The sequence below is a fragment of the Streptomyces sp. NRRL S-340 genome, assembly GCF_000720185.1.
In the GTDB taxonomy this organism is placed as follows: Bacteria; Actinomycetota; Actinomycetes; order Streptomycetales; family Streptomycetaceae; genus Streptomyces.
In genome coordinates, this window is the sequence record NZ_JOIY01000026.1 from 1 (window position 1) to 55,664 (window position 55,664).

At 68.7% G+C, this 55,664-nt stretch carries 57 protein-coding genes and 1 tRNA gene (1 of these 58 running past the window's edge); 52 read left to right on the plus strand and 6 right to left on the minus strand.

Features of this window, described 5'->3' with window-relative positions:
* Window positions 1-71: 71 nt before the first annotated feature.
* The gene (locus tag IG64_RS20585) at window positions 72-1,127 is read left to right on the plus strand and encodes a UDP-N-acetylmuramate dehydrogenase (RefSeq protein ID WP_037858364.1); all 1,056 of its coding nucleotides are present in this window, start codon (window positions 72-74) and stop codon (window positions 1,125-1,127) included.
* Window positions 1,128-1,179: 52 nt separating this feature from the next.
* The gene (locus tag IG64_RS20590) at window positions 1,180-1,920 is read left to right on the plus strand and encodes a DsbA family protein (protein ID WP_234438576.1); all 741 of its coding nucleotides are present in this window, start codon (window positions 1,180-1,182) and stop codon (window positions 1,918-1,920) included.
* Between the two features lie 39 nt (window positions 1,921-1,959).
* On the opposite strand, the gene IG64_RS20595 is transcribed toward IG64_RS20590, so the two are convergent.
* Complete coding sequence (locus IG64_RS20595; RefSeq protein WP_037858366.1) at window positions 1,960-2,991, minus strand: adenosine deaminase; 1,032 nt, start codon at window positions 2,989-2,991, stop codon at window positions 1,960-1,962.
* Window positions 2,992-3,123: 132 nt separating this feature from the next.
* Window positions 3,124-4,350 carry a pyridoxal phosphate-dependent aminotransferase gene (locus IG64_RS20600; protein WP_037858493.1) on the minus strand — a complete coding sequence of 409 codons (1,227 nt, stop codon included), beginning with the start codon at window positions 4,348-4,350 and terminating at the stop codon, window positions 3,124-3,126.
* A 272-nt stretch (window positions 4,351-4,622) separates the two neighbouring features.
* Between IG64_RS20600 and IG64_RS20605 the strand changes: the two genes are divergently transcribed.
* From IG64_RS20605 to IG64_RS20655, 11 genes are all read left to right on the plus strand, one after another.
* Window positions 4,623-4,695 (plus strand) — tRNA-Trp (locus tag IG64_RS20605).
* A gap of 107 nt (window positions 4,696-4,802) precedes the next feature.
* Entirely contained in the window at window positions 4,803-5,090 is a 288-nt protein-coding gene (secE, locus tag IG64_RS20610) for a preprotein translocase subunit SecE (RefSeq protein WP_037858369.1), read from the plus strand.
* Between the two features lie 81 nt (window positions 5,091-5,171).
* Complete coding sequence (gene nusG / locus IG64_RS20615) at window positions 5,172-6,068, plus strand: transcription termination/antitermination protein NusG (RefSeq protein WP_037858371.1); 897 nt, start codon at window positions 5,172-5,174, stop codon at window positions 6,066-6,068.
* A gap of 168 nt (window positions 6,069-6,236) precedes the next feature.
* Complete coding sequence (rplK, locus tag IG64_RS20620; RefSeq protein ID WP_037858373.1) at window positions 6,237-6,671, plus strand: 50S ribosomal protein L11; 435 nt, start codon at window positions 6,237-6,239, stop codon at window positions 6,669-6,671.
* An 88-nt stretch (window positions 6,672-6,759) separates the two neighbouring features.
* Window positions 6,760-7,485 (plus strand): 50S ribosomal protein L1, encoded by a 726-nt coding sequence (rplA, locus tag IG64_RS20625; RefSeq protein WP_037858376.1) that lies wholly within the window; start codon window positions 6,760-6,762, stop codon window positions 7,483-7,485.
* Window positions 7,486-7,757: 272 nt separating this feature from the next.
* A complete protein-coding gene (locus tag IG64_RS20630; protein ID WP_037858380.1) occupies window positions 7,758-8,678 on the plus strand; it encodes a hypothetical protein in 921 nt (306 codons plus the stop codon).
* A gap of 89 nt (window positions 8,679-8,767) precedes the next feature.
* Window positions 8,768-9,718: an LppX_LprAFG lipoprotein gene (locus IG64_RS20635; RefSeq protein WP_234438577.1), complete on the plus strand. Its 951-nt coding sequence runs from the start codon at window positions 8,768-8,770 to the stop codon at window positions 9,716-9,718.
* 325 nt (window positions 9,719-10,043) lie between these two features.
* Window positions 10,044-10,574, plus strand: a complete 531-nt coding sequence (gene rplJ, locus IG64_RS20640; protein WP_037858382.1) for a 50S ribosomal protein L10 — start codon at window positions 10,044-10,046, stop codon at window positions 10,572-10,574.
* Window positions 10,575-10,691: 117 nt separating this feature from the next.
* Window positions 10,692-11,078 (plus strand): 50S ribosomal protein L7/L12, encoded by a 387-nt coding sequence (gene rplL / locus IG64_RS20645; RefSeq protein ID WP_037858385.1) that lies wholly within the window; start codon window positions 10,692-10,694, stop codon window positions 11,076-11,078.
* A gap of 607 nt (window positions 11,079-11,685) precedes the next feature.
* Window positions 11,686-15,171: a DNA-directed RNA polymerase subunit beta gene (rpoB, locus tag IG64_RS20650; RefSeq protein WP_037858387.1), complete on the plus strand. Its 3,486-nt coding sequence runs from the start codon at window positions 11,686-11,688 to the stop codon at window positions 15,169-15,171.
* 102 nt (window positions 15,172-15,273) lie between these two features.
* Window positions 15,274-19,173 carry a DNA-directed RNA polymerase subunit beta' gene (locus IG64_RS20655; RefSeq protein WP_037858389.1) on the plus strand — a complete coding sequence of 1,300 codons (3,900 nt, stop codon included), beginning with the start codon at window positions 15,274-15,276 and terminating at the stop codon, window positions 19,171-19,173.
* A gap of 93 nt (window positions 19,174-19,266) precedes the next feature.
* Here IG64_RS20655 and IG64_RS20660 read toward each other — a convergent pair whose 3' ends face one another.
* On the minus strand, window positions 19,267-20,610 hold the full coding sequence (locus IG64_RS20660; protein WP_037858392.1) for a glycosyltransferase family 39 protein: 1,344 nt from the start codon (window positions 20,608-20,610) through the stop codon (window positions 19,267-19,269).
* A 134-nt stretch (window positions 20,611-20,744) separates the two neighbouring features.
* Between IG64_RS20660 and IG64_RS20665 the strand changes: the two genes are divergently transcribed.
* The 5 genes from IG64_RS20665 to tuf all read left to right on the plus strand — a co-directional run bounded on the left by IG64_RS20665 (window position 20,745) and on the right by tuf (window position 26,521).
* On the plus strand, window positions 20,745-21,860 hold the full coding sequence (locus IG64_RS20665) for a glycosyltransferase family 2 protein (RefSeq protein WP_267883411.1): 1,116 nt from the start codon (window positions 20,745-20,747) through the stop codon (window positions 21,858-21,860).
* A 291-nt stretch (window positions 21,861-22,151) separates the two neighbouring features.
* Window positions 22,152-22,523, plus strand: a complete 372-nt coding sequence (rpsL, locus tag IG64_RS20670) for a 30S ribosomal protein S12 (protein ID WP_003948652.1) — start codon at window positions 22,152-22,154, stop codon at window positions 22,521-22,523.
* A 2-nt stretch (window positions 22,524-22,525) separates the two neighbouring features.
* Window positions 22,526-22,996, plus strand: a complete 471-nt coding sequence (rpsG, locus tag IG64_RS20675) for a 30S ribosomal protein S7 (protein ID WP_003992340.1) — start codon at window positions 22,526-22,528, stop codon at window positions 22,994-22,996.
* Window positions 22,997-23,035: 39 nt separating this feature from the next.
* Complete coding sequence (gene fusA / locus IG64_RS20680; protein ID WP_037858394.1) at window positions 23,036-25,162, plus strand: elongation factor G; 2,127 nt, start codon at window positions 23,036-23,038, stop codon at window positions 25,160-25,162.
* Between the two features lie 165 nt (window positions 25,163-25,327).
* On the plus strand, window positions 25,328-26,521 hold the full coding sequence (tuf, locus tag IG64_RS20685) for an elongation factor Tu (RefSeq protein ID WP_037858396.1): 1,194 nt from the start codon (window positions 25,328-25,330) through the stop codon (window positions 26,519-26,521).
* Window positions 26,522-26,799: 278 nt separating this feature from the next.
* Here tuf and IG64_RS20690 read toward each other — a convergent pair whose 3' ends face one another.
* Window positions 26,800-28,176, minus strand: a complete 1,377-nt coding sequence (locus IG64_RS20690) for a carbohydrate-binding protein (protein WP_107474310.1) — start codon at window positions 28,174-28,176, stop codon at window positions 26,800-26,802.
* A gap of 202 nt (window positions 28,177-28,378) precedes the next feature.
* A complete protein-coding gene (locus IG64_RS20695; protein ID WP_037858398.1) occupies window positions 28,379-29,350 on the minus strand; it encodes a LysR family transcriptional regulator in 972 nt (323 codons plus the stop codon).
* Between the two features lie 573 nt (window positions 29,351-29,923).
* Between IG64_RS20695 and IG64_RS20700 the strand changes: the two genes are divergently transcribed.
* The 3 genes from IG64_RS20700 to gdhA all read left to right on the plus strand — a co-directional run bounded on the left by IG64_RS20700 (window position 29,924) and on the right by gdhA (window position 35,258).
* Entirely contained in the window at window positions 29,924-30,484 is a 561-nt protein-coding gene (locus tag IG64_RS20700; RefSeq protein ID WP_234438578.1) for a hypothetical protein, read from the plus strand.
* Between the two features lie 1,697 nt (window positions 30,485-32,181).
* Window positions 32,182-33,729, plus strand: coding sequence for a type VII secretion-associated serine protease mycosin (mycP, locus tag IG64_RS20705; protein WP_051813152.1), 1,548 nt, complete (start codon window positions 32,182-32,184; stop codon window positions 33,727-33,729).
* Between the two features lie 170 nt (window positions 33,730-33,899).
* Window positions 33,900-35,258, plus strand: coding sequence for an NADP-specific glutamate dehydrogenase (gdhA, locus tag IG64_RS20710; RefSeq protein WP_037858400.1), 1,359 nt, complete (start codon window positions 33,900-33,902; stop codon window positions 35,256-35,258).
* 172 nt (window positions 35,259-35,430) lie between these two features.
* On the opposite strand, the gene IG64_RS20715 is transcribed toward gdhA, so the two are convergent.
* Window positions 35,431-36,960: an MFS transporter gene (locus tag IG64_RS20715; protein WP_037858402.1), complete on the minus strand. Its 1,530-nt coding sequence runs from the start codon at window positions 36,958-36,960 to the stop codon at window positions 35,431-35,433.
* Between the two features lie 317 nt (window positions 36,961-37,277).
* Here IG64_RS20715 and IG64_RS20720 point away from each other — a divergent pair, with 317 nt between their 5' ends.
* From IG64_RS20720 to rpsM, 31 genes are all read left to right on the plus strand, one after another.
* On the plus strand, window positions 37,278-37,793 hold the full coding sequence (locus IG64_RS20720; protein ID WP_037858502.1) for a MarR family winged helix-turn-helix transcriptional regulator: 516 nt from the start codon (window positions 37,278-37,280) through the stop codon (window positions 37,791-37,793).
* Between the two features lie 458 nt (window positions 37,794-38,251).
* Window positions 38,252-38,713 carry a hypothetical protein gene (locus IG64_RS20725; protein WP_051813142.1) on the plus strand — a complete coding sequence of 154 codons (462 nt, stop codon included), beginning with the start codon at window positions 38,252-38,254 and terminating at the stop codon, window positions 38,711-38,713.
* Between the two features lie 7 nt (window positions 38,714-38,720).
* Window positions 38,721-40,544 carry an alpha/beta hydrolase gene (locus tag IG64_RS20730; RefSeq protein WP_037858408.1) on the plus strand — a complete coding sequence of 608 codons (1,824 nt, stop codon included), beginning with the start codon at window positions 38,721-38,723 and terminating at the stop codon, window positions 40,542-40,544.
* Between the two features lie 94 nt (window positions 40,545-40,638).
* Window positions 40,639-41,100, plus strand: a complete 462-nt coding sequence (locus tag IG64_RS20735; RefSeq protein WP_234438579.1) for a hypothetical protein — start codon at window positions 40,639-40,641, stop codon at window positions 41,098-41,100.
* Between the two features lie 464 nt (window positions 41,101-41,564).
* Window positions 41,565-41,873: a 30S ribosomal protein S10 gene (gene rpsJ / locus IG64_RS20740; protein WP_003948644.1), complete on the plus strand. Its 309-nt coding sequence runs from the start codon at window positions 41,565-41,567 to the stop codon at window positions 41,871-41,873.
* Between the two features lie 17 nt (window positions 41,874-41,890).
* Window positions 41,891-42,535 carry a 50S ribosomal protein L3 gene (gene rplC / locus IG64_RS20745; RefSeq protein WP_037858413.1) on the plus strand — a complete coding sequence of 215 codons (645 nt, stop codon included), beginning with the start codon at window positions 41,891-41,893 and terminating at the stop codon, window positions 42,533-42,535.
* A gap of 8 nt (window positions 42,536-42,543) precedes the next feature.
* Complete coding sequence (rplD, locus tag IG64_RS20750; protein ID WP_037858415.1) at window positions 42,544-43,203, plus strand: 50S ribosomal protein L4; 660 nt, start codon at window positions 42,544-42,546, stop codon at window positions 43,201-43,203.
* Window positions 43,203-43,622, plus strand: coding sequence for a 50S ribosomal protein L23 (gene rplW / locus IG64_RS20755; RefSeq protein ID WP_037858416.1), 420 nt, complete (start codon window positions 43,203-43,205; stop codon window positions 43,620-43,622). Before rplD ends, rplW begins: the two co-directional genes overlap by 1 nt.
* 40 nt (window positions 43,623-43,662) lie before the next feature.
* A complete protein-coding gene (gene rplB, locus IG64_RS20760; RefSeq protein ID WP_018564806.1) occupies window positions 43,663-44,499 on the plus strand; it encodes a 50S ribosomal protein L2 in 837 nt (278 codons plus the stop codon).
* Between the two features lie 12 nt (window positions 44,500-44,511).
* A complete protein-coding gene (gene rpsS, locus IG64_RS20765; RefSeq protein ID WP_003948639.1) occupies window positions 44,512-44,793 on the plus strand; it encodes a 30S ribosomal protein S19 in 282 nt (93 codons plus the stop codon).
* A 44-nt stretch (window positions 44,794-44,837) separates the two neighbouring features.
* Window positions 44,838-45,185: a 50S ribosomal protein L22 gene (gene rplV, locus IG64_RS20770; RefSeq protein WP_037858419.1), complete on the plus strand. Its 348-nt coding sequence runs from the start codon at window positions 44,838-44,840 to the stop codon at window positions 45,183-45,185.
* Window positions 45,185-46,015 carry a 30S ribosomal protein S3 gene (gene rpsC, locus IG64_RS20775; protein ID WP_028420771.1) on the plus strand — a complete coding sequence of 277 codons (831 nt, stop codon included), beginning with the start codon at window positions 45,185-45,187 and terminating at the stop codon, window positions 46,013-46,015. Before rplV ends, rpsC begins: the two co-directional genes overlap by 1 nt.
* Window positions 46,016-46,020: 5 nt before the next feature.
* Window positions 46,021-46,440, plus strand: coding sequence for a 50S ribosomal protein L16 (gene rplP / locus IG64_RS20780; protein WP_004927269.1), 420 nt, complete (start codon window positions 46,021-46,023; stop codon window positions 46,438-46,440).
* Window positions 46,440-46,664 (plus strand): 50S ribosomal protein L29, encoded by a 225-nt coding sequence (gene rpmC / locus IG64_RS20785; RefSeq protein ID WP_018564811.1) that lies wholly within the window; start codon window positions 46,440-46,442, stop codon window positions 46,662-46,664. The genes rplP and rpmC overlap by 1 nt, the downstream gene beginning before the upstream one ends.
* Window positions 46,661-46,948: a 30S ribosomal protein S17 gene (gene rpsQ, locus IG64_RS20790; RefSeq protein ID WP_037858420.1), complete on the plus strand. Its 288-nt coding sequence runs from the start codon at window positions 46,661-46,663 to the stop codon at window positions 46,946-46,948. Before rpmC ends, rpsQ begins: the two co-directional genes overlap by 4 nt.
* Before the next feature lie 98 nt (window positions 46,949-47,046).
* Window positions 47,047-47,415, plus strand: coding sequence for a 50S ribosomal protein L14 (gene rplN, locus IG64_RS20795; protein WP_003998823.1), 369 nt, complete (start codon window positions 47,047-47,049; stop codon window positions 47,413-47,415).
* Between the two features lie 2 nt (window positions 47,416-47,417).
* Entirely contained in the window at window positions 47,418-47,741 is a 324-nt protein-coding gene (gene rplX / locus IG64_RS20800) for a 50S ribosomal protein L24 (RefSeq protein ID WP_033272457.1), read from the plus strand.
* The gene (gene rplE / locus IG64_RS20805) at window positions 47,741-48,298 is read left to right on the plus strand and encodes a 50S ribosomal protein L5 (RefSeq protein WP_018564813.1); all 558 of its coding nucleotides are present in this window, start codon (window positions 47,741-47,743) and stop codon (window positions 48,296-48,298) included. Before rplX ends, rplE begins: the two co-directional genes overlap by 1 nt.
* 5 nt (window positions 48,299-48,303) lie before the next feature.
* Window positions 48,304-48,489 carry a type Z 30S ribosomal protein S14 gene (locus tag IG64_RS20810; RefSeq protein ID WP_003948630.1) on the plus strand — a complete coding sequence of 62 codons (186 nt, stop codon included), beginning with the start codon at window positions 48,304-48,306 and terminating at the stop codon, window positions 48,487-48,489.
* A 213-nt stretch (window positions 48,490-48,702) separates the two neighbouring features.
* Window positions 48,703-49,101, plus strand: a complete 399-nt coding sequence (gene rpsH / locus IG64_RS20815) for a 30S ribosomal protein S8 (protein ID WP_026252022.1) — start codon at window positions 48,703-48,705, stop codon at window positions 49,099-49,101.
* 24 nt (window positions 49,102-49,125) lie between these two features.
* Window positions 49,126-49,665, plus strand: coding sequence for a 50S ribosomal protein L6 (rplF, locus tag IG64_RS20820; protein WP_037858422.1), 540 nt, complete (start codon window positions 49,126-49,128; stop codon window positions 49,663-49,665).
* 3 nt (window positions 49,666-49,668) lie between these two features.
* On the plus strand, window positions 49,669-50,052 hold the full coding sequence (gene rplR / locus IG64_RS20825) for a 50S ribosomal protein L18 (protein ID WP_051813144.1): 384 nt from the start codon (window positions 49,669-49,671) through the stop codon (window positions 50,050-50,052).
* A 40-nt stretch (window positions 50,053-50,092) separates the two neighbouring features.
* The gene (rpsE, locus tag IG64_RS20830; RefSeq protein ID WP_007494753.1) at window positions 50,093-50,698 is read left to right on the plus strand and encodes a 30S ribosomal protein S5; all 606 of its coding nucleotides are present in this window, start codon (window positions 50,093-50,095) and stop codon (window positions 50,696-50,698) included.
* 2 nt (window positions 50,699-50,700) lie between these two features.
* Complete coding sequence (rpmD, locus tag IG64_RS20835; protein WP_009190145.1) at window positions 50,701-50,883, plus strand: 50S ribosomal protein L30; 183 nt, start codon at window positions 50,701-50,703, stop codon at window positions 50,881-50,883.
* Window positions 50,884-50,885: 2 nt separating this feature from the next.
* On the plus strand, window positions 50,886-51,341 hold the full coding sequence (gene rplO, locus IG64_RS20840; protein ID WP_018564817.1) for a 50S ribosomal protein L15: 456 nt from the start codon (window positions 50,886-50,888) through the stop codon (window positions 51,339-51,341).
* Between the two features lie 242 nt (window positions 51,342-51,583).
* A complete protein-coding gene (gene secY / locus IG64_RS20845; protein WP_037858425.1) occupies window positions 51,584-52,897 on the plus strand; it encodes a preprotein translocase subunit SecY in 1,314 nt (437 codons plus the stop codon).
* Window positions 52,897-53,559 carry an adenylate kinase gene (locus IG64_RS20850; protein WP_037858426.1) on the plus strand — a complete coding sequence of 221 codons (663 nt, stop codon included), beginning with the start codon at window positions 52,897-52,899 and terminating at the stop codon, window positions 53,557-53,559. The genes secY and IG64_RS20850 overlap by 1 nt, the downstream gene beginning before the upstream one ends.
* Window positions 53,560-53,673: 114 nt before the next feature.
* Window positions 53,674-54,510 (plus strand): type I methionyl aminopeptidase, encoded by an 837-nt coding sequence (map, locus tag IG64_RS20855; protein WP_037858427.1) that lies wholly within the window; start codon window positions 53,674-53,676, stop codon window positions 54,508-54,510.
* Between the two features lie 285 nt (window positions 54,511-54,795).
* Entirely contained in the window at window positions 54,796-55,017 is a 222-nt protein-coding gene (gene infA / locus IG64_RS20860; RefSeq protein WP_003948620.1) for a translation initiation factor IF-1, read from the plus strand.
* A 70-nt stretch (window positions 55,018-55,087) separates the two neighbouring features.
* Window positions 55,088-55,201, plus strand: coding sequence for a 50S ribosomal protein L36 (gene rpmJ / locus IG64_RS20865; protein WP_003998809.1), 114 nt, complete (start codon window positions 55,088-55,090; stop codon window positions 55,199-55,201).
* Window positions 55,202-55,402: 201 nt separating this feature from the next.
* On the plus strand, window positions 55,403-55,664 hold the 5' portion of the coding sequence (rpsM, locus tag IG64_RS20870) for a 30S ribosomal protein S13 (protein ID WP_037858429.1). It continues 119 nt past the right edge of the window; 262 of the gene's 381 nt are visible here — the first part of the coding sequence; it begins with the start codon at window positions 55,403-55,405; the stop codon falls past the right edge of the window.

Here is a 55,664-nt window from a genome sequence, read left to right on the forward strand (position 1 = left end):
CGGGTGGGGGCGGCGATCCGCCGGGTCGCGGGGCCGCCCAGCCGGAGGGGGGTCAGCGGGGGGAGGGGCGCGTGCAGGAACTCCACGACGCGCCCCTCGCCCCGCTGACCACCTTCCGGCTGGGCGGCCCCGCGACCCGGCTGATCACCGCGACCACCGACGCGGAGGTCGTCGACGCCGTCCGCGAGGCCGACGCCGCGGGCACCCCGCTGCTGGTCATCGGCGGCGGGTCCAACCTGGTCATCGGCGACAAGGGCTTCGACGGCACCGCGCTGCACATCGCCACCCGCGGCTTCGTCCTCGACGGGACGACGCTGGAGCTGGCCGCCGGTGAGGTGTGGACCGACGCCGTCGCCCGCACCGTGGAGGCCGGGCTCGCGGGCATCGAGTGCCTCTCCGGCATCCCCGGCTCCGCCGGCGCCACCCCCGTCCAGAACGTGGGGGCGTACGGCCAGGAGGTCTCCGCCACCATCACCGAGGTCGTCGCCTACGACCGCGCGGCCGGCAAGACGGTGACCCTGGCCAACGAGGACTGCGCCTTCTCCTACCGGCACAGCCGCTTCAAGGAGCACCCCGACCGGTACGTCGTCCTGCGGGTCCGTTTCGCCCTGGAGGACGCGGGCGGGCTGTCGGCGCCCCTGAGATACGCCGAGACGGCGCGCGCCCTGGGCGTGTCCGCCGGTGACCGCGTCCCGCTGGGCACCGCCCGCGACACCGTGCTGAAGCTGCGCGCGGGCAAGGGCATGGTGCTGGACCCCGAGGACCACGACACCTGGTCGGCCGGGTCCTTCTTCACCAACCCCATCCTCACGGACGCCGAGTTCGGCGCGTTCCGCGCGCGCGTGCGGGAGCGGCTGGGCGAGGACGCCGAGCCGCCCGCGTACCCGGCGGGCCAGGGACGCACCAAGACCTCGGCGGCCTGGCTGATCGACAAGGCCGGCTTCACCAAGGGCTACGGCACGGGCCCGGCCCGCATCTCCGGCAAACACACGCTCGCCCTCACCAACCGCGGCGGCGCCACCACGGAGGACCTGCTGGCCCTCGCCCGCGAGGTCGTGGCGGGCGTCCACGAAGCCTTCGGCATCACGCTGGTGAACGAGCCGGTGACGGTCGGAGTGAGCCTGTAGCGGCCCAAAGATCGCATAGGGTCGATCCCCGTCCGACAGGGAGGGGAAGACCATGCGGGGCGTACGGGGCCTGCGGGGCGGCCGGGGCATCATGATCGCGGTCGCGGCCGTGCTGGTGGGCGCGCTCGCCACAGGGTGCGGTCGGGGGGCCGGCGGCAACAGGGCGGCCGACGGGAACGGTGACGGGAAGCCCGCCGCCGCGGCCACCGGGACGGCGGCGGCCACGCAGACGCTCGCGCCCGACGGCACGACCGTCCGCGTCGGTTCCCCGCGGGCGAAGACCGTCGTCCACGTCTACGAGGACATGCGCTGCCCGGTCTGCAAGAAGTTCGAGACCGAGGGCGGCGGCGAGGCCCTGCGCGACCTGGTCCGCTCCGGTGAGGTCCGGGCGGAGTACACCCTGGCCTCCTTCCTCGACCGCGACGGCGGCCACGGTTCGCGGAAGGCCGCGAACGCCCTGCGGGCCGCCCTGGACGCGGGAAGGTTCGCCGAGTTCCACGACGTCCTCTTCGCCCACCAGCCCGAGGAGAGCGTCGACGGCTACACCGACGCGTTCCTGCTGGACATGGCCTCCCGCGTGAAGGGCCTGCGCGGCCAGGAGTTCGACGCGGCGGTCAAGGGCATGAAGTACCGCGGCTTCGTGGCCGCCTCCGCGCGCGCCTTCGACGCCTCCGGGGTGACCGGCACGCCCACCCTGAAGGTCAACGGCAGGACGGTCCCGCAGTCGATGAGCGGCGCGCTCTTCGACAAGTCGTCGCTGCCCATGGTGATCGGCGCCCTGTCGCAGTCCTGACCCCGCTCCCGGCCCTCCGCGCGCCCCTCCTGCCGTCCCTCAGCCGGCCAGCCAGTCGTCGACCCCGGACAGCAGCTTGGTCCGCACGTCCTCCGGGGCGGCCGAGCCGCGGATCGACTGGCGGGCCAGTTCGGCCAGTTCGGCGTCGGTGAAGGCGTGGTGGCGGCGGGCGAAGTCGTACTGGGCCGCCAGCCGGGAGCCGAAGAGCAGGGGGTCGTCGGCGCCGAGCGCCATCGGGACACCGGCGTCGTACAGGGTCCGCAGGGGGACGTCCGCGGGCTTCTCGTACACGCCGAGGGCCACATTGGAGGCCGGGCAGACCTCACAGGTCACGCCGCGCTCGGCGAGGCGCCGCAGCAGACGCGGGTCGTCCGCCGCCCGCACACCGTGGCCCACCCGGTGGGCGTGCAGGTCGTCCAGGCAGTCACGGACCGAGGACGGACCGGCCAGCTCGCCGCCGTGCGGGGCCGCGAACAGGCCGCCCTCCCGGGCGATCGCGAACGCCCGGTCGAAGTCCCGCGCCATGCCCCGGCGCTCGTCGTTGGACAGGCCGAAGCCGACCACGCCCCGGTCGCGGTAGCGCACGGCCAGCCGGGCCAGCGTGCGGGCGTCCAGGGGGTGCTTCATGCGGTTGGCCGCGACCAGGACCCGCATCCCCAGGCCCGTCTCGCGCGAGGCCGCGTCGACCGCGTCCAGGATGATCTCCAGCGCCGGGATCAGCCCGCCCAGGCGCGGCGCGTACGAGGTCGGGTCGACCTGGATCTCCAGCCAGCCCGAGCCGTCCCTGATGTCCTCCTCGGCGGCCTCGCGCACCAGCCGCTGGATGTCCTCCGGCTCCCGCAGGCAGGAACGCGCGGCGTCGTACAGCCGCTGGAAGCGGAACCAGCCCCGCTCGTCCGTCGCCCGCAGTCTCGGCGGCTCCCCGCCGAACAGGGCCTCGGTCAGCGCGTCGGGCAGCCGTACGCCGTACTTGTCGGCCAGTTCCAGCAGGGTGGCGGGGCGCATCGACCCGGTGAAGTGCAGATGCAGATGGGCCTTCGGCAGCTCAGAGACATCACGTACACGCTCCATCCCAGGATCCTGCCGTACGTCCCCCGGGTCCCGGTAGCCGTTTCCCCGTTCGTGGTCTTGCTCGCACAAAGGTCAGGGGCGCACCACCCCGGAACGTTCCCAGGTGATACGCCCCTTTTCCGGCCTTTCGCGTCAGTCCCGTGCTTCCGCGAGCAGCTTCTGCATCCGGCTCACGCCCTCCACCAGGTCCTCGTCACCGAGGGCGTAGGACAGCCGCAGGTAGCCCGGGGTGCCGAAGGCCTCGCCGGGGACGACCGCCACCTCGGCCTCCTCCAGGATGAGCGCGGCCAGCTCGACCGAGTTCTGCGGGCGCTTGCCGCGGATCTCCTTGCCGATCAGCTCCTTCACCGACGGGTAGGCGTAGAACGCGCCCTCCGGCTCGGGGCAGAGCACGCCGTCGATCTCGTTGAGCATCCGCACGATGGTCCTGCGGCGCCGGTCGAAGGCCTCGCGCATCGTCGCGACGGCCTCCAGGCCGCCGGAGACGGCGGCGAGGGCGGCCACCTGGGCGACGTTCGAGACGTTGGACGTGGCGTGCGACTGCAGGTTGGTCGCGGCCTTGACGACGTCCTTGGGGCCGATGACCCAGCCCACGCGCCAGCCGGTCATGGCGTACGTCTTGGCCACGCCGTTGACGACGACGCACTTGTCGCGCAGCTCGGGCAGGAGCGCCGGCAGGGAGACGGAGACCGCGTCCCCGTAGACCAGGTGCTCGTAGATCTCGTCGGTGAGCACCCACAGGCCGTGCTCGACGGCCCAGCGCCCGATCGCCTCGGTCTCGGCCTCGGAGTACACCGCGCCGGTCGGGTTGGACGGCGAGACGAACAGGACGACCTTGGTCTTCTCGGTGCGGGCGGCCTCCAGCTGCTCGACCGTGACGCGGTAGCCGGTGGTCTCGTCGGCGACGACCTCGACGGGGACGCCGCCGGCCAGGCGGATCGACTCCGGGTACGTCGTCCAGTACGGCGCCGGCACGATGACCTCGTCGCCCGGGTCGAGGATCGCGGCGAAGGCCTCGTAGATGGCCTGCTTGCCGCCGTTGGTGACCAGGATCTGCGAGACGTCCGGCTCCCAGCCGGAGTCGCGCAGCGTCTTCGCGGCGATCGCGGCCTTCAGCTCGGGCAGGCCGCCGGCCGGCGTGTACCGGTGGTACTTCGGGTTCTTGCAGGCCTCGACGGCCGCCTCGACGATGTAGTCCGGGGTCGGGAAGTCGGGTTCACCGGCGCCGAAGCCGATCACCGGACGCCCGGCGGCCTTCAGGGCCTTGGCCTTGGCGTCCACGGCGAGGGTGGCGGACTCGGAGATCGCGCCGATACGCGCGGAGACCCGGCGCTCGGTCGGAGGGGTTGCAGCGCTCATGCCGTCCATGGTTCCAGACCCCCCTGGCGCCGGGCACACGGGTTTCACGGAGTGAGCAGGGAGGGTGCACCTGGTGAACATCCGTCCGGATCCGGGCCCCGGACAGGCGATCTTCCGGCCCGATCCGCTCCCGCGGGCCGCGAAGAACACTTTCTGTTCGACGACCGGCCCCGGACCACGTACACTCTCACCTCGTTGGCCTTCAGCAGCCGCCGCCGCACCTGGTGCACACCGGGCCTACGGTCGGATGCGGTACGTTGGGGGACACACAAAGGGTCGTAGCTCAATTGGTAGAGCACTGGTCTCCAAAACCAGCGGTTGGGGGTTCAAGTCCCTCCGGCCCTGCTACACACACCTTCGCCAGGATGTGTGCGCATGTACGTACAGCAATGCACCGCCGTGCGGCTCGACCGGGCGCGGCACGGCCACGACCCGGAATCAGGTGAGGACGAATGACGGACGCCGTGGGCTCCATCGACACGCCTGATGCCCAGGACGAGATGGCGGAGTCCCAGAAGAAGCCCCGCAAGGGCGGCAAGCGTGCCAAGAAGGGCCCGCTGAAGCGTCTCGCTCTCTTCTACCGGCAGATCGTCGCGGAACTCCGCAAGGTCGTCTGGCCCTCACGTAACCAGCTGACGACATACACCACTGTGGTGATCGTCTTCGTGGCCGTCATGATCGGCCTGGTGACCGTGATTGACTATGGGCTCAACCACGCGGCCAAGTACGTCTTCGGCTGAGCCAAGAGCGAAGGGCGCCGTGGTTACCGGCGCCCGTTTTCGCATGTTCCACCCCTATGTATCCAGGAAGAAGCAGCCACCGTGTCTGACCCGAACCTGAACGACGCCATCGAGCCGACCGAGTCCGTGGATGACGAGCTCGACATCGTCGAGGGTGCGGACGAGGCGGACGAGGCCGAGGCTGCCGACGCCGCCGCGGGCGAGCCGGCCGAGGAGGCCGCCGTCCACGTCGAGGACGAGGACGGCGAGGCCGCCGAGGACTCCGACGAGTCGGAGGACTCCGAGGAGGCCGCGGACGAGGCCGCCGAGGGGGAGGACGCCGAGGCCGCCGCGACCGAGGACGCCGAGGAGGAGCCCGACGTCGACCCGGTCACCAAGCTCCGCGAGGAACTGCGCACGCTGCCCGGCGAGTGGTACGTGATCCACACCTACGCGGGCTACGAGAAGCGCGTGAAGGCCAACCTGGAGCAGCGTGCCGTCTCGCTGAACGTCGAGGAGTTCATCTACCAGGCCGAGGTCCCCGAGGAGGAGATCGTCCAGATCAAGAACGGCGAGCGCAAGACCGTCCGGCAGAACAAGCTGCCCGGTTACGTGCTCGTCCGGATGGATCTGACGAACGAGTCCTGGGGCGTCGTCCGCAACACCCCGGGCGTCACGGGCTTCGTCGGCAACGCCTACGACCCCTACCCGCTGTCCCTGGACGAGATCGTGAAGATGCTCGCCCCGGAGGCGGAGGAGAAGGCCGCCCGCGAGGCCGCCGAGGCCGAGGGCAAGCCGGCGCCGCAGCGCAAGGTCGAGGTCCAGGTGCTGGACTTCGAGGTGGGCGACTCGGTCACGGTCACCGACGGCCCGTTCGCGACGCTGCAGGCGACGATCAACGAGATCAACCCGGACTCGAAGAAGGTCAAGGGTCTGGTGGAGATCTTCGGTCGCGAGACCCCGGTCGAGCTGAGCTTCGACCAGATCCAGAAGAACTAGTTCTTTCTGGGCGAACTGCTTCCGCGCAGGTCAGGCGATCGCTCCGCGAGCGCCTGACCTGCGCGGTTTTCAGCCGCGCATCTATACCCGTTATCGTTGTGCGGTATGCCTGCGTCCGGGTGGTCCCCGAGCGCGGGCAGGACCCGAACCGAAAGGACCCGGAGAGCTATGCCTCCCAAGAAGAAGAAGGTCACGGGGCTCATCAAGCTCCAGATCAACGCCGGTGCGGCGAACCCGGCCCCGCCGGTCGGCCCGGCGCTGGGCCAGCACGGCGTCAACATCATGGAGTTCTGCAAGGCCTACAACGCCGCGACCGAGTCGCAGCGTGGCTGGGTCATCCCGGTGGAGATCACGGTCTACGAGGACCGTTCCTTCACCTTCGTGACCAAGACCCCGCCGGCCGCCAAGATGATCCTCAAGGCCGCGGGCGTGGAGAAGGGCTCCGGCGAGCCGCACAAGACCAAGGTCGCCAAGATCACCGAGGCGCAGGTCCGCGAGATCGCCCAGACCAAGCTGCCCGACCTCAACGCCAACGACCTGGACGCCGCGTCGAAGATCATCGCCGGCACCGCCCGCTCCATGGGCATCACGGTCGAGGGCTGAACCCCAGCCTCCGTCACACCCCCGTAGAACCGTGGCAGGGCCTGCTCGGCCCGTACCACGACTCCTTTCAGAACCCACAGGAGCAGTTGTGAGCAAGCGCAGCAAGGCTCTCCGCGCTGCGGACGCCAAGATCGACCGGGAGAAGCTGTACGCCCCGCTCGAGGCCGTCCGTCTCGCCAAGGAGACCTCCACGACCAAGTTCGACGGCACCGTCGAGGTCGCCTTCCGCCTGGGTGTCGACCCGCGCAAGGCCGACCAGATGGTCCGTGGCACCGTGAACCTTCCGCACGGCACCGGTAAGACCGCCCGGGTCCTGGTCTTCGCGACCGGTGACCGTGCCGAGGCCGCGCGTGCCGCGGGCGCCGACATCGTCGGCGCCGACGAACTGATCGACGAGGTGGCGAAGGGCCGTCTGGACTTCGACGCCGTCGTCGCCACCCCGGACCTCATGGGCAAGGTCGGCCGCCTCGGCCGTGTCCTCGGCCCGCGTGGTCTGATGCCGAACCCGAAGACCGGCACCGTGACCCCGGACACCGCCAAGGCCGTGACCGAGATCAAGGGCGGCAAGATCGAGTTCCGCGTCGACAAGCACTCGAACCTGCACTTCATCATCGGCAAGACGTCCTTCGAGGACGACAAGCTGGTGGAGAACTACGGCGCCGCGCTGGAGGAGATCCTCCGCCTGAAGCCGTCCGCCGCCAAGGGTCGCTACATCAAGAAGGCCGCCATCAGCACCACGATGGGCCCCGGCATCCAGCTCGACCCGAACCGCACCCGCAACCTCCTCGTCGAGGAGGACCCGGCCGCGGTCTGAGCCACCGGCTCACACAGGTCGGCACGAGCCCCGCAACCTTCCGAGGTGCGGGGCTCGTCCCTTTCCCAGGCAGCCTCGTGCCCCGGACCCGCGGGTCCCGCCGGGCCGCGCCGCCAGGTGCGCGCGAGCAGTCCCCGTACAGGGGCGGCAGGGGTCCGGTGCGGACGGCCGGTCCGTGCGGCCGGTACGGCGCGATCCGTACGGCCGTCCGGACGGCTGTCGGCGGCCTGCGCTAGCGTGCCAGCACAGCAACCGCATAGGGGTGGGGACGAATGAAGAGCACGACGGTGCGCCGTACGACGCTGGCGATCGCGGTGACGGCCGCGCTGACGGGCGTGGCCGCCTGCGGCGCCGGGGGCACCTCGGGGGGTTCCGGCAAGGAGGGGAAGGCGGCCGGGCGGGGCGTGACGCACGTCAGCCCGCTGGCGGCCCTGCGCCTCGCCGCGGCCTCCACCGACAAGGCGGACTCCGCCCGCGTCGACATGACGGTCAGCATGGGCTCGCTGATGTCCATGAAGGGCAGCGGCGCCTTCGCCTGGGGCGACACCCTGTCCGGTGCGATGACGCTGACGTACACCGGCGGCACCGTGGCCGACGCGATGCGCGCCACGGGGACCACCTCGATGCGCGCCCGCTACCTGTCCGACGCCTACTACGCCAGGATGAGCGACCAGTTCGCCCAGCAGGCGGGCGGCAAGCACTGGATCAGGTACGGGTACGACGACATCGCCAGGCTCGGCGGCGGCTCCGGCGCGTACCTGAAGGACCAGATGCAGAACAACACGCCGAACCAGTCGGTGAAGCTGCTGCTGGCCTCCGGTGACGTGAAGAAGGCCGGTGAGGAGCAGGTCCTGGGCCGGCACACCACCCACTACCACGGCACGGTGAACGTGGCGGCCCTCGCCGCCCGCACCAGCCGGACCCTCTCCGCCTCCCAGCTCGCCGACATCAAGAAGCAGCTGAGCCGGTCCGGCATCACCACGGAGACCGTCGACCTCTGGGTCGACGACGAGAACCTGCTGGTCAAGAAGTCCGAGACGGCGGACACCAGGAACGGCACCCTGACCACCACCGCCTCCTACCGCGACTACGGCGTGGAGGTCTCGGTCATGGCGCCGCCGAAGAGCGACACGCTGGACTTCAAGGCCCTGGCGGCGTCCCGGGGCGCGGGCGCCGGCGCCGGCGCTTCCTGAGTCAAGAAACCCCCAAGACCGCCCGCGCACGGCTCGGATAGGCTCGCGTCCCAACTGTGTGATCACCATCCGTTCCTTGGGGGGAAACCATGGACACCTCTGTACGCACGCCCACCGCGTCCGCCACGCCCGGCTCGGCCCGTACGCGGCGCACGCCCGCGCGCGCGGTCACGGGCCGCAGGGTCGCGACCGCCTCGCTGGCCGCGCTGGTCCTCGCCGCGGGCGCGGTGGGCTGTTCGGGAGACGACTCGAAGAGCGACTCCAAGAGCGCGGGCAAGAGCGGCGCGGCCGAGTCGCCGAGGCTCTCGCCCGCCGCCGCCGTCGCCAAGGCGGCCGAGAACTCGCAGGAGATCACCTCTCTGCACTACCGCATGACCGGCCAGATCCCCGAGGAGGGGCACGTCAAGGCCGAGGCGCAGATGCAGATGAAGCCCACGGTGTCGATGAGCATGAAGATGACGATGGCCGAGCAGCCCTCGGCCGGCACCGTCGAGATACGGCTCGTCGACAAGGCCATGTACCTCAACGGCGGTGCCGAGGCCGCCAAGGAGATGGGCGGCAAGAGCTGGCTGAAGTTCGACCTGTCCCAGACGGACGCGGGCAAGCAGATGGACCAGATGGGCGCCGCCCAGGCCGACCAGAACCCGGCGACCGAGTCCACCTTCCTGACCGCGGCCAAGGACCTGCGCAAGGTCGGCTCCGAGAGCGTGGACGGCGTCGCCACCACCCACTACTCGGGCACCGTCGCCCTCGCCGACCTGGTCAAGGCGCAGAAGGGCGAGAGCCCGCAGACCGCCGAGACCCGCCAGAAGAGCCTGGAGCAGTACAAGAAGATGGGCCTCGACAAGGTGACCATGGACGCCTGGATCGACGGCCAGAACCACACCAAGCAGTTCCGGATGCGCGGTGACGCCGCCAAGGGCCCGCTGGACATGACCATCACCTTCCTGGACACCAACAAGCCCGTGAAGGTCTCCGCCCCGCCGGCCGGGCAGGTCGCGGACCTGGCCGAGATGATGAAGGGCGCCCAGCAGGACTGATCCCCGCAGGACCGGTCCCGGTGCGGCTGAGCCCCGGCAGGGGCGGATTTGCCCGACGGCGCCGCGTTCCCGTACTCTCCTACAGAAGCCAAAGACCGCTGGTCGTTGCCGTGCGCTCCCACGAGGGTGCGGTGGCCGAAGGATCCGCTGAAACTGCGGACGACCCGCGCAGGTGACTGTGGAAGAACTCCCGGAGTGTGCATGCCGACGGCATGTGTGCGGCCGGTCGAGTCCGCCCCGAGCGCCTGCGCCGGGGCGTTTCGTTTTCCCCAGTCCTCCTTCGGGTCCGCGCGGTCAGAATCACCCGGAAGGAGGCCGAGGCTCTATGGCGAGGCCCGACAAGGCTGCCGCAGTGGCGGAGTTGACGGAGCAGTTCCGCAACTCCAGCGCTGCCGTGCTGACCGAGTACCGCGGTCTCACCGTGGCGCAGCTCAAGACGCTGCGTCGTTCGCTCGGTGAGAACGCCCAGTACGCCGTGGTGAAGAACACGCTGACCAAGATTGCGGCCAACGAGGCCGGGATCACCACGCTGGACGACCTGTTCAACGGTCCGACGGCTGTCGCCTTCGTCACCGGTGATCCGGTGGAGTCGGCGAAGGGTCTCCGTGACTTCGCCAAGGACAACCCGAATCTCGTCATCAAGGGCGGTGTCCTTGACGGCAAGGCGCTGTCCGCCGACGAGATCAAGAAGCTTGCGGACCTCGAGTCCCGCGAGGTTCTGCTCAGCAAGCTGGCCGGTGCCTTCAAGGCGAAGCAGTCCCAGGCTGCCTCCGTCTTCCAGGCGCTGCCGTCGAAGCTCGTCCGCACCGTGGACGCGCTTCGCGCCAAGCAGGCCGAGCAGGGCGGTGCCGAGTAACTCGGCTCGCTTTCTGATCCACGCCGCCACGCGGCGGCACGGATCACAGCGGGCCGACGTACGCCCGCCATTCATGTACATCCGGCACCAGCCGAATCAGTGGAAGGATCGCCCGTCATGGCGAAGCTCAGCCAGGAAGACCTGCTCGCCCAGTTCGAGGAGATGACCCTCATCGAGCTCTCCGAGTTCGTGAAGGCCTTCGAGGACAAGTTCGACGTCACCGCCGCCGCTGCCGCGCCGGTCGTCGTCGCCGGTGGTGCCGCCGGCGGCGCCGCCGAGGCCGTCGAGGAGAAGGACGAGTTCGACGTCATCCTCACCGGCGCCGGCGACAAGAAGATCCAGGTCATCAAGGTCGTGCGCGAGCTGACCTCCCTGGGCCTGAAGGAGGCCAAGGACCTGGTCGACGGTGCGCCGAAGCCGGTCCTGGAGAAGGTCAACAAGGAGGCCGCGGACAAGGCCAAGGAGTCCCTCGAGGGCGCCGGCGCCTCCGTCGAGGTCAAGTGACCCGACGAGTCCCCTCCGGACTCTCCTGCGCGCTGAACACGGTCCGATAGGGCTGTAACGCGAACGCACCGAAGAGCGATCATCCATCCGGGTGGTCGCTCTTCGGCGTTCCCGGGGGTGGCTGTGGCGGCCTTGCACCCGCGACCGGGAGGGGTATGGTGATCTTCGTTCGGCCTCGAGAGGCCCCCGGAGACAGGCCGCGAGTGACGATGGCAGCATCCGGTTCGGGTATGAGGGGCCTTGACGAACCGCACGCAGCGCGCAATTCTCAGGACGCGTCGTCACAACGATCCGAATCCGAGGCATGGATCGGCGGCGAAGAGGGCAGTATCAACGTGCGTTGAGGGTGACAGGCCGTAGGCGGTGACGACAACGAGGGTCGCGGAAAACCGGCGCTGGACATCAGTGGGCCAAGTGGCTACACTGACCCTTTGCGCTGCCTGTTAGCTGTCCCCTGCCCGTCACCAGGGGCATGCCCTCGCCCGAACATCGACGACCGGACCGCACCTGACCTGGCTTTCGGCCACTTCAGGCACCGTCTGTCCCGGTGAGCGGAAGAGGGGCCGGTACGCGCGTAGTGAGTCCGAGCCCTCGGAAGGACCCCCTCTTGGCCGCCTCGCGCAATGCCTCGACCGCGAATACGAACAATGCTGCCAGCACCGCCCCGCTGCGCATCTCCTTTGCAAAGATCAAGGAGCCCCTCGAGGTTCCGAACCTTCTCGCGCTGCAAACCGAGAGCTTCGACTGGCTGCTCGGCAACGACGCGTGGAAGGCTCGCGTCGAGGCGGCTCTGGAGTCCGGTCAGGACGTCCCCACCAAGTCCGGTCTGGAGGAGATCTTCGAGGAGATCTCCCCGATCGAGGACTTCTCCGGGTCGATGTCGCTGACGTTCCGCGACCACCGCTTCGAGCCCCCGAAGAACAGCATCGACGAGTGCAAGGAGCGCGACTTCACGTACGCCGCCCCGCTCTTCGTCACGGCCGAGTTCACCAACAACGAGACCGGCGAGATCAAGTCCCAGACGGTCTTCATGGGCGACTTCCCGCTCATGACGAACAAGGGCACCTTCGTCATCAACGGCACCGAGCGTGTCGTCGTCTCGCAGCTGGTCCGCTCGCCCGGCGTCTACTTCGACTCGAGCATCGACAAGACGTCCGACAAGGACATCTTCTCCGCCAAGATCATCCCGTCCCGGGGTGCCTGGCTGGAGATGGAGATCGACAAGCGCGACATGGTCGGTGTGCGCATCGACCGCAAGCGCAAGCAGTCGGTCACCGTGCTGCTGAAGGCGCTCGGCTGGACCAACGAGCAGATCCTCGAGGAGTTCGGCGAGTACGAGTCGATGCGCGCCACCCTGGAGAAGGACCACACCCAGGGCCAGGACGACGCGCTGCTCGACATCTACCGCAAGCTGCGTCCGGGCGAGCCCCCCACGCGTGAGGCCGCGCAGACGCTGCTCGAGAACCTCTACTTCAACCCCAAGCGCTACGACCTCGCCAAGGTCGGCCGCTACAAGGTCAACAAGAAGCTGGGCGCGGACGCCCCGCTGGACGCGGGCATCCTGACCGTCGAGGACATCATCTCGACGATCAAGTACCTGGTGAAGCTGCACGCCGGCGAGACCGAGACCGCCGGGGACAACGGCGGCACGATCGTCGTCGAGACCGACGACATCGACCACTTCGGCAACCGCCGCCTGCGCAGCGTCGGCGAGCTGATCCAGAACCAGGTCCGTACGGGTCTCGCCCGTATGGAGCGCGTCGTGCGCGAGCGCATGACCACCCAGGACGTCGAGGCGATCACGCCGCAGACCCTGATCAACATCCGGCCGGTCGTCGCCTCCATCAAGGAGTTCTTCGGCACCAGCCAGCTGTCGCAGTTCATGGACCAGAACAACCCGCTGTCGGGTCTCACCCACAAGCGCCGCCTGTCGGCACTCGGTCCGGGTGGTCTCTCCCGTGAGCGGGCCGGCTTCGAGGTCCGTGACGTGCACCCGTCGCACTACGGCCGCATGTGCCCGATCGAGACGCCCGAAGGCCCGAACATCGGTCTGATCGGCTCGCTCGCCTCCTACGGCCGGGTCAACGCGTTCGGTTTCGTCGAGACCCCGTACCGCAAGGTCGTCGACGGCCAGGTCACCGACGAGGTCGACTACCTGACCGCCGACGAGGAGGACCGCTTCGTCATCGCGCAGGCCAACGCCACGCTCGGCGACGACCTGCGGTTCGCCGAGGCGCGCGTCCTGGTCCGCCGCCGTGGCGGTGAGGTCGACTACGTCAGCCCCGAGGACGTCGACTACATGGACGTCTCGCCGCGCCAGATGGTGTCGGTCGCGACCGCCATGATCCCGTTCCTGGAGCACGACGACGCCAACCGTGCCCTCATGGGCGCGAACATGATGCGCCAGGCCGTCCCGCTCATCAAGAGCGAGGCCCCGCTCGTCGGCACCGGCATGGAGTACCGCTCCGCGGTCGACGCCGGCGACGTGGTCAAGGCCGAGAAGGCCGGTGTGGTCCAGGAGGTCTCCGCCGACTACATCACCACCGCCAACGACGACGGCACGTACATCACGTACCGCCTGGCCAAGTTCGCCCGCTCCAACCAGGGCACCTCGGTCAACCAGAAGGTCATCGTCAACGAGGGCGACCGCGTCATCGAGGGCCAGGTCCTCGCCGACGGTCCGGCCACCGAGAACGGCGAGATGGCGCTCGGCAAGAACCTGCTGGTCGCGTTCATGCCGTGGGAGGGTCACAACTACGAGGACGCGATCATCCTGTCGCAGCGCCTCGTGCAGGACGACGTCCTCTCCTCGATCCACATCGAGGAGCACGAGGTCGACGCCCGTGACACCAAGCTCGGCCCCGAGGAGATCACCCGGGACATCCCGAACGTCTCCGAGGAGGTCCTCGCCGACCTCGACGAGCGCGGCATCATCCGCATCGGCGCCGAGGTCATCGCCGGCGACATCCTGGTCGGCAAGGTCACGCCCAAGGGCGAGACCGAGCTGACCCCGGAGGAGCGCCTGCTGCGCGCGATCTTCGGTGAGAAGGCCCGTGAGGTCCGTGACACCTCGCTGAAGGTGCCGCACGGCGAGACCGGCAAGGTCATCGGCGTGCGCGTCTTCGACCGCGAGGAGGGCGACGAGCTGCCGCCGGGCGTGAACCAGCTGGTCCGCGTCTACGTCGCGCAGAAGCGCAAGATCACCGACGGTGACAAGCTCGCCGGCCGTCACGGCAACAAGGGCGTCATCTCCAAGATCAACCCGATCGAGGACATGCCGTTCCTGGAGGACGGCACCCCGGTCGACATCATCCTCAACCCGCTGGGTGTCCCGTCCCGGATGAACCCGGGACAGGTCCTGGAGATCCACCTCGGCTGGCTCGCCAGCCGCGGCTGGGACGTCTCCGGCCTCGCGGAGGAGTGGGCGCAGCGCCTCCAGGCGATCGGCGCCGACCAGGTCGACCCCGGCACCAACGTCGCGACCCCCGTCTTCGACGGTGCCCGCGAGGACGAGCTGGCGGGTCTGCTGCAGCACACCATCCCGAACCGGGACGGCGAGCGCATGGTGCTCCCGACCGGCAAGGCGCGGCTGTTCGACGGCCGCAGCGGTGAGCCGTTCCCGGACCCGATCTCGGTCGGCTACATGTACATCCTGAAGCTGCACCACCTGGTCGACGACAAGCTGCACGCCCGTTCGACCGGCCCGTACTCCATGATCACCCAGCAGCCGCTGGGTGGTAAGGCCCAGTTCGGTGGCCAGCGGTTCGGCGAGATGGAGGTGTGGGCACTCGAGGCGTACGGCGCCGCCTACGCCCTCCAGGAGCTGCTGACCATCAAGTCCGACGACGTCACCGGCCGCGTGAAGGTCTACGAGGCCATCGTCAAGGGCGAGAACATCCCCGAGCCCGGCATCCCCGAGTCCTTCAAGGTGCTCATCAAGGAGATGCAGTCTCTCTGCCTGAACGTGGAGGTGCTGTCCAGCGACGGTATGTCCATCGAGATGCGTGACACCGACGAGGATGTCTTCCGCGCCGCGGAGGAGCTCGGCATCGACCTGTCCCGGCGCGAGCCGAGCAGCGTCGAAGAGGTCTGACGGGAGTCCGGCAGGGGCCTCGCCGATGAGTGAGGCCCCCGCCGACCCCCAGGCCCCCGTTTCAGACCACAGACTTACAACCCTGAGAGGGATTGACGCATAGTGCTCGACGTCAACTTCTTCGATGAGCTCCGGATCGGTCTGGCCACCGCTGACGACATCCGTCAGTGGAGCCACGGCGAGGTCAAGAAGCCCGAGACCATCAACTACCGCACCCTCAAGCCGGAAAAGGACGGACTCTTCTGCGAGAAGATCTTCGGCCCCACCCGGGACTGGGAGTGCTACTGCGGCAAGTACAAGCGCGTCCGCTTCAAGGGCATCATCTGCGAGCGCTGTGGCGTCGAGGTCACGCGCGCCAAGGTGCGCCGTGAGCGGATGGGCCACATCGAGCTGGCCGCTCCCGTCACCCACATCTGGTACTTCAAGGGCGTCCCGTCGCGTCTGGGCTACCTGCTCGACCTCGCCCCGAAGGACCTGGAGAAGGTCATCTACTTCGCGGCGTACATGATCACGTACGTCGACGAGGAGCGCCGCACCCGCGACCTGCCCTCCCTGGAGGCGCACGTCTCCGTCGAGCGGCAGCAGATCGAGAACCGCCGCGACGCCGACCTCGAGGCCCGCGCCAAGAAGCTCGAGACCGACCTGGCCGAGCTGGAGGCCGAGGGCGCCAAGGCCGACGTGCGCCGCAAGGTGCGCGAGGGCGCCGAGCGCGAGATGAAGCAGCTGCGCGACCGCGCGCAGCGCGAGATCGACCGCCTCGACGAGGTGTGGACCCGGTTCAAGAACCTCAAGGTCCAGGACCTCGAGGGCGACGAGCTGCTCTACCGCGAGCTGCGGGACCGCTTCGGCACCTACTTCGACGGTTCGATGGGTGCCGCGGCGCTGCAGAAGCGCCTGGAGTCCTTCGACCTCGACGAGGAGGCCGAGAAGCTCCGCGAGATCATCCGCACCGGCAAGGGCCAGAAGAAGACCCGCGCCCTGAAGCGGCTGAAGGTCGTCTCCGCGTTCCTGCAGACCTCCAACAGCCCCAAGGGCATGGTCCTGGACTGCGTCCCGGTCATCCCGCCGGACCTGCGTCCGATGGTGCAGCTGGACGGTGGCCGCTTCGCGACCTCCGACCTGAACGACCTGTACCGCCGTGTCATCAACCGCAACAACCGCCTGAAGCGGCTTCTCGACCTCGGCGCGCCCGAGATCATCGTGAACAACGAGAAGCGCATGCTCCAGGAGGCCGTCGACGCGCTCTTCGACAACGGCCGCCGCGGCCGCCCGGTCACGGGCCCCGGCAACCGTCCGCTGAAGTCGCTGTCCGACATGCTCAAGGGCAAGCAGGGCCGCTTCCGCCAGAACCTGCTCGGCAAGCGAGTCGACTACTCGGCGCGTTCCGTCATCGTCGTCGGCCCGCAGCTCAAGCTGCACCAGTGCGGTCTGCCGAAGGCCATGGCGCTGGAGCTGTTCAAGCCGTTCGTGATGAAGCGCCTGGTCGACCTGAACCACGCGCAGAACATCAAGAGCGCCAAGCGCATGGTCGAGCGCGGCCGCACCGTCGTGTACGACGTCCTCGAAGAGGTCATCGCCGAGCACCCGGTCCTGCTGAACCGTGCGCCCACGCTGCACCGACTCGGCATCCAGGCCTTCGAGCCGCAGCTGGTCGAGGGCAAGGCCATCCAGATCCACCCGCTCGTGTGCACCGCGTTCAACGCGGACTTCGACGGTGACCAGATGGCCGTGCACCTGCCGCTGTCCGCGGAGGCGCAGGCCGAGGCCCGCATCCTGATGCTGTCCTCGAACAACATCCTCAAGCCCGCCGACGGCCGTCCGGTGACGATGCCGACCCAGGACATGGTCCTCGGTCTGTTCTTCCTCACCACCGACGGCGAGATGCGCAACGTCAAGGGCGAGGGCCGGTCCTTCGGCTCCGCGGCCGAGGCGATCATGGCGTTCGACGCCGGCGAGCTGTCGCTGCAGTCGAAGGTGGACATCCGCTTCCCGGTGGGCACCATCCCGCCGCGCGGCTGGACCCCGCCGGCGCGCGAGGAGGGCGAGCCGGAGTGGCAGCAGGGTGACACCTTCCGCCTGCAGACCACCCTGGGCCGCGCGCTCTTCAACGAGCTGCTGCCCGAGGACTACCCGTTCGTCGACTACGAGGTCGGCAAGAAGCAGCTCTCCGAGATCGTCAACGACCTCGCCGAGCGCTACCCGAAGGTCATCGTGGCGGCGACGCTCGACAACCTGAAGGCGGCCGGCTTCTTCTGGGCCACCCGTTCCGGCGTCACCGTCGCCATCTCCGACGTCGTCGTCCCCGACGCGAAGAAGGAGATCGTCGCCGGGTACGAGGCCAAGGACGAGAAGGTCCAGAAGCAGTACGAGCGCGGTCTGATCACCAAGGAAGAGCGCACGCAGGAGCTCATCCAGATCTGGACCCAGGCGACCAACGAGGTCGCCGAGGCGATGAACGACAACTTCCCGAAGACCAACCCGATCTTCATGATGGTGAACTCGGGTGCACGAGGCAACATGATGCAGATGCGTCAGATCGCCGGTATGCGTGGTCTGGTGTCGAACGCGAAGAACGAGACGATCCCGCGTCCGATCAAGGCGTCGTTCCGCGAGGGCCTGTCCGTGCTGGAGTACTTCATCTCCACGCACGGTGCCCGTAAGGGGCTGGCGGACACCGCCCTGCGTACCGCCGACTCGGGTTACCTCACCCGTCGTCTGGTGGACGTCTCGCAGGACGTCATCATCCGCGAGGAGGACTGCGGCACCGAGCGCGGCCTCAAGCTGCACATCGCCGAGCGCGGCGCCGACGGCGTGCTGCGCAAGGCGGACGACGTCGAGACGTCCGTGTACGCGCGCTGCCTCGCCGAGGACATCGTCGTCGACGGCAAGGTGCTGGCCCCGGCCGGTACCGACCTCGGTGACGTGCTCATCGACGAGCTGGTCAAGCACGGCGTCGAGGAGGTCAAGACCCGCTCGGTCCTGACCTGCGAGTCCGCCGTCGGCACCTGCGCGATGTGCTACGGCCGTTCGCTGGCCACCGGCAAGCTGGTCGACATCGGTGAGGCGGTCGGCATCATCGCCGCCCAGTCCATCGGTGAGCCCGGTACCCAGCTGACGATGCGTACCTTCCACACCGGTGGTGTGGCCGGTGACGACATCACCCAGGGTCTGCCCCGTGTCGTCGAGCTCTTCGAGGCCCGTACCCCGAAGGGTGTCGCCCCGATCTCCGAGGCCTCCGGCCGCATCCGGATCGAGGAGACCGAGAAGACCAAGAAGATCGTCGTCACCCCGGACGACGGCAGCGACGAGACGGCGTACCCGATCTCGAAGCGCGCCCGTCTGCTGGTCGGCGAGGGCGACCACGTCGAGGTGGGCCAGAAGCTCACCGTGGGTGCCACCAACCCGCACGACGTGCTGCGCATCCTGGGTCAGCGTGCCGTCCAGGTCCACCTGGTCGGCGAGGTCCAGAAGGTCTACAACTCGCAGGGTGTGTCGATCCACGACAAGCACATCGAGATCATCATCCGGCAGATGCTCCGCCGGGTGACGATCATCGAGTCCGGCGACGCCGAGCTGCTGCCCGGTGAGCTGGTCGAGCGCTCGAAGTTCGAGACCGAGAACCGTCGTGTGGTCCAGGAGGGCGGACACCCGGCCTCCGGCCGTCCGCAGCTGATGGGTATCACCAAGGCCTCGCTGGCGACGGAGTCCTGGCTGTCGGCCGCCTCCTTCCAGGAGACGACCCGAGTCCTGACGGACGCGGCGATCAACGCCAAGTCCGACAGCCTCATCGGCCTCAAGGAGAACGTCATCATCGGTAAGCTCATCCCGGCCGGTACGGGTCTGTCCCGCTACCGCAACATCCGGGTGGAGCCCACCGAGGAGGCCAAGGCCGCGATGTACTCGGCCGTCGGCTACGACGACATCGACTACTCGCCGTTCGGCACCGGCTCCGGCCAGGCCGTTCCGCTGGAGGACTACGACTACGGTCCGTACAACCAGTAGGCGAGCGTCGCTCTGAAGCACTGAAGGGCGGTCACCCCGGTGGGGGTGGCCGCCCTTCGGCGTACCGCGTGAGCCGGTCCGCGGAAGGCCGGTCTACGGGACGCCCAGCTCGAAGATGACGTAGTGGGCGTACCAGCCGGAGGCGACGGCCGCGGTGCAGAAGAACACCGCCAGGGCGCCGGTCCGCAGCCGGTCCAGCGCCGCGGCCGGCGCGAGCAGCAGCGGGAAGGCGGGCAGCAGGTAGCGCATGGTGTTGCCGAACATCTGCTGGGTGCCCAGCACCGTGACGATCGTGGCCAGGGTGTACGTGACGAGCACCAGGGGCGGCCGCTTGCGCAGCATCAGGACGATCAGGAACGGCAGCGCGAGCACCAGCTGCAGGGAGAGCACGTCCGGGACGTCGAAGGCGAACACGTAGTCGTGGTGGCCGACGGCCAGGTTCTTCAGGACGCGCAGCGTGTAGGCGCCGTAGTCGAAGTAGTGCGCCCAGCCCTCGCGCTGGAGCGTGAAGTACGCGGTGGGCTCCCCGGTGGCGTAGCCGACCCAGGCGACGTAGCCGAGCAGGCCCAGCGGGGCGACGAGCATGGCGTACACCGGAGGGGCCACGCCGTGTTCGCGCCGGCTGTCGCGGCGCGCCAGCGTCACCAGCGCGGCCAGGCCCACCGCGCCGATCAGCACGGCGGAGGTGGGCCGGTTGAGCCCGGCCACGCAGGCGAGCAGGCCGGCCGTCACCCAGCGCCGGGTCATCACGCAGTAGCAGCACCAGGCCGCGAGCGCGACGAACACCGACTCCGAGTACACCGCCCACTCGACGCCCGCGCCGGGCGCCACCGCCCACAGCCCGGCGGCGATCGTGCCCGCGCGCACGCCCGCAACCGCCTTGACCACGGCGTAGATCCCGGCGGCGGCGACGAACGACGACACGACCGACACGAGCATCCCGGCGCCGTACGGGCCGAGTCCGGTGACGCCCGAGACCATCCTGATGAGGGCCGGGTAGAGCGGGAAGAAGGCGACCGAGTTCTGCTGGACGGTGAAGAGGCCGTCGCCGCCGAGCCGCTCCAGCTTCGGGTCGTAGCCGTGCTGGGCGACCTGGAGGTACCACCAGCCGTCCCAGGTGGCCAGGACGTCCCACCAGTGGGCGCCGCCGCCGAAGCGCGGCGCCTTCGCGCGGTAGTCCCCGGCGTGCTCCAGCAGCCAGGCGAAGACGGTGAGCCCGACGAGTTTGGTGACCCCGTACAGGAGGAGCGGGGGCAGGTAGGGGCGGGCGGCGGTGCGCAGGGCGCCGGCGTCGAACCGGCGGGAGCCGCCGGTGTGCTCCGGGGCCCGCTCCCCGGCCTCCTGGGCGGTCCGCCGCGCCGCCGGGGCGGCCGGTGGCCGGTCCGGGGCGGCACCCGCCGAGGAACCGGTCACCGCGTTGCCCGAACCCGTACTCATGCCCGTGTGTTTCCCCTCGGCCCCCGGTCCCGGCGCCCGCCCCGCCCGGTCGTGCCGGGGCCGGGGGCCTGTGAACCGTCTGTCATAAGATCGCACCACGGTCGCACATCGGCGCGGGCCGAGGGGAGGCCCGGGTGGCTCAACAGGTGGACGGCGCGGACCGCGGGACCGTGCTGTCGGTCGTCATACCCATGTACAACGAGGAAGAGGCCCTGCCCGCGCTGGTCAACCGGCTGCGCCCGGTGCTGGACGGCCTCGGACCGCGCTACGAGGTCGTCGCGGTCGACGACGGCAGCGGCGACCGGACCGCCGAACTGCTCGCCGCGTTCCGGCTCGGCTGGCCGGAACTGCGCGTGGTCGGCCTGCGCCGCAACTCCGGGCACCAGGCCGCCCTCACCGCGGGCCTGGACCGCGCGGTCGGGGACTACGTGGTGAGTCTGGACGCCGACTGCCAGGACCCGCCCGAGAAGATCCCCCAGATGCTCGCGCTGGCCCGCGACGAGGGGCTCGACGTCGTCTACGGCGTCCGCGCCGACCGCAGCAGCGACAGCGCGTTCAAGCGGGGCACGGCGGGCGTCTACTACCGGCTGCTGCGGCGCCTGGCGGGGCCGTCCGTGCCCGCGCACGCGGGGGACTTCCGGCTGCTCAGCCGGGCCGCCGTGGACGCCCTCAAGGCCCTGCCGGACCAGCAGCGGGTCTACCGGCTGCTGGTGCCGTGGCTCGGCTTCCCCAGCGGGCAGGTCACCTACGAGCGCGAGCTGCGTTCCGCCGGCCGGACGAAGTACCCGCTCGGGCGGATGATCCTGCTCGCCGCCGACAGCATCACCGGCTTCTCCGCCGCGCCGCTGCGGCTGGCGACCTGGCTGGGCGGCGGGGCGTTCGTGGTGTGCCTGGGCCTGCTGGTGTACACGTTCACCGGGTACGCCCTGGGGCACACCGTGCCCGGCTGGACCTCGCTGCTCACGGCGGTGGTCTTCATCGGCGCGGTCCAGCTGATCTGCGTGGGCCTGCTGGGGGAGTACGTCGCCCGGATCTACACCGCCGTCCAGAACCGGCCCTCGTACTTCGTGCGGGACGACACGGGGGAGGGCACGGGGACGGGCGGTCCGGCCGCGGACGGCGCGGAGGCGGACCGTGCGGGGGCGGACCGTGCGGCCGCGGAGGGCGCCGGGGCGGTCGGCGCCGGGAGGGCCGGCGCGGAGGAAGGTTCCGCCTCCTGCCGTCGCGGGGCGCGTCCGCCGGCCCGGTAGGGTACGGCGTGCGTGAAGCAGGTGAAAGTGGTATGGAGCGGGCGCGGGCGGCCGTCCCGCCCATTTGTTTTGACCGCAGCGAATGCGATAGGTACGCTCAGACCTTGTGCCTGGGGTGTGCCCTGGCTCTCGTGCGTGCCTACAACCGCCAGGGAGCCGTCATAGGCCACCGCAATCTGCGCTTCTTTCTGCCTTGCGCCGGGAGTCCGCGGGATTCGACACACCCGACCGCGTGGGTCGGCGACGTTCCAGGTTAGCTGTACCCATCGGCACACAGAAACCGGAGAAGTAGTGCCTACGATCCAGCAGCTGGTCCGCAAGGGCCGGCAGGACAAGGTCGAGAAGAACAAGACGCCGGCACTCGAGGGTTCGCCCCAGCGCCGTGGCGTCTGCACGCGTGTGTTCACGACCACCCCGAAGAAGCCGAACTCGGCCCTCCGTAAGGTCGCGCGTGTGCGTCTGACCAGCGGCATCGAGGTCACGGCCTACATTCCGGGTGAGGGACACAACCTGCAGGAGCACTCCATCGTGCTCGTGCGCGGCGGCCGTGTGAAGGACCTGCCGGGTGTTCGCTACAAGATCATCCGCGGTTCGCTCGACACCCAGGGTGTCAAGAACCGCAAGCAGGCTCGCAGCCGTTACGGCGCCAAGAAGGAGAAGTAAGAATGCCTCGTAAGGGCCCCGCCCCGAAGCGCCCGGTCATCATCGACCCGGTCTACGGTTCTCCTCTGGTGACCTCCCTGATCAACAAGGTGCTGCTGAACGGCAAGCGCTCCACCGCCGAGCGCATCGTCTACGGCGCCATGGAGGGTCTGCGTGAGAAGACGGGCAACGACCCGATCATCACGCTGAAGCGCGCGCTGGAGAACATCAAGCCGACCCTCGAGGTCAAGTCCCGCCGTGTCGGTGGTGCGACGTACCAGGTTCCGATCGAGGTCAAGCCCGGTCGTGCCAACACGCTCGCGCTGCGCTGGCTGGTCGGTTACTCCCGCGCCCGTCGCGAGAAGACCATGACCGAGCGTCTGCTCAACGAGCTCCTCGACGCCTCCAACGGCCTCGGCGCCGCTGTGAAGAAGCGCGAGGACACCCACAAGATGGCCGAGTCCAACAAGGCCTTCGCGCACTACCGCTGGTAGTCGCTTCCCCATCGAGAACCGAGAGAAGACTGAAGCCTTATGGCTACCACTTCACTTGACCTGGCCAAGGTGCGCAACATCGGCATCATGGCCCACATCGACGCGGGCAAGACGACCACCACCGAGCGGATCCTGTTCTACACCGGTGTGTCCTACAAGATCGGTGAGGTCCACGACGGCGCTGCCACCATGGACTGGATGGAGCAGGAGCAGGAGCGTGGCATCACGATCACCTCTGCTGCCACCACCTGTCACTGGTCGCTGGAAGACGTCGACCACACCATCAACATCATCGACACCCCGGGCCACGTCGACTTCACCGTCGAGGTGGAGCGCTCCCTGCGCGTGCTCGACGGTGCCGTGACGGTGTTCGACGGCGTCGCCGGTGTCGAGCCCCAGTCCGAGACGGTGTGGCGTCAGGCGGACCGCTACGGCGTCCCGCGTATCTGCTTCGTGAACAAGCTCGACCGCACGGGTGCCGAGTTCCACCGCTGCGTCGACATGATCAGCGACCGCCTGGGCGCGCAGCCGCTGGTCATGCAGCTGCCGATCGGTGCCGAGGCGGACTTCAAGGGCGTCGTCGACCTCGTCACGATGAAGGCCTTCGTGTGGTCCGCCGAGGCCACCAAGGGCGAGATGTACGACATCGTCGACATCCCGGACACCCACACCGAGGCTGCCGAGGAGTGGCGCGGCAAGCTGCTCGAGGCCGTCGCGGAGAACGACGAGGAGCTGATGGAGCTGTACCTGGAGGGCACCGAGCCCTCCGTGGAGCAGCTCTACGCGGCGATCCGCCGTATCACCATCGCCTCCGGCAAGGGCGACGGCACCACCGTCACCCCTGTGTTCTGCGGCACCGCGTTCAAGAACAAGGGTGTCCAGCCGCTGCTCGACGCGGTCGTGCGCTACCTGCCCTCCCCGCTCGACGTCGAGGCCATCGAGGGCCACGACGTCCGCGACGCGGAGAAGGTCGTCACGCGCAAGCCGTCGGACGACGAGCCGCTCGCCGCGCTGGCGTTCAAGATCATGAGCGACCCGCACCTCGGCAAGCTCACCTTCGTCCGTGTGTACTCCGGCCGCCTGGAGTCCGGCACCGCCGTGCTGAACTCCGTCAAGGGCCGCAAGGAGCGCATCGGCAAGATCTACCGCATGCACGCCAACAAGCGTGAGGAGATCGAGTCGGTGGGCGCCGGCGACATCGTCGCCGTCATGGGCCTGAAGCAGACCACCACCGGTGAGACGCTCGCGGACGAGAAGAACCCGGTCATCCTGGAGTCCATGGACTTCCCGGCGCCGGTCATCGAGGTCGCGATCGAGCCCAAGTCCAAGGGTGACCAGGAGAAGCTGGGTGTCGCCATCCAGCGTCTCGCGGAGGAGGACCCCTCCTTCCAGGTCAGCACCAACGAGGAGACCGGCCAGACCGTCATCGGCGGTATGGGCGAGCTGCACCTCGAGGTGCTCGTCGACCGCATGAAGCGCGAGTTCAAGGTCGAGGCCAACGTCGGCAAGCCGCAGGTCGCCTACCGCGAGACGATCCGCAAGGCCGTCGAGCGCGTGGACTACACCCACAAGAAGCAGACCGGTGGTACCGGTCAGTTCGCCAAGGTGCAGATCGCGATCGAGCCCATCGACAGCGGCGACACGGCGTACGAGTTCGTGAACAAGGTGACCGGTGGCCGCATCCCGAAGGAGTACATCCCTTCGGTGGACGCCGGTGCGCAGGAGGCCATGCAGTTCGGCATCCTCGCCGGCTACGAGATGACGGGCGTCCGCGTCACGCTTCTCGACGGTGGCTACCACGAGGTCGACTCCTCCGAGCTGGCGTTCAAGATCGCCGGTTCGCAGGCCTTCAAGGAGGCCGCGCGCAAGGCCAGCCCCGTGCTGCTCGAGCCGATGATGGCCGTCGAGGTCACCACGCCCGAGGACTACATGGGTGAGGTCATCGGCGACATCAACTCCCGCCGTGGCCAGATCCAGGCCATGGAGGAGCGGGCCGGTGCCCGTGTCGTGAAGGGCCTGGTGCCCCTCTCGGAGATGTTCGGCTACGTCGGAGACCTCCGCAGCAAGACGTCGGGTCGCGCCAGCTACTCGATGCAGTTCGACTCCTACGCCGAGGTTCCGCGGAACGTCGCCGAGGAGATCATCGCGAAGGCCAAGGGCGAGTAACTCTTCCGAGTTCCAGCCCGTAGGCTTGACTCCGGAGCCTCGTGGGGCATTCCGCCTCTTCCGCAGGAAGCGGGAGGAATGCCCCCCGGGATCCGGGCCATCCAGCAAAGATCACCTGGCGCCGATGAAGTAAGGCGTACAGAACCACTCCACAGGAGGACCCCAGTGGCGAAGGCGAAGTTCGAGCGGACTAAGCCGCACGTCAACATCGGCACCATCGGTCACATCGACCACGGTAAGACGACCCTCACGGCCGCCATTACCAAGGTGCTGCACGACAAGTACCCGGACCTGAACGAGGCCTCGGCCTTCGACCAGATCGACAAGGCTCCTGAGGAGCGTCAGCGCGGTATCACCATCTCCATCGCGCACGTCGAGTACCAGACGGAGGCGCGTCACTACGCCCACGTCGACTGCCCGGGTCACGCGGACTACATCAAGAACATGATCACCGGTGCCGCGCAGATGGACGGCGCGATCCTCGTGGTCGCCGCCACCGACGGCCCGATGCCGCAGACCAAGGAGCACGTGCTCCTGGCCCGCCAGGTCGGCGTTCCGTACATCGTCGTCGCCCTGAACAAGGCCGACATGGTGGACGACGAGGAGATCCTGGAGCTCGTCGAGCTCGAGGTCCGTGAGCTCCTCTCCGAGTACGAGTTCCCGGGCGACGACGTTCCGGTCGTCAAGGTCTCCGCGCTCAAGGCGCTCGAGGGCGACGAGAAGTGGGGCCAGTCGGTCCTGGAGCTCATGGACGCCGTCGACAACGCGATCCCGGAGCCGGAGCGCGACGTCGACAAGCCCTTCCTGATGCCGATCGAGGACGTCTTCACGATCACCGGTCGCGGTACGGTCGTCACCGGCCGTATCGAGCGTGGTGTCCTCAAGGTCAACGAGACCGTCGACATCATCGGCATCAAGCAGGAGAAGACCACCACCACGGTCACCGGCATCGAGATGTTCCGGAAGCTCCTCGACGAGGGCCAGGCCGGTGAGAACGTCGGTCTGCTCCTCCGTGGCATCAAGCGCGAGGACGTCGAGCGCGGCCAGGTCATCATCAAGCCGGGCTCGGTCACCCCGCACACCGAGTTCGAGGCGCAGGCCTACATCCTGTCCAAGGACGAGGGTGGCCGCCACACGCCGTTCTTCAACAACTACCGTCCGCAGTTCTACTTCCGCACGACGGACGTGACCGGCGTGGTGACCCTCCCCGAGGGCACCGAGATGGTCATGCCGGGTGACAACACCGAGATGAAGGTGGAGCTCATCCAGCCCGTCGCCATGGAAGAGGGCCTGAAGTTCGCCATCCGTGAGGGTGGCCGCACCGTGGGCGCCGGCCAGGTCACCAAGATCAACAAGTGACCAAGGTCTGTGGCACCAGCGCACTGAGGTGAGCTGAGCCACTCGAAGGGCCCGTACGACTCCGGTCGTACGGGCCCTTTCGCGTGTCTGCTTCCGCCCGGGACGCGGGCCCCGGCCACCGGGACGTGTCCGGCCGGGCCTGGGGGCGTCTGGACGGACGTCCGGTCCCGGTACGCGGCGGTCCCGGTACGCCAGAGCGGGCCCGGGCCCCGGACGGGGACCTCGGGCCCGCTCTCGCCCCCCTCGGGCGGACAGTGGTCGGAGTGGGGGGGGCGGGGTCAGGCGCGGGACCAGAGGGCCGGGACGTTCGGGGGTTCCCAGCCGGGCTGGGCCTGGTGGCCCTGGAGGCAGCGGTAGGTGGCGCCGCCGTAGGTGACCGTGTCGCCGGGCTGGTAGACGGTGCCGGCCGCCCACGTGCCGCCCGGGTCGCCGGGGCCGGGGCCCGGGCCGTCGTCGGCGGTCTTCAGGGTGAGGCCGTAGTTCGACAGGATCGGGTTGACCGGCTGGAAGAAGGTCGTCCCGCCGCTCGTGCAGTCGCCGGAGCCGCCCGAGGTGACACCCTGGGCCTGGCTGCCGGAGACGAAGGAGCCGCCGGAGTCACCGGGTTCGGCGCACACCGAGGTGCGGGTGACACCCGAGACGGTGCCCTCCTGGTAGGTCACGCTGGTGTTCAGCTGCTGGACGGTGCCGCAGTGCCACCCGGTCGTCGATCCGGAGCGGCACACCGAGGCGCCGACGGTCGCCACCGTGGAGCCGGTGACCTGGAGGTTCTGGCCGTTCTGGTTGACGTACGGCGTCGCGGTCCAGCTGGAGTTCGTGGCCACCCACGACATGTCGTTGCCGGGGAAGACCGACGCCTGGAAGGTGCCCTGCGCCACCTGGTTGGCGCCGGTGGTGGTGGAGCCGGCCTGTCCGCAGTGGCCGGCCGAGGCGAAGCCCTGCTGGGTGCCCCGGGTGACCGGGAAGCCGATCGAGCAGCGGGTGTTGCCGTTGATGTAGTACGCGTCGCCGCCGCGCAGGTCGTACAGCGGCCGGGGGTGCTCGGCCGACTTCACCACCTTGGCCAGCGACCGGTCCACCCCGGCGGCGGACAGCAGCTCACGGGCGGCGGCGGGCCGTACGGCCTGCACGACCAGCGTGTCGGTCCGGACGTCGACGTACCACACCGGGGTGTCGAGGGTGTTGCGGTGCGTGGCGGCACGGTCCAGGCGGGCCTTCGCGGCGTCCAGCGCGGCGAGGGAGTGACGGACGACGACGGCCTCGGCGCCCTGTGCCCTGATCGCCGCGGCGTCGGCGGCGTCGGTCGTGGCCACGCTCAGCGCGCCGGAGTCCGCGCCGTGCACCCAGGCGCCCGCGTAGTGCGCGCCGAGCGCGGCCCGCAGCCGGCCCGCGGTGGCCCCCGCCTCCGCCTCGTTCGCCAGCCGGTGCTCGGCCTGCTGCCGGCCGATGCCGAGATCGCGCTGCATGGCGTTCAGGACGGCGGCGGAGGTGTCGGCGGTGTGCAGGGTCCGGGCGGCCGACGGCGCCGGCGTCCTCGCCTGCGCGGCGGTGGAGCCCGCGGCCTCGGCGCCGGCCTGTCCGCTGAGCCCGGTCAGGACCAGTGCGCCCGTCGCCACCACCGCCGCGCAGGCGGCTCTCGTCTGTCTGGGGAGCATGGGGGATCTCCTCGGTCTCGGTGGGGAGTGCCGAAACCGTAGGGAGGGCCGTCCGGCGGGCGTAAGCCTTCGGCTGACCCCCTTGCCCGGTGTTATGGAAGGGCTGCGTCCGGCCGGGCGGGTGTGCGAGCGGGTGGTTCCGCGGGAGCGGGCACGTGCGGACGGCGTCCCGCGGTCACCTGGGTGCGGCGGCCAGCCGTGCTCACGGCGGCGCCGTCCCGCCGGGTCTGCCGCCACCGGCGAGCCAGTCGGCATAGGTGTCGCTGCGGGCGGCCACGGCCGCGTGGGCGCGACGGGCCTGGGCCAGCACCGTGCCCGCGGTGTCGGCGCGCTGGGTCGCCGGGTGCCAGCCCAGCAGGTGCCGCCACAGCAGCGGGGTGCCGGCCAGCGGCCGGGTGGTGATGCCGGGGGTGGTCGGGAAGGTGGCCCGGCACAGCCCCACCGCCCGTCCCACCTGCACCAGGTGCACGCAGGAGGCGATGTCCGTCTCGTACATCCGTCCGGGCGTGAACCCGGCGCGGGCACAGGCCGCGGTGAAACAGTCGGCGAAACACCCGTCCCCTGGCACGCAGGCCCACTCCTCGTCCGCCAGCTTGGCCAACTCCACTTCGAGGGTGCGGGCGAGCGGGTGGCCGTCGGCGAGCATGACGAAGACCGGGTCGACGGCGAACTCCTCCCAGGCGAGGTGTTCGGTGCCGGGTGGCGCGGCGGTGCCGCAGGCGCCGGTGACGGCGTAGTCGAGGCGGCCCTCGGCGAGCAGGGCGGCGAGTTCGCGCTCGGACCAGGAGGCGTGCGTCGACACGTGCAGGTCCGGGGCGGCGGCCGCCAGCAGGTCGATCAGGGCGCCCAGCAGCGGGCCGTGGGTGCCGCCGAGCCGCAGCCGTTCGGCCTCCCGTCCGCTCCGGCCCCGGGCGAACCGGACGGCTTCCCGCTGGAGCTCGGTCACCGCCGGCAGGACGATCCGTGCCCGTTCCAGTACCAGCTCGCCCAGCGCGGTGGCGCGCACACCGTGCCGCCCCCGCTCGAACAGTTCCCCGCCCAGGGCCCGTTCGATACGCCTGAGCTGGGCGCTCAGCGCGGGCTGCGCGAGCCCGAGGACCGTTGCCGCCCTGGTGAGGCTTCCCGCGTCGGCTATCGCCCGGACCGTCTTGAGATGCCGCAACTCCAGCTCCATGGAGGGAGCTTGCTGCGCGGGCGGCACAGGGGCAAGGGGTTGGTCCGGACCACTGGAAGCACCGGAGGCGCACAGCGGTGAGCGGGCCTCGGCCGCCCTGGCGGGCTTGAGCAGAACCCCGGCGGCGTCGCGGTGGGGGGTGGGGGTGCGGGATGGGGCCGGCGGGCCGCTGGATGGAGGTGGAGGCGGAGGTGCGGGGCGGAGGCGGAGGTGCGGGGCGGAGGGGGAGGCGGTATCGGAGGCGCGGGGCGGCGGCAGAGGTGGAAGCGCAGGGCGGCGGCGGAGTCGGTGGTGCTGGGCGGCGGCGGAGGGGGAGTCGGTGGTGCTGGGCGGCGGGTTCGGGCGGCTGCACATGGACCATGCGGCGCGGAGGAGGGTGGCCCCCCAGGCTCCGAATCTGGGTACGCGTGCTCATGCGCACCTCTGTGAACGCCTGCTTGGATGAAGCGGAGCGGGCCGGCGCGGGTCGCCGGCGCACCGTCAGGGGTGAACCTGTCACTGAAGGTAGTTAGAGTTGTGACGGACGGGGCCGCCGCTGCGCGAACACGTGAACGTACGGGGGAGGACGACGAGTTGACGAGCGATGCTGGGACCGGTGGGGCACTGGGGCCTCTGCTCGGCGGTCTGTTCGGTGCGACGGGTTCCGCCGCCGCGGCCGTGGGCGCCCAGGCCGACATGGCCACGGAACTGTCCTCGTTCACCAACTTCCAGAAGCGGGTGGACGACCTGATCCGTGATCTCAAGGGATCGCAGGCAGGCCCGGCCAAGGTCGGCCAGGAGCAGCTCGTCCGCCATCAGTTCGGCGGGGGCGGCGGTGCGTGGGCGGAGGCGACCGGGCTCTATTCGGCGTACGAGTCGGTGATCAGCGAGCTGGAGACGCTGTCGAAGCTGCTGTCCGACTCGATGGAGGGCATGGCCATCGCGGTCATGGCCTCGCACAAGGGCTACCAGAACATCGACCTGGACATCCGTGACCGGATGGCGGCGATCAGCGCCGAGACGAGCAAGCACTACGGCGGGAGCTACGACCCGGCGCTGCCGAAGAAGAGCCACGGCGGTGGGGGCCAGGGCGGAACGGGTGGACACGACCACGCGGCACAGCCCTCGGCGGGCGACACGGGCGGCACGATCTGATGGTTCGCACGGGGACGGGGGAACTCTGATGGCAGGCACGGGAAGCGGCGGCGGCACGTCCTTCGAGAGCATGAGCCACGAACAGATGCTCGCGTGGCTGGACCAGGCGAACTCGGGCGAGGTCCAGGCCGCCGCCACTCGCCTGGCCGCGGCCGCGAAGGAGATCCGGAAGATCGCGGAGGAGCTGAAGGTCCGTCCGCAGTGGGTGGAGTGGAAGGGCGAGGGCGCCGATGCCTTCCGCGCCTGGGCCAACGACCTGGCCAACTCGACGCACCGTCTCGGTGATTTCAGTGAGAACTCCGCGAAGTGGCTGAGCGAGGCGTCCAACGCGATCGCCACCGCGCAGGTGTCGATCCCGCGGGACACCAAGAGCGCCCACGCGAACCTGGTGGCGGCCACCGCCGCGCACAACGACCCCGACGCGGCGGCGATCCGCACGAAGTCCGCGGCCGAACTGGCCGCCCTCAAGGCGGACCAGGAGAAGGTCCGCCTCGAGGCGGCGGCCCAGATGCGGAAGCTGGGACAGTCGTACGAGCACTCGGCGACCCAGATGAACGCCTTGCCGAGACCGAAGTTCCCACCGCCGCCGGCGGTGATCGCGCCTCCACCAGGCATGCATGGAAGGGACAGCAGCGGCTACGTTTCCCGTCCTACGGGCAGCGGCAGCGGGACAGGACATCTGTCGATGAGCAAGACTGGCGAACTGCACGCCAATCCACCAGGCAGCTCACCTCACCCAGGGCTGACGGCGGCAGGAACCCCAGAGACTTCGTCGAGTAATACAGGGTTCCCGGGGCACATGCCCTCCCCCGCGGACCTGGACCATCACGTGAGCACTGACTCCGTGGGTACGGTGCCGGACTCGGTGGCGCATCCCCACATTGTTACGACTGGGGTCCCGTCGGGTGTGGGCAACCCGGATGGTCTTTCTCAGACACACGCGCCAATCATCACACCAGCCCTCCACGGCAGCGTAAGGAATCCGACAGGTTTTGAGCGAGCCGGGCGTGTAGGTCCAGGGGCGGTCGCGAGACCGAACACAGACCGGGTCGGCCCGGAGGGCAGAGGGAGCGGCCATCTGGGGCCGGGGCGCACGCCCATAGGGCGGACACCGCAGGTGCCCGGAAAGCCGCTTCCCGGGCAGCCCGAGCCTGCGACCGGACGTACGGCTGGAGGCGTTGCCGGCGGCCGCCCCGTCACTCCACCGGTCAGTCGGTCCTCAGCTGCACTTCCGCGTGGAACTGTCGTGGGGGCTGAACAGGCGACGGCTAAGGGGCGCAATCAGGCGGCTACCGGTACCACCGGCCCGCTGAGACAGAACGTCGGCGGTACGGGGCAGCAAGCGGGCAGCCGCCGTTCCGTTTTCGCATACGGCAAGGCGGTGGGGAGCGAGTCTCCACAGCCCAGCAGGGGCACGGCCCGCCGGCCGGTATCAGGCCCGGCGGGTGGTGCCACGAGCGCTGGGGCGCCGGTGCGGGGAGGCGTGGCGGGAGGCACGCCTGCCGGGCGGGCGAATGAAGGGCGCAGTGGTGGTGGCTCCGAAACCCGTAGAGCCGCTACGCCTTCGGCCGCTCCGATGAACACCACCGGCAGGCGCTCCGGACGCAAGCGCGACCGTGAGAAGGAGCGCTCCGACGAACGCCGTGCTGTGCCGCCGGTTGCTGATTGACGGCCTTGAGAGAAGGCGAGAGGAAACCATGGCCATCAGGAGAAATCGACGTGCCGCCGGGGGTGCTCTGACGTCGGCAGCGCTCGCCATGCTGACGGTGGGGCTCGTGGCACCTTCGGCGCATGCGGAGTCGACTCGTGAACAGCAGTGGTTCCTCGATGCCATGAAGGCCGAGCAAATGTGGCAGAGCAGTACCGGTGAGGGAATCACGGTCGCCGTTATTGATTCCGGAGTGGATCCGACTAACCCGGACTTGAAGGGTCGAGTTCTGCGGGGGAGAGATTTCGCGAGGGGGGAGTCGGGAGACGAGCACACCGACTACGAAGGTCACGGTACGGGAATGGCCGGGCTGATCGCCGGGACTGGTGCATATGCCGGAGGAAAAGGTGCCTTCGGTCTTGCTCCCGGCGCCAAGATCCTTCCGGTCCGGGTGCCCCGGGCCAGTTCGGCGGCCAATGCCGCCGAATCCAGTCGGGAATTTAACCAGACCCTCCCTGAAGCGATCCGCTACGCGGCCCAGGCCGGCGCCCGAGTGATTAATATCTCACTTGGGGATTCTCAGGGCTCGCCTCAACTGAATACAGCAGTCAAATATGCCTTGAGTAAGGGCTCATTGATTTTCGCGTCGGTCGGTAACAGTGGGAATAGCTCGAATCAGGTCGAGTATCCTGCCGCCACTCCGGGTGTGGTTGGCGTAGCTGCCGTGGGGAAGAACCTGCGGAGAACTGCCGAGTCGGAATTTGGGCCACAGGTGGATATGTCCGCCCCGGGTGATCAGATGGTCCATGCCTGCGGGGGCGGAACCGGGCTTTGCCGCTCGCACGGCACCAGCGACGCCACCGCCCTGGCCTCCGCCAGTGCTGCTCTCATCTGGGCCAAGCATCCGGATTGGACCAACAACCAGGTCCTGCGGGTCATGCTGAACACCATCGGGGGGCCCACGGACGGGGCCAGGCGTAACGACTCCATCGGTTACGGCATCGTGCGGCCGCGTATCGCCCTGGAGAACCCCGGGGACCCCGGGCCCGCGGACGTCTATCCGCTCCCGGATCTGGCGGCCGCGGCGTCGCCTTCCCCGACGGTGAAGGCGCCCGGCGCCAAGGGTGCGGGTGGCGCGGACGACACCTCCCCGGCCAAGGGAGAAGCCGGCGCCTCGGCCGGAAGCGGCGACGGCGACGGCGTGCTGTGGCTCGGCGCCGGCCTCGCAGCGGTCGTGGTGATCGGTGGAGCCGCAGCTGCGTTCGTCCTCGCCAGGAGGCGACGGCTCTCCGGCGCCGAGGTGAGCAGGGAAGCCGCAGCGGCGGCGGCCTCCCGGTATCTGAGCACCGTCGCCTACCCGGACAGGGCGGGTTCCGTGACCGTCCTTCCGGAGACGGGGACCGAGTTCGCGTACGGCTGGGCCTTCCGCTTCGAGTTCAGGGAACACAGCGGGGCAAGGACCCAGGCGAACCCCCGGTCCGACTACGTCATCGTCGTCCCCCACTCCGGAGCGGCCCCTCATTTCCCGCCGCCGGACATCCCCACGGCCCGGTACATGGAGCTGTGCGCCGACCGTGACCGGCACCCGGCCGTCTGATCCACCGATCTCCCCTGTCTCGCATCATGGACGCCCGGAGTTCGGTCACTGGTCAGTACATTCACCTGCGGGTAACACTGGAGCGTCCTGCGCGCGGCAACGGCGCCGAGCGCTCAGCAAGCTCACCACCGGTCTCGTACCGGTGGCAGCCGTGCCAGAAGGGGACCTCCGTGACGACCCGACCGGACAGTCAGAACCAGCTCGACGCCCTGCGCAGCGAGATCGAGCGGCGCAACCCCGCCCAGCCGGAGTTCCACCAGGCCGTGCACGAGGTGCTGGACACGCTGGCGCCGGTGCTGGCGGCCCGGCCGGAGTACGCCGAACCCGGGCTGGTCGAGCGGCTGTGCGAGCCCGAGCGGCAGGTGATCTTCCGGGTGCCGTGGCAGGACGACCAGGGGCGGGTGCACGTCAACCGCGGTTTCCGGGTGGAGTTCAACAGCGCGCTCGGCCCGTACAAGGGCGGTCTGCGCTTCCACCCCTCCGTCAACCTCGGCATCGTCAAGTTCCTCGGCTTCGAGCAGGTCTTCAAGAACGCCCTGACCGGTCTCGGTATCGGCGGCGGCAAGGGCGGCAGCGACTTCGACCCGCACGGCCGCAGCGACGCGGAGGTCATGCGGTTCTGCCAGTCCTTCATGACGGAGCTGTACCGGCACATCGGCGAGCACACCGACGTGCCCGCCGGGGACATCGGCGTCGGCGGCCGTGAGATCGGCTACCTCTTCGGCCAGTACCGGCGCATCACCAACCGGTGGGAGGCCGGGGTCCTCACCGGCAAGGGGCTCGGCTGGGGCGGTTCGGCGATCCGGCCCGAGGCCACCGGGTACGGCAACGTCCTGTTCGCGGAGGCGATGCTGCGCGAGCGGGGCGAGGACCTGGAGGGGCAGACGGCCGTCGTCTCCGGTTCCGGGAACGTCGCGATCTACACCGTCGAGAAGCTGCTCGCCCTCGGCGCCAACCCGCTGACCTGCTCGGACTCCAGTGGCTACGTCGTCGACGACAAGGGCATCGACCTGGATCTGCTCAAGCAGATCAAGGAGGTCGAACGCGGACGGATCAGCGAGTACGCCGAACGCCGCGGCGCCTCCGCGCGGTTCGTGCCCGGCGGCCGGGTGTGGGAGGTGCCGGCCGACGTCGCGCTGCCGTCCGCCACGCAGAACGAACTGGACGAGAACGACGCCGCCGCGCTCGTGCGCAACGGCGTGAAGGCCGTCTCCGAGGGCGCGAACATGCCGGCCACGCCCGAGGCCGTGCACCTGTTCCAGCGCGCGGGGGTCGCCTTCGGGCCCGGCAAGGCCGCCAACGCGGGCGGCGTCGCGGTCAGCGCCCTGGAGATGGCGCAGAACCACGCCCGTACGGCATGGTCGCCGGCCCGGGTCGAGGAGGAGCTGGCGGGGATCATGAGTCACATCCACACCACCTGCCACGAGACCGCCGAACGCTACGGCGCCCCCGGCGACTACGTGACCGGCGCGAACATCGCCGGCTTCGAGCGGGTCGCCGACGCGATGCTCGCCCAGGGCGTCATCTGACAGAAGCGCGAGGGAGCGTCCGCACCCCGTCCGCGCCCCCGGTACGCGACCGCGCCCCGCCCTGGAGGTCGTACCCTCCGGGGCGGGGCGCGGACATGTGTGCGTGAGCCGGGACGTGTGTCCGTCACCGGGACGTGTGTGCGTCAGCCGGGACCGGGCGCTCCAGCCGGGGCTAGTGCGCGGCGGCTCCAGCCGGGACGCCGCCCCGTCCGTGACCGGCCGGGCGGGCGACCACCAGGACGCCGGAGACCACCGCGGCGAGCAGCATCGCGGCCACGCCCCACCAGATGGCCTGCGTGTAACCGTGGACGATGCCCTCGCGCAGCACCTGCGCCTTCTGCGCGGGGCCGGTGAGGTGGCCACCGATGTACGTGGTGGTCGCCGAGGTGGCGATGGTGTTGAGCAGCGCCGTGCCGAGCGAACCGCCCACCTGCTGCGAGGTGTTCACCATCGCGGAGGTCACACCGGCGTCCTGCGGCCGCACACCCTGGGTCGCGGTGGAGAAGACGGGCATGAAGGTCAGGCCCATGCCGAGGCCGAGCAGCAGCTCGGCGGGCAGGACGTGGGTGGTGTACGCCGAGTCGACGCCGAGCTGGGTCAGCACCAGCAGGCCCGAGGCGGCGAGCAGCATGCCGGGCACCATCAGCAGGCGCGGGGGCGTGCGGGGCAGCAGCCGGGCCGAGATCTGCGTGGAGCCGATGATGATCGACGCGGACATCGGCAGGAACGCCAGACCGCTCCTGACCGGGGTGTACCCGAGGATGCCCTGGAAGTAGTACGTCATGAACAGGAACAGGCCGAACATGCCGATGGTGGCGAGGCCCATGGTCAGGAAGCTGCCCGCGCGGTTGCGGTCGGAGACGATGCGCAACGGAAGCAGCGGGTGCTTGGCCTTCATCTGCCAGAAGACGAACGCCACCAGCAGCAGCACGCCGCCGGCCAGCAGGGTCACCACCAGGCTGTCGTCCCAGCCGCGCGGCTCGGCCTCGGAGAAGCCGTAGACGACGGCGACCAGGCCGCCGCAGCCGAGGATCACGCCGGGGATGTCCAGCCGGGACTCGCTGTGGCCCGGGCGGTCGTGCAGCAGGATGACGGCGCCGATCACCGCGACGGCGGCGATCGGGATGTTCACGTACAGGCACCAGCGCCAGTTCGCGTACGAGGTGAGGACACCGCCCAGCAGCAGGCCGATCGCGGCACCCGCGCCGGCGATGGCGCCGTAGATGCCGAACGCCTTCCCGCGCTCCCGGGGGTCGGTGAAGGTCGTCGTCATCAGGGACAGCGCGGAGGGCGCGAGCACGGCGCCGAAGACACCCTGCAGGGCGCGGGCGCCGAAGAGCATGCCCGGGCTCTCGGAGGCGCCGCCGATCGCGGAGGCGACGGCGAAGCCGACCAGGCCGATGATGAAGGTGCGCTTGCGGCCGACCAGATCGGCGATGCGGCCGCCGAGCAGCAGCAGGCCGCCGAAGGCGAGGGTGTAGGCGGTGATGACCCACTGCCGGTTGCCGTCGGACATGCCGAGGGCCTTCTGCGCGGACGGCAGCGCGATGTTCACGATGGTCGCGTCGAGGACCACCATCAACTGGGCCAGGGCGATGATGACCAGGCCCCACCAGCGGCGGGGATCCGGGGCGTCGGCGGGTGTGTGCTCGATGGCGGACGGAGCCGTCCGTATCGCCTCGATCGGAGGGGAGTCGCTCATTGCGTGGGCGTCGCTTCCTTGGCTGTGGTCAGGCGTGTGGTGGTGTGCGTGTGCGTGTGCGTGGTGTGCGATCGGTCGGAGGCCGGTGACCGTGCACGGTCACGGCGGTGCGGTCGCCGTGCTCGCCGTGCCGGGCACCGCGTCCGGCGCGGCGCTGCGCCGGCAGTGCGATGTCCGTGAAGTCCGGTGTTCCGGCCCCGTTTCCCCCTGCCCCGGGGGGCTGTTCCACGCCCCCGCGGAGCTGCACGCCCCCACACCATCGTCACCTTGGGAGATCGTCAGTGATCCTGATGGTCAGTCCACTGTACACTGCCCGCATGAACGACGTGCCTCCCCCTGATGTCCCGGCCCGGCCGCTCGGATATCTGCTGAAGCACGCCTACGCCACCCTCGCGACCGAGCTGGGCCAGGCCCTCGCCCCTTTCCGCATCATTCCGCGGGAGCTGGGCGTCATGGGGGTGATCGCCGCCGCCCGGGAACAGCCGTCCCAGCTGGAGATCGCAGCGCTCCTCGGCATCGACCGCACGACGATGGTCGGCATCATCGACGCCCTGGAGGACAAGGGCTACGTCGAGCGCCGCCGCAGCGACCAGGACCGCCGCCGCAACGTCGTCACCCTCACCCCGGCCGGACAGGAGTCCCTGGAGGCGGCGGAACAGGTCCGCGAACGGGTCGAACGCGACTTCCTCGCCCCCCTCGACGAGCAGGCGGTCCAGGCCCTGACCGACGCCCTGCTCACCCTGCACCTGGCCCGGACGGACGCGGACACGACAGCCGCCGTGGGCCGGCTGGCGTGCGCGGAACACCTGCCCGCCCCGCACACCGGCCCCTGAACCCGCGCCGGACCCCCGCTCCCGGTCACCGCACCCCGGCGGCCCCGGCCCGCACCTCCGCCCGAACGGTCCCGCGCGGCGGCGGCCCGTGCACCGGACCCCGGCGGCCGGCGAGGACGACCACGGGACCGGCCCCCGCCCGGCCCCGGCACCCACCGGGGCGTGCGCCAGACGCGTCATCCGGCCGCCGTGGTGTGGGCCAATTCGGCACCGAACGTGGCGCCTCCGACGAAGCGTGAGCAGGAAGCTTTCGCCCGGGTGGTTCGGCCGGCGCCCCGACGGTTTTCGCAGGATCACGCATGAGTACGGGTACTCAACTGCGCAGTTCCAGACACAGCCGCGACAGTGGTGGCGGATGTTAATTTGGGGGAACCAAAGGGAGTTGATGTCCCCAGCGCAGGGAGACCGGCTGAGCCCGCCGGAAAACAGGTGACGGGACACGGGGGAGGGTCACGGGCATGCCCTGGGACGAATGGGAACAGCTGAAGGCGGATGCGGCTGCACGTTCGAGCTCCGCTCGTATGCGGCTGAACCACCTGTCGGACGCCGGTAGCGGCGGCTCCTCCGCGGGCGGCGCGGACCCGCTGAAGTCGGACCGGAAGGTCTGGGCGACCGCAGGCGGTGACGTCACGGGACTGCGCACCGACGTGAGCACGGCGCTGGGAAAGCTGGACCACGGACAGGCGGGGCTGGGCGACGGCGCCGGTTGCGAGTCGGCAGCGGCGCAGAAGGAACTTTTCGAGTCCTGGAAGAAGTACGTCGGTGATGTGAGCGGCCGCTGCGGAAAGCTTGGCGGGCTGCTGGAGCGCGCGGGGCGCGACCTGTCGATGACCGATGGAGACGTGCGGGCCGGACTGCAGAAGATCAATACGGAGTACCGGGACACCGAAACAGTCGGCGGCCAGGCGAAGGGCAAGTGAGCGCGTCATGGATCTCGCAGCGCTGAAGGCCCTCAAGCCCTCCGAGTACCAAGAGGCCGCGGACGGCTACCGTGCCACGAGCGAGATGGCGGGCAAAGCCAGGGAAGCCATCGACAACCGGATCTCGGCAGGCATCCGCAACCAGCTCTCCGGGGAGACCGCGAAGGCCGCCCTGCGGGAGCTGAAGGAACTGTCGAAGGACTTCCACTACGTCGAAACCGAGTGCGCGCTGGCCGGCACCGCACTGAACGGCTTCGCCTTCGACATGGCCGCGGCCAAGCGAAAGCTGGAAGCGGCGATGGAGGACGCGAGGGCGGCCGGTTGCACGGTCGGCGCGGACGGGTCGGTGACCTTTCCGGCCGGCGGCAAGGAGGTCGACGGCAAGGTGCCGGACGGCGGCACGGTGCGGGTGAGCACCAGCCCGACGGACCCGACGGCGGCTGCCCTGGAGCGGCAGGCTGCCGGTATTCACCCCAATCCGAACTACGGCAAGGCCATGGGCTTCGCCGACCGCATCGGCGATGCCCTGAAGGAGGCCACGGACGCGGACACGAAGTGGGCCCCGAAGCTGCGCGCCCTGAAGGCCGATGACGACTTGGTCGTCTCCGACAAGGACTGGGCCGACGCCAAGTCGGACACGGACGGGGTGCGCGGCGCCGGCAAGGGCTATATGGACTCCCTGCCCCAGCCGCCCCAGCACGCTGGCCCGAAGGACAACGCCGCCTGGTGGAAAGGTCTCACCGACGAGCAGCGGTCGGCCTACCTGGCCGTGCATCCCGACGCGGTCGGCGCGCTCGACGGGCTTCCCGCCACTGTCCGGGATCAGGCCAACCGAACAGTGCTCGACGAGGCCCGGGGCAAGGCCCAACTGGATTACGACGCCTGGCTGAAGAAGCACCCCGAGCCCGAGCGGTTCGGGCCCTATATCGACCCCTACACCGGAGCCATGCCAAAGGGCCTCAACGTCGAGACGCAGGAGTGGAAGGACTGGGACGCGGCCAGGAAGAACGCTCGCAAGTCCCTCGACGGCATGAACGCGATCCAGACGCGCTTCGACGCGACGGGGACGAACGGACTGCCGGAGGCATACCTGCTGGGCTTCAGCACGGAAGGGGACGGCCGCGCGATCATCGCCAACGGCAACCCGGACACAGCTGATCACCAGGCGGTTTATGTGCCGGGCACGACCGCGGAGCTGGCAAACATCGACGGGAACATCGACCGGATGGTCAAGGTCTGGCACGCGGCCCATGACGAGGCCGACGGAAAATCCGTTTCCACGATCACCTGGCTCGGCTACGACGCCCCTGACAGCGTCATCAAAGACGCGCCGTACGAGCACTACGCGTATGACGGAGCGCCGGCGTTCGACAAGTTCCTGGACGGGCTCGACACCACTCACACCGGCGACACGCACCCGCATCGCACGGTCATCGCCCACTCGTACGGAACGACGCTCGTCGGCGCTGCGGCTCAGACCGGGCATGTCAGCGCCGATGATCTCGTCTTCGCCGGTAGCCCCGGGGTCAAGGTGTCCAGCGCCGGTGAGCTGGACGTGCCCAAGGGGCACGTGTGGAACGAGGAGGCCGATGGAGACGTGGTTCCGGACCTCGGCCGGTGGGGCCACGGCGGCGACCGGTTCATCATCCCCAGCGACCCGGACTTCGGCGCCAACCAGATGACCACGGACACTGAAGGGCACAGCGGATACTGGGACGAGACGTCCCAGGGGCCCACACAGAGCCTGAAGAATCAGGCCCTGGTCGTCGTCGGGAAGGGCGATGACGTGGCACTGAAGCCGCCGCCCGACCCGTGGGCGCACGTTAAGTAGCTGCGACGACGTAAGGCTCACCGACGTGAAGACCAGATTGAGCGCCTGTGTGCTCGCTCTCCCTCTTGCACTGACCACCATCACTGGATGCGGCATGACTGAGAAAGACTCCGGCACCACTCCGTCCGTCGGCACGAGCACCTCGCGTGAGGCCTCCGACGCGATGGAAAAGCTGTCCAGCGGCATTTACGACCTGATCGGTGTCAAGGGGAAGTCGTCCGACAGTCGCCCGTTCGTCGCGGAATGCTCGGGAAAGGACAAGAAGACCTACTTCCGGATCTTCCACTGGTGGAGTTTCTACCCCGCATCGGCGAAGGACCTCGACGTGGCGATGGAGCGGCTCAAGGCCGAGCTGCCCGAGCACGGGTGGAAGATCGTCACCTACGGGCCGGACACCAGTAAGAACAGGAACATCAACCTGACCGCTGACAACGATCAGCGGAAGGCCGGCGTCAACATCGTCCAGATGGCCAAGAACGACCCGCCGAAGCTGAGCCTGCATGTCGTGTCCGGCTGCTACAAGGTCCCCGACGGCCAGGAGGTCGAACGCTTCTGAGCGCGCCGCCCCCCGGGTCTCCGCTCCGCTGCAAGCGCCCCGCGTTTGATCCCCGTCACCTTCGGGGTAATCTCTTCGGCTCGATTGGCCAGGCTGCCGTCGCGTATGGCAGACTGTCCGAGTTGCTCGGTCGAGTGTTGATGCTGCGCGCCTCCCGCCGGGAGGACCGGAAGCGAGTCCCACAGTACTCGTCGCCCTAACTGCCTCACGGCAGCGCTGGGGCGGACGTACGGGAATCTTCCGGGAAGCGTGGGCGCGGCACCGGCCAGGCACCCGGTGGGTCTTCGATCCCCGGTCCGCGGTACCGGCAGGGCCGTGTGCATTCCCGCAGGGATGTTCGAACAAGGGACATCCATGTCAGCGAGAGCGCGACACGCCCGACCGCGTGGGTCGGAGAAGACCAAGGGAAACCAGGCAGACACCGGGTTCCAGAGCGTGAGAAGAGACAGGACTACGAAGTAGCCATGGCGGGACAGAAGATCCGCATCCGGCTCAAGGCCTACGACCACGAGGTCATCGACTCCTCGGCGAAGAAGATCGTCGAGACGGTGACCCGCACTGGTGCGTCGGTCGCGGGCCCGGTGCCGCTGCCCACTGAGAAGAACGTGTACTGCGTCATCAAGTCGCCGCACAAGTACAAGGACTCGCGCGAGCACTTCGAGATGCGCACGCACAAGCGCCTGATCGACATCCTCGACCCGACCCCCAAGACCGTTGACTCTCTGATGCGACTCGACCTCCCGGCCGGTGTCGACATCGAGATCAAGCTCTGAGGCCGGTGATCTGAGAGATGACCAAGCAGATCAAGGGCATCCTGGGCGAGAAGCTCGGCATGACGCAGGTGTGGGACGAGAACAACCGTGTTGTTCCGGTCACCGTCGTCAAGGCCGGCCCCAACGTCGTCACCCAGGTCCGTACGAACGATGTCGACGGCTACGAGTCGGTCCAGATCGCCTTCGGCGAGATCGACCCGCGCAAGGTGAACAAGCCCCTCAAGGGCCACTTCGCCAAGGCCGACGTCACCCCCCGCCGCCACCTTGTCGAGATCCGCACCGCGGACGCCGCCGAGTACACCCTGGGCCAGGAGATCACCGCTGAGGTGTTCGAGTCCGGTGTCAAGGTCGACGTGACCGGCAAGAGCAAGGGCAAGGGCTTCGCCGGTGTCATGAAGCGTCACAACTTCAAGGGCCTCGGCGCCGGACACGGCACCCAGCGCAAGCACCGCTCGCCCGGTTCCATCGGTGGCTGCGCCACCCCGGGCCGTGTGTTCAAGGGCCTCCGCATGGCGGGTCGCATGGGCAACGAGCGGGTCACCACCCAGAACCTGACCGTCCACGCCGTTGACGCGGAGAAGGGTCTGCTGCTCATCAAGGGCGCGGTTCCCGGTCCGAACGGCGGCCTCGTCCTGGTCCGCACCGCGGCCAAGGGGGCCTGAGGTAACCGATGAGCACTGTTGACATCCTTTCGCCGGCGGGCGAGAAGGCCGGTACCGTCGAGCTCCCCGCGGAGATCTTCGGCGTTGAGAAGGTCAGCGTCCCGCTGATCCACCAGGTCGTCGTCGCACAGCTGGCCGCTGCCCGTCAGGGCACCCACAAGACCAAGACGCGTGGCGAGGTCCGCGGCGGTGGCAAGAAGCCGTACCGCCAGAAGGGCACCGGCCGTGCCCGTCAGGGCTCGACCCGCGCGCCGCAGTTCGCCGGTGGTGGCGTCGTGCACGGTCCCGTGCCGCGCGACTACTCGCAGCGGACCCCGAAGAAGATGAAGGCCGCGGCCCTGCGCCACGCCCTCACCGACCGGGCCCGCCACAACCGCATCCACGTCGTCTCCGGCGTGGTCGAGGGTGAGACCGCCTCCACCAAGGCCGCCCGGACGCTGTTCGGCAAGATCTCGGAGCGCAAGAACCTGCTCCTGGTCGTCGACCGCGCCGACGAGGCCGCGTGGCTGTCCGCCCGCAACCTGCCCCAGGTCCACATCCTGGAGCCGGGCCAGCTGAACACGTACGACGTTCTCGTCTCGGACGACGTGGTCTTCACCAAGGCCGCTTTCGAGTCCTTCGTCGCCGGCCCGAACAAGGCCAACGACACCGAAGGGAGCGAGGCCTGATGGCTACGCGTCACCCCTCCATCGCCTCGAAGGCCGCCAAGGCCGCCAAGGCCGCGCGCGTCGCCAAGGCGCGCCGCCACGCCACCGAGGGCAAGAACACGGTCGAGACCCCGCTGAGCAAGTCGTACACGGACCCCCGTGACGTCCTGGTCAAGCCGGTCGTCTCCGAGAAGAGCTACGCGCTCCTCGACGAGAACAAGTACACGTTCATCGTCGACCCGCGTGCCAACAAGACCCAGATCAAGGAGGCCGTCCAGGCGGTCTTCGAGGTCAAGGTCACCGGGGTCAACACGATCAACCGCCAGGGCAAGCGCAAGCGGACCCGCACCGGTTTCGGCCAGCGTGCCGCGACCAAGCGCGCGATCGTGACCCTCGCCGAGGGCGACCGTATCGACATCTTCGGCGGTCCGACCGCCTGACGGCGGTCCGGATCGTCCGATATCGGACGAGGACTGAGAAATGGGTATCCGCAAGTACAAGCCGACGACTCCTGGCCGTCGTGGCGCCAGCGTCGCCGACTTCGTCGAGGTCACGCGGTCCACGCCGGAGAAGTCGCTGGTCCGTCCCCTGCACAGCAAGGGCGGCCGTAACAATTCCGGTCGTGTGACCGTTCGCCACCAGGGTGGCGGACACAAGCGCGCCTACCGCGTGATCGACTTCCGTCGTCACGACAAGGACGGCGTGCCGGCGAAGGTCGCGCACATCGAGTACGACCCCAACCGCACCGCGCGCATCGCGCTGCTGCACTACGCCGACGGCGAGAAGCGCTACATCCTCGCCCCGCGCAACCTGCAGCAGGGCGACCGCGTGGAGAACGGTCCCGGGGCCGACATCAAGCCGGGCAACAACCTGGCTCTCCGCAACATCCCGGTCGGTACCACGATCCACGCGATCGAGCTCCGTCCCGGTGGCGGTGCCAAGTTCGCCCGCTCCGCCGGTGCCTCCGTGCAGCTGCTCGCGAAGGAGGGCACGATGGCCCACCTCCGCATGCCGTCCGGTGAGATCCGCCTGGTCGACCAGCGCTGCCGCGCCACGGTCGGCGAGGTCGGCAACGCCGAGCAGAGCAACATCAACTGGGGCAAGGCCGGCCGCAAGCGCTGGCTGGGCGTCCGCCCGACCGTTCGCGGTGTGGCGATGAACCCGGTTGACCACCCCCACGGTGGTGGTGAGGGCAAGACCTCGGGTGGCCGCCACCCGGTCAGCCCCTGGGGTCAGAAGGAAGGTCGTACTCGTTCTCCCAAGAAGGCGAGCAACAAGTACATCGTCCGCCGCCGCAAGACGAACAAGAAGCGCTAAGGACGGGTTGAGATGCCTCGTAGCTTGAAGAAGGGGCCTTTCGTCGACGACCACCTGATCAAGAAGGTGGACGTACAGAACGAAGCCGGCACCAAGAACGTCATCAAGACCTGGTCCCGCCGCTCGATGATCGTCCCGGCGATGCTGGGCCACACGATCGCGGTGCACAACGGCAAGACCCACATCCCGGTGTTTGTCACCGAGTCCATGGTCGGCCACAAGCTCGGCGAGTTCTCGCCGACGCGCACCTTCCGGGGTCACGTCAAGGACGACCGGAAGTCGAAGCGCCGCTAGTCAGCGGGGTGTGAAAGACCATGACAAACACTGAAGGGACAACCATGGAAGCCAGGGCCCAGGCGCGGTACATCCGCGTCACGCCCATGAAGGCCCGCCGCGTGGTGGACCTCATCCGTGGCATGAACGCCACGGAGGCTCAGGCGGTCCTGCGTTTCGCCCCGCAGGCCGCGAGCGTGCCGGTCGGCAAGGTGCTGGACAGCGCCATCGCCAACGCCGCGCACAACTACGACCACACCGACGCCGACAGCCTCTACATCTCCGAGGCCTACGTCGACGAGGGCCCGACCCTGAAGCGGTTCCGTCCGCGCGCCCAGGGCCGCGCCTACCGGATCCGCAAGCGGACCAGCCACATCACCGTGGTCGTCAGCAGCAAGGAAGGAACCCGGTAATGGGCCAGAAGGTAAACCCGCACGGGTTCCGGCTCGGTGTCACGACCGACTTCAAGTCGCGTTGGTACGCCGACAAGCTGTACAAGGACTACGTCAAGGAAGACGTCGCCATCCGTCGGATGATGACGTCCGGCATGGAGCGCGCCGGCATCTCCAAGGTCGAGATCGAGCGCACCCGTGACCGCGTGCGTGTGGACATCCACACCGCTCGTCCGGGCATCGTCATCGGCCGCCGCGGCGCCGAGGCCGACCGCATCCGCGGCGACCTCGAGAAGCTCACCGGCAAGCAGGTCCAGCTGAACATCCTCGAGGTCAAGAACCCCGAGACCGACGCTCAGCTGGTTGCCCAGGCCGTCGCCGAGCAGCTCTCCTCCCGCGTCTCCTTCCGCCGTGCCATGCGCAAGAGCATGCAGTCGGCGATGAAGGCCGGCGCCAAGGGCATCAAGATCCAGTGCGGCGGCCGCCTCGGCGGCGCCGAGATGTCCCGCTCGGAGTTCTACCGCGAGGGCCGCGTGCCCCTGCACACGCTCCGCGCGAACGTGGACTACGGCTTCTTCGAGGCCAAGACGACCTTCGGCCGCATCGGCGTGAAGGTCTGGATCTACAAGGGCGACGTGAAGAACATCGCCGAGGTCCGCGCCGAGAACGCTGCGGCCCGTGCGGGTAACCGCCCGGCCCGCGGTGGTGCCGACCGCCCGGCCCGTGGTGGCCGCGGTGGCGAGCGGCGCGGTCGCAAGCCGCAGCAGCAGCAGGCTCCGGCCGCCGAGGCCCCCAAGGCCGAGGCCCCGGCCGCTGCCGCTCCGGCTGAGAGCACCGGAACGGAGGCCTGACCGACATGCTGATCCCCCGTAGGGTCAAGCACCGCAAGCAGCACCACCCGAAGCGCCGTGGTCAGGCCAAGGGCGGTACGACGGTCGCGTTCGGCGAGTACGGCATCCAGGCCCTCACGCCGGCGTACGTGACCAACCGCCAGATCGAGGCGGCCCGTATCGCGATGACCCGCCACATCAAGCGTGGCGGCAAGGTCTGGATCAACATCTACCCGGACCGTCCGCTCACGAAGAAGCCCGCCGAGACCCGCATGGGTTCCGGTAAGGGTTCTCCGGAGTGGTGGATCGCGAACGTTCACCCCGGTCGGGTGATGTTCGAGCTGTCGTACCCCAACGAGAAGATCGCCCGTGAGGCGCTGACTCGTGCGGCCCACAAGCTGCCGATGAAGTGCCGGATCGTCAAGCGCGAGGCAGGTGAAGCGTGATGTCGGCCGGTACCAAGGCGTCCGAGCTGCGCGAGCTGGGCAACGAGGAGCTTCTGGGCAAGCTCCGCGAGGCCAAGGAAGAGCTGTTCAACCTCCGTTTCCAGGCGGCGACGGGCCAGCTCGAAAACCACGGCCGTCTCAAGGCGGTCCGCAAGGACATCGCGCGGATCTACACCCTGATGCGCGAGCGTGAGCTGGGCATCGAAACGGTGGAGAACGCATGAGCGAGAACAACGTGACTGAGCAGAACTCCGAGGCGCGCGGCTTCCGCAAGACCCGCGAGGGCCTCGTCGTCAGCGACAAGATGGACAAGACCGTCGTCGTCGCCGTCGAGGACCGCGTCAAGCACGCGCTGTACGGCAAGGTCATCCGCCGTACGAACAAGCTCAAGGCGCACGACGAGCAGAACGCCGCGGGCGTCGGCGACCGCGTCCTCCTGATGGAGACCCGGCCGCTGTCCGCGACGAAGCGCTGGCGCGTCGTCGAGATCCTCGAGAAGGCCAAGTAATTCCTGCGGGAGTTCCCTCGCAGGACAGTTCCGCCAGGCTCCGGGGGCCCGCTCGCTGAGCGGCCCCCGGGGAACCGGCAGACAAACAGGAGATAGACGTGATCCAGCAGGAGTCGCGGCTGCGTGTCGCCGACAACACTGGTGCGAAGGAGATCCTTTGCATCCGTGTGCTCGGTGGCTCCGGTCGCCGCTACGCGGGCATCGGTGACGTCATCGTCGCCACCGTCAAGGACGCGATCCCCGGTGGCAACGTGAAGAAGGGTGACGTCGTCAAGGCGGTCATCGTTCGCACCGTCAAGGAGCGCCGCCGTCCGGACGGCTCGTACATCCGCTTCGACGAGAACGCCGCCGTCATTCTGAAGAACGACGGCGACCCTCGCGGCACCCGTATCTTCGGCCCCGTGGGCCGTGAGCTGCGCGAGAAGAAGTTCATGAAGATCATCTCGCTGGCTCCGGAGGTGCTGTAAGCATGAAGATCAAGAAGGGCGACCTGGTCCAGGTCATCACCGGTAAGGACAAGGGCAAGCAGGGCAAGGTCATCGCGGCCTTCCCCCGCGAGGACCGCGTCCTGGTCGAGGGTGTCAACCGGGTCAAGAAGCACACCAAGGCCGGCCCGACCGCCAGCGGTTCCCAGGCCGGCGGCATCGTGACCACCGAGGCCCCGATCCACGTCTCCAACGTCCAGCTGGTCGTGGAGAAGGACGGCAACAAGGTCGTCACGCGCGTCGGTTACCGCTTCGACGACGAGGGCAACAAGATCCGCGTTGCCAAGCGGACGGGTGAGGACATCTGATGGCTACCACCACTGCCCCGCGTCTGAAGCAGAAGTACCGCGGCGAGATCGCCCCCAAGCTGCGTGACGAGTTCAAGTACGAGAACGTCATGCAGATCCCGGGCCTCGTCAAGATCGTGGTCAACATGGGTGTGGGCGACGCCGCCCGCGACTCCAAGCTGATCGAGGGCGCCATCCGCGACCTCACCACGATCACCGGCCAGAAGCCCGCGGTCACCAAGGCCCGCAAGTCCATCGCGCAGTTCAAGCTGCGTGAGGGCCAGCCGATCGGTGCCCACGTCACGCTCCGTGGCGACCGCATGTGGGAGTTCCTGGACCGCACCCTGTCGCTCGCGCTGCCGCGCATCCGCGACTTCCGCGGCCTGTCCCCCAAGCAGTTCGACGGCCGTGGCAACTACACCTTCGGTCTCACGGAGCAGGTCATGTTCCACGAGATCGACCAGGACAAGATCGACCGTGTCCGGGGTATGGACATCACCGTGGTCACCACGGCGACCAACGACGAAGAGGGCCGCGCCCTTCTCCGTCACCTCGGCTTCCCGTTCAAGGAGGCGTGAGCGAGATGGCGAAGAAGGCTCTCATCGCGAAGGCTGCTCGCAAGCCCAAGTTCGGTGTGCGTGGCTACACCCGCTGCCAGCGCTGCGGTCGTCCGCACTCCGTGTACCGCAAGTTCGGCCTGTGCCGCGTGTGCCTTCGTGAGATGGCTCACCGTGGCGAGCTGCCGGGCGTGACCAAGAGCTCCTGGTAACAACCCACTTGGGTTGAATCAGGACTCTCGGTAAGCAACTGGGGTCGGCAGGACGCCCACCCCCCATGGCTTAGGCTTGTGGGGTTGGGCGCCTGCCGTGCCCTAAACGACTTACTACGCCGTAGGTCCACCGCGCCGCACCCGTCCCGTCTCGGATCGGGGAGAGGGATGGCGCACCAGGAAACCCCGGCGAGAGAGGCCGAAGGCCAATTCATGACCATGACTGATCCGATCGCAGACATGCTTACGCGTCTGCGGAACGCGAACTCGGCATACCACGACTCCGTGACGATGCCGGCATCGAAGATCAAGTCGCACATCGCGGAGATCCTCCAGCAGGAGGGCTTCATCACCGGCTGGAAGACCGAGGACGCCGAGGTCGGCAAGAACCTCGTCCTCGAGCTGAAGTACGGCCCGAACCGTGAGCGCTCCATCGCGGGCATCAAGCGGATCTCGAAGCCCGGTCTCCGGGTCTACGCGAAGTCCACCAACCTGCCGAAGGTGCTCGGCGGCCTCGGCGTGGCGATCATCTCCACGTCGCACGGGCTCCTCACCGACAAGCAGGCCGGCAAGAAGGGCGTGGGTGGGGAAGTCCTCGCCTACGTCTGGTAACGGAAGGGAACGGAGGAAACAGCTATGTCGCGTATTGGCAAGCTCCCCATCACGGTTCCCGCCGGCGTGGACGTCACCATCGACGGCCGCACGGTCAAGGTCAAGGGCCCCAAGGGCGAACTGACCCACACCGTCGTCGCGCCCATCGAGATCGTCAAGGGTGAGGACGGCGTCCTGAACGTCACCCGCCCCAACGACGAGCGTCAGAACAAGGCCCTGCACGGCCTGTCCCGCACGCTGGTGGCGAACATGATCACCGGCGTGACCCAGGGTTACGTGAAGAAGCTCGAGATCAGCGGTGTCGGTTACCGCGTGACGGCCAAGGGTTCGAACCTCGAGTTCGCGCTCGGCTACAGCCACCCGATCACCGTCGAGGCACCCGAGGGCATCACCTTCAAGGTGGAGGCCCCCACCCGCTTCTCGGTCGAGGGCATCGACAAGCAGAAGGTCGGCGAGGTTGCGGCCAACATCCGCAAGCTGCGCAAGCCCGACCCGTACAAGGCCAAGGGTGTCAAGTACGAGGGCGAAGTCATCCGCCGCAAGGTCGGAAAGGCGGGTAAGTAAGCCATGGCATACGGGCAGAAGATCCTCAAGGGCGACGCCTACAAGCGCGCCGCGATCAAGCGCCGTCACATCCGGATCCGCAAGCGGATCGCCGGTACGGCGGAGCGCCCCCGTCTGGTCGTGACCCGCTCCAACCGCCACATCGTGGCGCAGGTGATCGACGACCTCAAGGGTCACACCCTGGCGTCGGCGTCCACGCTGGACACGTCGATCCGCGGTGCCGAGGGCGACAAGTCCGCGCAGGCCAAGCAGGTCGGCGCCCTGGTCGCCGAGCGTGCCAAGGCCGCCGGTGTCGAGGCTGTCGTGTTCGACCGTGGTGGCAACCAGTACGCCGGGCGCATCGCCGCCCTGGCGGACGCCGCCCGCGAAGCCGGCCTGAAGTTCTGAGCCGGTTCCGAGCTAGCGGAAACAGAGAGAGGTAATTCCAATGGCTGGACCCCAGCGCCGCGGTGGCGGTGCCGGTGGCGGCGAGCGGCGGGACCGGAAGGGCCGTGACGGCGGCGCAGCTGCCGCCGAGAAGACCGCGTACGTTGAGCGCGTTGTCGCGATCAACCGCGTCGCCAAGGTTGTGAAGGGTGGTCGTCGCTTCAGCTTCACCGCGCTGGTCGTGGTGGGCGACGGTGACGGCACCGTGGGTGTCGGATACGGCAAGGCCAAGGAGGTGCCGGCCGCCATCGCCAAGGGTGTTGAGGAGGCCAAGAAGCACTTCTTCAAGGTCCCCCGCATCCAGGGCACCATCCCGCACCCCATCCAGGGTGAGAAGGCTGCCGGCGTCGTGCTGCTCAAGCCCGCGTCCCCGGGTACCGGCGTGATCGCCGGTGGTCCGGTGCGTGCCGTGCTCGAGTGCGCCGGTATCCACGACATCCTGTCGAAGTCGCTCGGCTCCGACAACGCGATCAACATCGTGCACGCCACCGTGGCGGCCCTCAAGGGCCTGCAGCGTCCGGAGGAGGTCGCGGCCCGCCGTGGTCTGCCCCTGGAGGACGTCGCTCCGGCGGCTCTCCTGCGTGCGCGTGCCGGGGCGGGTGCGTAATCATGGCGCAGCTCAAGATCACGCAGACGAAGTCCTACATCGGCAGCAAGCAGAACCACCGTGACACCCTGCGTTCCCTGGGCCTCAAGCGCCTGGGTGACGTGGTCGTCAAGGAGGACCGCCCCGAGTTCCGCGGCATGGTGCACACCGTCCGCCACCTCGTGACGGTCGAGGAGGTCGACTGATCATGGCGGAGCAGAACCCGCTCAAGATCCACAACCTCCGTCCCGCCCCGGGCGCCAAGACCGCCAAGACCCGTGTGGGTCGTGGTGAGGCGTCGAAGGGTAAGACGGCCGGTCGTGGTACCAAGGGCACCAAGGCCCGTTACCAGGTTCCGGAGCGCTTCGAGGGCGGGCAGATGCCCCTCCACATGCGCCTCCCGAAGCTGAAGGGCTTCAAGAACCCGTTCAAGACCGAGTACCAGGTCGTGAACCTCGACAAGCTGGCCGCGCTGTACCCCGAGGGTGGCGAGGTCACCGTCGAGGACCTGGTGGCCAAGGGTGCCGTTCGCAAGAACAGCCTCGTCAAGGTTCTCGGCCAGGGCGAGGTCTCCGTGGCGCTGCAGGTGACGGTCGACGCCGTCTCCGGCTCCGCCAAGGAGAAGATCACCGCCGCCGGCGGTAGCGTCACCGAGCTCGTCTGACACCGTCGGACGTCTCGATGACCTGAACGTCCCGACCGGGGATACCCACAAATGGGGTATCCCCGGTTGGTCGTTCCTAGGGGGGCGGTCTCGCCGGTAAGGTGGCCTGCACTGTCCACTTCCACCGGATGCCGCATCACGGGCACTCGGAGCGGCAGTCGTCCGTTGTCCATTCGTCGTTCTCAGTTGGAACCTCACAACCGTCACCCTGACGCACGTGCGCGGGGGTCGCAGGAGGCACCGTGCTCACCGGCTTCGCCCGGGCGTTCAGGACGCCCGACCTGCGCAAGAAGCTGCTCTTCACACTCGGCATCATCGTGGTGTACCGCGTCGGTACCCACATCCCGATCCCGGGCGTCAACTACAAGGCCGTACAGACGTGCGTGACCGAGGCCGCCGGCAGCCAGGGCCTCTTCGGACTGGTCAACATGTTCAGCGGCGGTGCGCTGCTGCAGATCACGGTCTTCGCCCTCGGGATCCTGCCGTACATCACGGCGAGCATCATCCTGCAGCTGCTGACCGTGGTCATCCCGCGGCTGGAGGCCCTCAAGAAGGAGGGCCAGTCCGGCACCGCGAAGATCACCCAGTACACCCGTTACCTGACGGTGGCGCTGGCCATCCTGCAGGGCACCGGCCTGGTGGCCACCGCCCGCAGCGGCGCCCTCTTCTCCGGGTGCACGGCGGCCGCGGACATCGTCCCGGACCAGGCGATCTTCAACACCATCGTCATGGTGGTCTGCATGACCGCGGGCACGGTCCTGGTGATGTGGCTCGGCGAGCTGGTCACCGACCGCGGCATCGGCAACGGCATGTCGATCCTGATGTTCATCTCGATCGCCGCGACGTTCCCGTCGGCGCTGTGGTCCATCAAGACGTCGGGCAAGCTGGCCGGCGGCTGGATCGAGTTCAGCACCGTGCTCCTGGTCGGCCTGATCATGGTCGGCCTGGTCGTCTTCGTGGAGCAGGCCCAGCGCCGCATCCCGGTGCAGTACGCGAAGCGCATGATCGGCCGCCGTTCCTACGGCGGTACGTCGACGTACATCCCGCTCAAGGTGAACCAGGCGGGCGTCATCCCCGTGATCTTCGCCTCGTCGCTGCTCTACATCCCGGCTCTCGTCGCGCAGTTCTCCGGCGGCAACTCGAGCTGGAAGACCTGGGTCCAGCAGAACCTGACCAAGGGCGACCACCCGATCTACATCACCGCGTACTTCTTGCTCATCGTGTTCTTCGCGTTCTTCTACGTGGCGATCTCCTTCAACCCCGAGGAAGTCGCGGACAACATGAAGAAGTATGGTGGCTTCATCCCGGGCATCCGGGCTGGCCGACCGACCGCTGAGTACCTTTCGTACGTGCTCAACCGGATCACCTGGCCGGGTTCGCTGTATCTGGGTCTGATCGCTCTCGTACCAACAGTGGCGTTGGTTGGCTTCGGGGCAAGCCAGAACTTCCCGTTCGGCGGTACCAGCATCCTGATCATCGTGGGTGTCGGTCTCGAGACGGTGAAGCAGATCGAGAGCCAGCTCCAGCAGCGCAATTACGAAGGGTTCCTCCGCTGATGCGAATCGTCCTCGTCGGGCCGCCTGGCGCAGGCAAGGGTACGCAGGCAACGCGCCTGGCCGAGAAGCTGTCGATCCCGCACATCTCCACGGGCGACCTGTTCCGCGCCAACATCAGCAGGCAGACGGAGCTGGGCAAGCTCGCGAAGTCCTACATGGACGCGGGCAACCTGGTTCCCGACGAGGTCACGATCGCCATGGCGAAGGACCGCATGGAGCAGCCGGACGCCGCCGGCGGCTTCCTGCTCGACGGCTTCCCGCGCAACGTCTCGCAGGCCCAGGCGCTGGACGGGACGCTCGAGAGCGAGGGCATCAAGCTCGACGCGGTCCTCGACCTGGAGGTTCCCGAGGAGGAGGTCGTCAAGCGGATCGCCGGCCGGCGCATCTGCCGCAACGACTCCAGCCACGTCTTCCACGTGTCGTACAGCAAGCCGAAGAAGGAAGGCGTCTGCGACGTCTGCGGGGGCGAGCTGTACCAGCGGGACGACGACCACGAGGACACCGTCCGCAAGCGGCTCGAGGTCTACCACACACAGACCGAGCCGATCATCGACTACTACCGCAAGCAGGGCCTGGTCGTGACGATCTCGTCGCTCGGCCCGGTCGACGAGATCACGCGTCGCGCCCTTCAGGCGCTGAAGCGTGAGGACGTCACGCAGTAGTCGCACGCCGGTCGCAGCCGCGGTTCCTCCTGCCGGGGGCCGCGGCTGTGCTGTGGGCGCGCCGGCGCCCGTATGGTTGAAGCAGTCGCCCGGTCCCAGAAAGGCCCTGTCCCCATGGTGCAGATCAAGACCCCCGAGCAGATCGCCACGATGCGTGCGGCGGGGCTGGTCGTCGCCGCGATCCACGCGGCCACCCGTGAGGCGGCCGTGCCGGGCGCGAGCACCAAGGACCTGGACCAGGTGGCCCGCAAGGTGCTGGCCGACCACAACGCCAAGCCGAACTTCCTCGGTTACGGCGGCTTCCCGGCCACGATCTGCACCTCGGTCAACGAGGTCGTCGTCCACGGCATCCCCTCCGACGAGGTGGTCCTCAAGGACGGCGACATCATCTCCATCGACTGCGGCGCGATCGTCGACGGCTGGCACGGCGACGCGGCCTACACGGCGTTCGTCGGTTCCGGTCACGCCCCGGAGCTGGTCGAGCTGTCCCGGGTGACCGAGGAGTCGATGTGGGCGGGCATCGCGGCGATGAAGCAGGGCAACCGCCTGGTCGACATCTCGCGCGCTGTCGAGACGTACATCCGCCGCCAGCCCAAGCCGGGCGGCGGCCGTTACGGCATCATCGAGGACTACGGCGGCCACGGCATCGGCACCGAGATGCACATGGATCCGCACCTGCTGAACTACGTCGACCGCCGCCGCGGCAAGGGCCCCAAGCTGGTCCCCGGCTTCTGCCTGGCCATCGAGCCCATGGTCTCCCTCGGCACCCCGAAGACCCGGGTCCTGGACGACGAGTGGACGGTCATCACGACGGACGGCACCTGGTCCTCCCACTGGGAGCACTCGGTGGCGCTCACCGAGCAGGGCCCGCTGGTCCTGACGGCCCCGGACGGCGGCAAGGCGAAGCTGGCCGAGTACGGCATCACGGCGGCACCGGACCCGCTCGCCTGACGGCTGTGGTCCGGCGCCGGGAGGCGCCGGCCCGCACCTTCCTCTCTTCCCCTTCAGCCCGCTCCCGCGCCGCTTCCGGCGGCCCCCGGCCGTGCCGGTCCGTCGACCGCCGACCGCGGACCGGCGGGCGTAACGATCTCCCGGGACGGGCAGACTCTCCCGATTCGTGTTTCCGGGTGCGCTGACGTAGACTGACTCGTCGGCTCTCGTGCACCCGCATGTCCGCATGCGCCCGCAAGGGAAGCAGAGAGAGTCGATCAAGGTAGTCGATTCGAAGGGCGAAGCGTGGCCAAGAAGCAAGGTGCCATCGAGATCGAGGGCACTGTCGTCGAGTCTCTGCCGAACGCCATGTTCAAGGTCGAGCTCCAGAACGGCCACCAGGTCCTGGCACACATCAGCGGCAAGATGCGTATGCACTACATCCGCATCCTCCCTGACGACCGGGTCGTGGTGGAGCTTTCTCCGTACGACCTGACGCGTGGCCGGATCGTCTACCGGTACAAGTAGATCTTGCCCACGTCCCGTGGCCGCGAGGCCGCGGGTCCGCCGGCAACTGACCCGGAGAACCTCACATCCCATGAAGGTCAAGCCGAGCGTCAAGAAGATCTGCGACAAGTGCAGGGTGATCCGCCGTCACGGCCGGGTCATGGTCATCTGCGAGAACCCGCGCCACAAGCAGCGCCAGGGCTGACGCACGACCGACCGCACCCTCTGCACCTGATCCGCAGAGTTTCGCGCGACGCGAGCTGAATGTGTACATACGCAGGACACAGGCGGAGTCCGTCTCCGTCTGACACCCCCGGTTCGGAGGCCGGGGACCCGGTTCGTACCTGGTACGGCGGCCGGGAACCTGTTCTGCGGAAGACCTCCGAAGATCAACTGGAGCCATTGAATGGCACGCGTTTCCGGTGTTGACATCCCGCGCGAAAAGCGCGTGGAGGTCGCCCTCACCTACGTGTTCGGCATCGGCCGGACCCTCTCCCAGCAGACGCTGGCCGCCACCGGCGTCGACCCGAACACCCGCGTCCGCGACCTCTCCGAGGAGCAGCTCGTCGCGATCCGCGAGTACGTCGACAACAACATCAAGACCGAGGGTGACCTCCGTCGCGAGATCCAGGCCGACATCCGCCGCAAGGTCGAGATCGGCTGCTACC

What these genes read in the sequence shown, in the direction of transcription:
- IG64_RS20590 (WP_234438576.1), top strand. Translation starts at nt 1,180, where the DNA reads ATGCGGGGCGTACGGGGCCTGCGGGGCGGCCGGGGCATCATGATCGCG.
- IG64_RS20595 (WP_037858366.1), bottom strand. Translation starts at nt 2,991, where the DNA reads ATGGAGCGTGTACGTGATGTCTCTGAGCTGCCGAAGGCCCATCTGCAT.
- IG64_RS20600 (WP_037858493.1), bottom strand. Translation starts at nt 4,350, where the DNA reads ATGAGCGCTGCAACCCCTCCGACCGAGCGCCGGGTCTCCGCGCGTATC.
- secE (WP_037858369.1), top strand. Translation starts at nt 4,803, where the DNA reads ATGACGGACGCCGTGGGCTCCATCGACACGCCTGATGCCCAGGACGAG.
- rplK (WP_037858373.1), top strand. Translation starts at nt 6,237, where the DNA reads ATGCCTCCCAAGAAGAAGAAGGTCACGGGGCTCATCAAGCTCCAGATC.
- IG64_RS20630 (WP_037858380.1), top strand. Translation starts at nt 7,758, where the DNA reads ATGAAGAGCACGACGGTGCGCCGTACGACGCTGGCGATCGCGGTGACG.
- IG64_RS20635 (WP_234438577.1), top strand. Translation starts at nt 8,768, where the DNA reads ATGGACACCTCTGTACGCACGCCCACCGCGTCCGCCACGCCCGGCTCG.
- rplJ (WP_037858382.1), top strand. Translation starts at nt 10,044, where the DNA reads ATGGCGAGGCCCGACAAGGCTGCCGCAGTGGCGGAGTTGACGGAGCAG.
- rplL (WP_037858385.1), top strand. Translation starts at nt 10,692, where the DNA reads ATGGCGAAGCTCAGCCAGGAAGACCTGCTCGCCCAGTTCGAGGAGATG.
- IG64_RS20660 (WP_037858392.1), bottom strand. Translation starts at nt 20,610, where the DNA reads ATGAGTACGGGTTCGGGCAACGCGGTGACCGGTTCCTCGGCGGGTGCC.
- rpsG (WP_003992340.1), top strand. Translation starts at nt 22,526, where the DNA reads ATGCCTCGTAAGGGCCCCGCCCCGAAGCGCCCGGTCATCATCGACCCG.
- fusA (WP_037858394.1), top strand. Translation starts at nt 23,036, where the DNA reads ATGGCTACCACTTCACTTGACCTGGCCAAGGTGCGCAACATCGGCATC.
- IG64_RS20690 (WP_107474310.1), bottom strand. Translation starts at nt 28,176, where the DNA reads ATGCTCCCCAGACAGACGAGAGCCGCCTGCGCGGCGGTGGTGGCGACG.
- IG64_RS20695 (WP_037858398.1), bottom strand. Translation starts at nt 29,350, where the DNA reads ATGGAGCTGGAGTTGCGGCATCTCAAGACGGTCCGGGCGATAGCCGAC.
- mycP (WP_051813152.1), top strand. Translation starts at nt 32,182, where the DNA reads ATGGCCATCAGGAGAAATCGACGTGCCGCCGGGGGTGCTCTGACGTCG.
- IG64_RS20715 (WP_037858402.1), bottom strand. Translation starts at nt 36,960, where the DNA reads ATGAGCGACTCCCCTCCGATCGAGGCGATACGGACGGCTCCGTCCGCC.
- IG64_RS20720 (WP_037858502.1), top strand. Translation starts at nt 37,278, where the DNA reads ATGAACGACGTGCCTCCCCCTGATGTCCCGGCCCGGCCGCTCGGATAT.
- IG64_RS20725 (WP_051813142.1), top strand. Translation starts at nt 38,252, where the DNA reads ATGCCCTGGGACGAATGGGAACAGCTGAAGGCGGATGCGGCTGCACGT.
- IG64_RS20730 (WP_037858408.1), top strand. Translation starts at nt 38,721, where the DNA reads ATGGATCTCGCAGCGCTGAAGGCCCTCAAGCCCTCCGAGTACCAAGAG.
- IG64_RS20735 (WP_234438579.1), top strand. Translation starts at nt 40,639, where the DNA reads ATGACTGAGAAAGACTCCGGCACCACTCCGTCCGTCGGCACGAGCACC.
- rpsJ (WP_003948644.1), top strand. Translation starts at nt 41,565, where the DNA reads ATGGCGGGACAGAAGATCCGCATCCGGCTCAAGGCCTACGACCACGAG.
- rplC (WP_037858413.1), top strand. Translation starts at nt 41,891, where the DNA reads ATGACCAAGCAGATCAAGGGCATCCTGGGCGAGAAGCTCGGCATGACG.
- rplD (WP_037858415.1), top strand. Translation starts at nt 42,544, where the DNA reads ATGAGCACTGTTGACATCCTTTCGCCGGCGGGCGAGAAGGCCGGTACC.
- rplW (WP_037858416.1), top strand. Translation starts at nt 43,203, where the DNA reads ATGGCTACGCGTCACCCCTCCATCGCCTCGAAGGCCGCCAAGGCCGCC.
- rplB (WP_018564806.1), top strand. Translation starts at nt 43,663, where the DNA reads ATGGGTATCCGCAAGTACAAGCCGACGACTCCTGGCCGTCGTGGCGCC.
- rpsS (WP_003948639.1), top strand. Translation starts at nt 44,512, where the DNA reads ATGCCTCGTAGCTTGAAGAAGGGGCCTTTCGTCGACGACCACCTGATC.
- rplV (WP_037858419.1), top strand. Translation starts at nt 44,838, where the DNA reads ATGGAAGCCAGGGCCCAGGCGCGGTACATCCGCGTCACGCCCATGAAG.
- rpsC (WP_028420771.1), top strand. Translation starts at nt 45,185, where the DNA reads ATGGGCCAGAAGGTAAACCCGCACGGGTTCCGGCTCGGTGTCACGACC.
- rplP (WP_004927269.1), top strand. Translation starts at nt 46,021, where the DNA reads ATGCTGATCCCCCGTAGGGTCAAGCACCGCAAGCAGCACCACCCGAAG.
- rpmC (WP_018564811.1), top strand. Translation starts at nt 46,440, where the DNA reads ATGTCGGCCGGTACCAAGGCGTCCGAGCTGCGCGAGCTGGGCAACGAG.
- rpsQ (WP_037858420.1), top strand. Translation starts at nt 46,661, where the DNA reads ATGAGCGAGAACAACGTGACTGAGCAGAACTCCGAGGCGCGCGGCTTC.
- rplX (WP_033272457.1), top strand. Translation starts at nt 47,418, where the DNA reads ATGAAGATCAAGAAGGGCGACCTGGTCCAGGTCATCACCGGTAAGGAC.
- rplE (WP_018564813.1), top strand. Translation starts at nt 47,741, where the DNA reads ATGGCTACCACCACTGCCCCGCGTCTGAAGCAGAAGTACCGCGGCGAG.
- IG64_RS20810 (WP_003948630.1), top strand. Translation starts at nt 48,304, where the DNA reads ATGGCGAAGAAGGCTCTCATCGCGAAGGCTGCTCGCAAGCCCAAGTTC.
- rpsH (WP_026252022.1), top strand. Translation starts at nt 48,703, where the DNA reads ATGACCATGACTGATCCGATCGCAGACATGCTTACGCGTCTGCGGAAC.
- rplF (WP_037858422.1), top strand. Translation starts at nt 49,126, where the DNA reads ATGTCGCGTATTGGCAAGCTCCCCATCACGGTTCCCGCCGGCGTGGAC.
- rplR (WP_051813144.1), top strand. Translation starts at nt 49,669, where the DNA reads ATGGCATACGGGCAGAAGATCCTCAAGGGCGACGCCTACAAGCGCGCC.
- rpsE (WP_007494753.1), top strand. Translation starts at nt 50,093, where the DNA reads ATGGCTGGACCCCAGCGCCGCGGTGGCGGTGCCGGTGGCGGCGAGCGG.
- rpmD (WP_009190145.1), top strand. Translation starts at nt 50,701, where the DNA reads ATGGCGCAGCTCAAGATCACGCAGACGAAGTCCTACATCGGCAGCAAG.
- rplO (WP_018564817.1), top strand. Translation starts at nt 50,886, where the DNA reads ATGGCGGAGCAGAACCCGCTCAAGATCCACAACCTCCGTCCCGCCCCG.
- IG64_RS20850 (WP_037858426.1), top strand. Translation starts at nt 52,897, where the DNA reads ATGCGAATCGTCCTCGTCGGGCCGCCTGGCGCAGGCAAGGGTACGCAG.
- map (WP_037858427.1), top strand. Translation starts at nt 53,674, where the DNA reads ATGGTGCAGATCAAGACCCCCGAGCAGATCGCCACGATGCGTGCGGCG.
- rpmJ (WP_003998809.1), top strand. Translation starts at nt 55,088, where the DNA reads ATGAAGGTCAAGCCGAGCGTCAAGAAGATCTGCGACAAGTGCAGGGTG.